Origin of the sequence: Variovorax flavidus, from assembly GCF_030317145.1 — a bacterium.
Taxonomy (GTDB): domain Bacteria; phylum Pseudomonadota; class Gammaproteobacteria; order Burkholderiales; family Burkholderiaceae_C; genus Variovorax; species Variovorax flavidus.
In genome coordinates this window covers 111336-167950 of record NZ_JASZYE010000001.1, presented here as the reverse complement: position 1 = coordinate 167950, position 56615 = coordinate 111336, and the positions used below count along the sequence as shown (strand labels likewise).

The window sequence follows — 56615 nt, the reverse complement described above, 5'->3', positions numbered from 1 at the left end:
TGAAGGACGAGCGCTCGTTGATGGCCAGGCCCATGCCGAGATTCATGCCGAAGACGCCTCCGGGCTTCACGTCCCCGAGAAACTCCGTCTGGCCGTTCAACACCGTGCGGCTGACGTCGTTGCGCGCAAAGCTGTAGGTGTAGCTGAGTCCACCGAAGAACACCGCGGGATCCGATGGCAGCAGGAACGTCAGGCTGGGCTGCAGCGAATAGAAGCCCGAGCCCACCGGGAGTTCCAGCGGAAGACCCGTGCCGGTCGCGTTGCCGATGCAGCGCGTCACGCAGTCGGTCGGGACCTCGAAGGGATCCTTGCCATTGCGCGCCTTGAAGCGCAGCGCACCGACCACATAGGGCTTGTTGTTGTCCCTGCCGTCGGCAATCTGGTAGCGAATCGCTGCCTCCACATCGCCGATGCCCTTGCCGTGGGTGTCGAAGACATTGTCGAAGGCGCTGCCGGTAAAGATCTCGCGGCTGATCGTGGAGTCCGAACGGTTGACGTACGGCACCTTCAATTCGAGTTCCAGGCGATTGGTTGCACCCCACCGGCCCGTCAGCGCGGAGATGAAGGTGTTGTTCTTGAACTCGCGGACGTCCACGAGGCCGATCAGGAGCGCCGGGATCACCGTATAGCCCACCAGCGCCACCCGGTTGCTGGACGAATAGACGTACTGCAGCGAAGGCTCCAGAACGAACTTGCCCTGCGGCGTGAGGATGCCGGGCTCGCTGAAGATCTGGGCCACCGGCGGCGCCTGGATTTCGGCGGCAGGCGCCACGCCCACGCGCACCGGTGTCGTCGAGGTGTCAGGGGTTTGTGCGGTCTCGGTCGGGATCCTGTTGGGTGTACCGGGCGCGGGCTGCGGCTTGCTGCCCGGAGCCGGCAACAGCGTCTCCCGCGCTTCCTGGGTGGACAGGCGCTCCTGCAGTTCGCGAAAGCGCGCGTCCTGCTCGCTGGTCAGCTTGCGGAGTGCCTCGATCTCCCGGCCCTGGTCGGTCACCTGCTGCTGGAGTGCTTCGATGCGCTTGGCGGTGTTCCGAGTTGCTGTCGTCCCCTGCGACTGCGCAACAGCGCCCGTCCAAGCCATCGAGGAACAGGCAAGCAACGCGAGCGCCCTGTGCGCACGATTCGTCTCCATTTGTCCCCTCTTTATGGTTTTTCCCGCGAGGTGTCGGGCGCCAGACTAATCTCATTCCTGTAACAGTGCCAAGCCAGAAGTTGCAATTAAAGGTAAGTCGATAGTCCACACCGGCCGGGTGTCTCAGAGGTGTGGCAGTTCGGTCCCGACGCACGTCGAAAGGGACGTGCCACCCGAGGCAAGACCCCGCCTCATCGCTATACCGTTCGGCCTACGTGCAACGCCTTACTTCGGCGAAATCGACTGTCACGCGCCCGAGACAGAAAGGGAAACTTTCGGCGTCATTCGCCGCGCAAGTCGCGGAGGCCCGGCCTCACTGGCAAGGCGGATGCAGGTCGGGTCCGGCGTCACCGAACTGTGACACTGCGAGCCTCGAATCCCCGCCCGCACCCCTCGAAAAAAGCGAGGGCACGCATTCACGAAACTGTCATGTGGAACGCCGCCCCAATGGAGAAAGCGGTGCAGGAAACAAGCAGTAAGTTGGTGGCACCGAAGTTGCACAGGCGCCCCTGATTTGCGGCGACGCACGTCACTACCAAGCTTGTTCAACTTTTCTGGAGGGTTCATGAGACAAACACTTCTGGCTTCGGCCATTGCGCTTGCTTTCGGGTTCAGTGGTGCGGTGTTCGCCCAGCAGACTGCGGGACCATCGGGCGCCGGCGCGGATACCAACACCAATACAAACACCACCACCGATAGCAGCACGACAACCGACAGCAGCACGAACAAGGAATCCGGCGCGGCAACCGCCACGGCCGCACGTTCTGCAGCGCTGAACAACGGTTCCACCGGAACATTCGACAACGCCTTCAACTTCAATCAGACGACCGCAACGGCGAGCAGCAATCTGAATGGAAGCGTGACGGGCAACGCCGTCGGCGGCATCGGCAACCAGGCCTACAACACAGGCTCGGCTGCGGGCGGCGCAGGCTACGGCGGCCGCGGTGGCAGGGGCTTGGGCGGCACCGCCTCGGGCACCGGCAACGGCGCGGCAGGTGGCACCGGCGCGGCGGCAGTGGGTGGCTCGGGCGGCAGCGCTTCCAATGGCAATGCGACCAATGGCAGCGCCACGAACGGCAGCGCGACCGCAGGCTACGGCGGCACCGGCAACGGCGGCAATTCGAATGGCGGCGCGGGTGGCGGCAATGCAACCGCGAATGGCCAGGCCGGCGGCGCGGCGGCAACGGGCGCTGGCGGCGGCACGGGCGGCTACGGCGGCAACACCGGGAATGCCAACTCCGGCACATCCGGCCGTGGTGGCGATACCGGCAATGCCAATGGCGCCGGCGGCGGCGGCGGCGGCGGAACCGGCAATGCGAATGCCGGCGCTGGCGGTACGGGCGGCAATACCGGCAATGCCGGCGGCGGCGGCGGTACCAATACGGCAGGCGCAGGCGGCGGTGCCGGCACGGGCGGCAGCAACACCAGTGGCGCAGGCGCCGCGGGTGGCGCAGGTGGATCGAACACCGGCGGCGCAGGCGGTGGCAGCGGTGCGGGCGGCACCAACACGGCAGGCGCAGGTGCGGCTGGCGGCGCAGGCGGCACCGGTGGAGCCGGTGGAGCGGGCGGCGCAGGCGGCACCAGCACGGGCGGAGCCGGCGGTTCGCACACGGCAGGCGCCGGAACCGGCGGAGCCGGTGGCTCGGGCACCAACGGCAGCGCGACCAACGGAGGCGCGAGCAACGGCAGCAACACTGCTGGCTCAGGCGGTGACGGTGGCGGCGGCACTGGCGGCGCAGGCGGCGCAGGTACCGGCGGAACCAACACGGCTCAAGGCGGAACCGGTGGTGCTGGCGCGGGCGGCACGGGCGGCGCAGGCGGGACCAACACGGTCAACGCAGGCACGTTCAACATGTCCAACAGCATGACGAGTGTTGGGCAGTCGGCGGCCGGCATCATGCTCGCGAACCAGAACAGCGGCATCGCTTCCCTGGTACAGCAAAGCGTGAACGTGCAGGCCAACCTGTCCGTGGGACGCTGATCGATCGCGAAGACCGATGAACGCCGTGCAGCCCGATCCGGTCGGGCTGCACGGCGAACGTCGGCTTGTCCCTCACAGCAGGCCATAGGGAGACGCCATGAAATTCATCACCCTCGTCGGGTCCGCCTGCGCGGCCCTGGGGATGCTGTTGCCGGTTGCGGTTGCGGCGCAAGGCGCTCCGGCGACTGGCGAGACATCGGCCGGGAGCGATCAGGACGTGGCATTTGCCGCCATACCGGTCGATTCCGAGAAGCTCGCCCGCTATCGCGGCGGCGCCGACCAGGTCAGCAACGAAATGACGCTGAACGGCACCACGGCCAACAACTCGGCCAACCGTGTCACCACTGGCGACAACACCATCAGTTCAGGCTCGTTTTCCAACATGAATGGGCTGCCGGTCGTGATCCAGAACTCCGGCGCGAATGTACTGATACAGAACGCAGTGATCCTTCATCTGCAGATGAACTGAGGAGAGCGCCATGCGGGGCATGCTGCTCTCCTTCGCACTGCTGACTGCGGCCGTCGCCGTGCCTGCCCAGCAGGCTTATCTGCCCGGCCTGGGCGGGATGGACGTGACTTTGCCCATCACCAGCCTGAAACAGGCTCGCATGGGGCGCACCCTGATCCAGAAATACGATTTCAGTTGCGGCTCGGCCGCCGTCGCCACGCTGCTCACCCACCATTACGACTACCCGGTCACCGAAGAGGCCGTGTTCAAGGAGATGTACGAGAACGGCGACCAGGCGAAGATCCACAAGGAAGGCTTCTCGCTGCTCGACATGAAGCGTTACCTGGAGGCACACGGCTTCAAGGCCGACGGGTTCGAGCAGCCGCTCGAAAAGCTCAACCAGGCGCGCATCCCCGCTATCGTTCTGATCAATTCGAACGGCTACCACCACTTCGTCGTGGTCAAGGGCGTGCAGGAAGACCGTGTACTCATCGGCGATCCCGCACAGGGCACGCGCGCCGTGTCGCGCAAGGTCTTCGACGAGAGCTGGAAGAACGGCCTGCTCTTCGTCATCCACAGCCACGTCGACAAGGCGAAGTTCAACGTGGCCGCCGACTGGCGCGTCGCACCCCGTGCGCCGTTGGGGCGTGGCGTCGGCCGATCGAGCATGGGCGACATCACCATGCCGAAGCTGGGGCCGGGAGACTTCTGATGCATGCCAGGCACTTCCCGTCCGCGCGCCTTGGGCTGGGGCTCTGCCTCTGCGCGCTCGCGGGTAGCGCCCTGTCCCAGGTGCAAGCCGGCGAACCCGATCCCGTACCGCGCCACGAGGAGGTGTGGATGGCGGTCAGCGGCCACACGCTCGACCAGATGCGCGGCGGCTTCGACCCGGGCAACGGCCTGCTGGTGAGCTTCGGGATCACGCGGGCCGTCTACATCAACGGCAACCTCGTGACGCAGACCACGCTGGACTTCGGCCAGATCAACAACCTGACCCCGGTGCAGGCGGCGCAGCTCGACAAGCAGCTGTCGAGCCTGAACCTGGTGCAGAACGGGCCGGGCAACACCGTCCAGGCGCAGCAAGGTGGCGCGAACTACGGCACCGTGATCCAGAACACGCTGGACAACCAGCGCATCGTGAATCAGACCGTCATCAATGCGTCCAGCAACGCGGCGGGAATGCTCAAGAACTTCAACATCCAGTCGACCGTGAGCGACGCGGTGGCCCGCGCCATCATGAACTCACGTTGACGAATCCGCGGCCTACGCGGACTCCAGCGCCATGCACAGCGCGTGCAGGTTCGGCACGATCAACTGCGGCCGCGCGCCGTGTTCCCACGGACGCTCATCGCGGACCAGCCAGGCGGCCTGCATGCCGGCATCGAGCGCGCCCACCACGTCCAGCACGGCGTCATCGCCGACATGCAGCACGTCCTTCGGAAGCAGGCCGACCGACGCCGCGGCCGCCCGGAAGATCGGCGCGTGCGGCTTGCCGCTGCCGAATTCGCGCGCATTGAAACCGCTGCGGAACCAGCGGCTCACGCCGGTGAGCTTCAGGTCTGCGTTGCCATTGGAGATCGCCACCAGCGGATAGCGCTCGCTCAGCCACCGCAGCGCGGGCAGGACGTCGTCGTAGAGCGTCACACGTTGCCGCTCGGCAAAGAAGGCATCGAACGCCGGGTCGGCCAGCGCCGGGTCTTCGCCCGCGCGACGCAGCGCGGTGCGGATCGACTCGCGCCGCAGCGCGCTCAGGTCGTGCGCAAGATCGGAGCGCTCCTTGGCGGTGGCTTCGCGCAACTCGCGCAGCATGCCGGGCGTGACCAGCAGGCTGGCCGTCTTGGGCGCCTCGCGCACGAGCCACTCATGAAGGACGCGTTCTGCGCGTTCGATGGTCGGCCAGATCGGCCAGAGCGTGTCGTCGAGGTCCAGCGAAATCGCGGCAATGCGCTTCACGTCGAGGGTCATGGAATCAGAGGTCGCGGAGGGCATGACCGAGAATATCGCATGCCTTTTCGACCTGAACCGCCTGCCGGCGACAACGCCCAGGAACGCACTGCCGTGCTCTGGTGCAATCTGGGATCGCCTGACGAGCCGACCGCGAGCGCCGTCCGCCCCTACCTCGCCGACTTTCTCGGCGACCCCCGCGTGGTCGAGATTCCGCGCGCGCTGTGGGCGCTGATCCTGCACGGCATCATCCTGCGCACACGGCCCTCCAGGTCGGCCGCCAAGTACGCCAGCATCTGGATGCCCGAAGGCTCCCCGCTCAAGGTCTGGACGAAGAAGCAGGCGACGCTGCTGGCAGGCTGGCTCGGCGAGAAAGGCCATCGCGTGACCGTGCGCGATGCGATGCGCTACGGCAATCCGTCGATTGCCTCGCGGCTGGACGAGTTCAAGGCCGAAGGCGTCACGCGCGTGCTCGTCCTCCAGGCGTATCCGCAGTACTCGGCCACCACCACGGCGAGCGTGATCGATGCCGTCAATGCCTGGAGCGCGCGCGTGCGCCGCGTGCCCGAATTCCGCTTCGTCAACAGTTATCACGACGATCCGCTCTACATCGATGCCTTGGCGCAAAGCGTTGCGCGCCACTGGCAGCAGAACGGGCGCCCCGACCAGCTGGTGATGAGCTTCCACGGCATTCCCGAACGCAACATCAGGCTCGGCGATCCCTACCAGGCGCAATGCATCGCGACCGCGCGACTGCTTGCGGACAGCTTTCAGCTCACGCCGGCGCAGTACCGGGTCACCTTCCAGTCACGCTTCGGCCGCGCCAAATGGCTGGAACCGTACACCGAGCCCACGCTGCACGAACTCGGCGCGGCGGGCGTCTCCAGGGTCGACGTGATGTGTCCGGGCTTTCCGGCGGATTGCCTGGAAACGCTGGAGGAAATCGCAATGGAAGGCCGCGACGCCTTCCTCGGCGCAGGCGGCAAGGAATTCCACTACATCCCCTGCCTGAACGACAGCGCCCCATGGATCACTGCGCTGGCAGGCATCGCGGACCGCCACCTCGGCGGCTGGCCCACCCGACAGGCCTGAAGCGCCTGCGGCGCGATCAGTAGCGACCGAGGTAGTCGAGCTTGCTGAGCGGCACGCCGCTGTGCCGCAGCACGTCGTACGCCGTGGTGACGTGGAAGAAGAAGTTCGGCAACGCGAACTGCAGCAGGTAGCGCTGCGCGGTGAACTTCAGTTCGGCACCGCGAACCTTCATCGTGACCTCACGGCCCTCGGCGCCATCGATCAGCGCGCGGTCGACGCTGTTGAGATAGTCGATGGTCTTCGCGACACGGTCCTGCAGTTCGGCGTAGGTCGTCTCGGTGTCGGGAAAGCTGGGCGCCGCAATGCCGGCGATGCGCGCCGTGCCCAGCTTGGACGCATCGCTCGCGCTCTGCACCTGCCCCGCCAGGGTGAACATGTCCGGCGCCAGGCGTGCATTGACGAACTCGACCGGATCGATGCCGGCCGACTGCGCGTGCGCAAGCCCCTTGTCCAGAACGTGGGAAAGCTGGCCGAGTCCGCGGATGAACACCGGGACCGAGATGTCGTAGAACGAGAGCGCCATGTTGCTTGACTCCGTGTTGAATGGGCGGCCCGATTGTCGTGCCGCCATCCATCACGTGCCGGCGGCGCGAACAAAGGCCTCGATCGGGTCCAGGTGCGCAGGAACGTTGAGCGCCGGCGCATGGCCGCAGCCCGGCACCTCGATGATCTGCAGCCGGCCCTTTGCCCCGGGGCCGCGGCGGCGCATCTCGTCCAGGGTCCCGGGCAGCACAAGGTCGGACTCGACGCCGCGCAGGCACAGCAAGGGCACCTCCACCGCGTCGAAGTGCGACCACAGCAGATAGTCGTCGGGATGCGCAGTGAACTGCCGCACCATCGCCGGGTCGTAGTGCGGCGTCACGCGGCCGTCGGGCAGGCGCCGCGTCGATGTCTCGGTCAACCGCCGCCATTGCGCATTGCTGAGCCAGCCATAGGGCTTGTAGACGGTGCGGAAGAAGGCCTCGAGTTCGACGACTGTGTCGAAGGCCGGCGGCTGCCCTGCATAAGAGCGGATGCGCTCGACGGCGGCGGCGGCGATCTGTGGCGCGGTGTCGTTGAGCACGAGGCTGGCGATACGGCCTTTCATCGCCGGCTCGACCAGTCCGCCGGCACAGACCAGCCCGATCGCACCGCCCATCGACGTGCCGACCCAGTGCACGCGCGTGAGCTGCAGGTCGTCGCACAGCGCCGCCGCGATGCGTGCGTAGAAGGACAGTTGGTACTCCTCGTCCGGCACCGGGCTCCACTGGCTCAGCCCGCGGCCGATGGTGTCGGGGCAGATCACCCGGAAGCCTCGCCCGGCGAAATGCACCGCAAGCTCATCCATGTCGCGGCCGGTGCGCGCCAGGCCGTGCCAGGCGATGACCACCGGGCCTTCGCGAGGGCCCCAATCCATCCAGTGGATCTCGCGGCCCGCGAGTTGCGTGTAGTTCGAAGTCGAAGTGATCACCGCGATGCCCTCGCACGAAGACGGCCGACGACGCCGGTCGGGAAGTAATAGACGGAGAGCACGAAGAGCACGCCCAGCCACAGCAGCCAGCGGTCCGGCGACAGCAACGCGGCGAGCCAGCCCATGCCGCTCGCGGCTTCGCTGCCGAGGCGCAGCAGATCCTGCAGGTAGCTCTGCGCCACCACGAAGATCACCGCGCCGATGACCGCACCGTAGATCGTGCCCATGCCGCCGATCACGACGATCAGCAGCACGTCGATCATGATCTCGAAGCTCAGCGAGGTATCGGGCCCGTTGTAGCGCAGCCAGATGGCGAGCATCGCGCCCGCGAGCGTCGCGAACAGCGCCGACAGCACCGAAGCCGTCGTGCGATACACCACCACGCGATAGCCGATCGCCTCGGCGCGGAACTCGTTCTCGCGGATCGCCTGCAGCACGCGGCCGAAAGGCGAATTGACGATGCGCAGCAGCGCCAGCACCAGCACCACCGCGACCACGAACAGCATGTAGTAGCAAAGCAGGCGCCCGTCGAGCGACACGCCGAGGAAAGGCTCCTCGGCAAACTCGAAGCTCGGCGAGATCAGCTCGGGCAGCTTGAAGGTCAGGCCATCTTCGCCCCCGGTGAAATCCGACAACTGCGATGCCAGCGTCTGGAACGCGGACGCCACCGCCAGCGTGATCATCGCGAAGAAGATCGCCCGCACCCGCAGCGAGAACAGGCCGATCGCGAGCGAGAGCACCAACGAGACTGCGATCGCCGCGCCGAGCCCCAGCAGCACCGCACCCCACCCTGCCCCGAGCCGCGTGGCCGAGATGGCAATGCCGTACGCACCGATGCCGAAGAACATGGTCTGCGCAAAGCTCACGATGCCGGTGTAGCCCAGCAGCAGGTCGAAGCTCGCGACCAGCACGATGAACACCAGCACCTTGGCAGCGACGCTCAACGCCTTGACGCCAGGGAAGATGAAAGGCGCGAAGGCCAGGCCGAGCACCAGCGCGGCAAGCAATACCGCGAGCAAGCGGCTGCGCGGCATGTCGTTGGAAAGAAGACGGGAAAAAGCAGGTTTCATTCAGTTCTCCTGTGCGCTGTGCCAGTGAGTCATCTGTTCGCGACCGGGTACACGCCCTGAGGGCGCCAGAGCAGCACGGCCACCATCAGGAAGATGCTGGCGAACTGCGTCAGCGTGGGCACGAGGAAGCCGATGTAGTTGGTCATCAGCCCGACCAGCAATGCGCCGATCAGTGCACCGGCCGTCGATCCCAGTCCACCGATGATGATCACGATGAAGATCAGCACATTGACCTGCGCGCCCATCTGCGGAATGAGGTTCTGCTGGAAGAGCCCCCACATCACGCCACCCAGCCCCGCGAGCGCACTGCCCACCACGAACACGCCGACGAACAGCCGGCCGATGCGATAGCCGAGCGACTCGACCATCTCGCGGTCCTGCACGCCGGCGCGGATCAGCAGGCCGATCTTGGTGCGGCCCAGCGTCCATGCCAGGAGGCCGAACACGAACACGCCAATGACGACCGCCAGGATGCGGTACTTGCTGATGGCCGCGTCGCCGATGAGCAGCGAGCCGCGCAGCGCATCGGGCAGCGGCAGCGGGACCTGGCCGGGGCCCCAGATCACCTTGATCAGCTCCTCGCCAATGATCATGCCGCCCATGGTGATGAGGATCTGCTTCAGATGCTGGCCGTAGACCGGCCGCACGATGAAGCGCTCGAACGCCAGGCCGACCGCGCCCGCCGCCGCCATGGCCACCAGCATCGCCGGGAACACCGCCACGAGGTTGCGCCACAGTTCCTGTGAGCCGGTCCAGTCGGACATGCCGCCGAGCACGCTGCTTGCGACGAAGGCGCCGAACGCGATGAACACGCCGTGACCAAAGTTCAGCACGTCCATCAGGCCGAACACCAGCGTCAGGCCGGAGGCGATGATGAAGATGATCATCCCCATCGCAAGGCCTGCGACGGTGAGCGTGAGCCAGGTCGAGACGGAGCCCGTCAAGGGCAGCGCGATCAGCGCGAGCACCGGCACCAGCGCCGCGGGCTTCCAGTCGAAGTCGATTTTCATAGTGCCAAACCCAGCAGCGATTGCTGCAATTGCTCGTCTGCCGAGAACGCCGCCATGCTCCCGCTGTGCACGACGCGGCCGTTGTCCATCACGGCCACGGTGTCGCCCAGGCGTTGCGCGAAGTTGATGTTCTGCTCGACCAGCAGGATCGTGACGCCGCTGTGCTTCAGCTCGCTGAAGGCGTCGATCATGTTGTTGATGATGGCCGGCGCGAGGCCCTTGCTGGGCTCGTCGATGATGAGCAGCTCGCGCGGCTCGACGATGGCTCGCGAAACGGCGAGCATCTGCTTCTGCCCGCCCGAGAGCTTGCCCGCAGGATGGTTCCAGAACTTCTCCACCGCGGGGAAGAGCTTGAAGATCCACTTCAGCCGCTTGTCGTCCATCTGGTCGGCGTTCTTCGCGGCGCGCGCCGCAAGCAGCATGTTTTCCTTCACGGTGAGGTCCGAGAAGATGCCCATGTTCTCGGGCACGTAGGCGATGCCGAGCTCGGCGATCTGCGGCGTGTGGAGCGCGGTGATGTCGTGGTCGCCGAAACGCACGCGGCCTTGCGACGCATGCCACAGGCCCATGATGGTTCGCAGCGTGGTGGTCTTGCCGGCGCCGTTGCGGCCCAGCAGCATCGTGAGCTGGCCGCGCGGCACGGCGAGGTCCACGCCGTGCAGGATGTGGTACGCCCCGATGTGTGTGTGCACAGCCTGGAGTTGCAGGAGATTGTTGTCAGTCATGCGGCCTCCTTCGACACGCCCAGGTAGGCCTCCTGGACCACCGGCGAGGCGATCACCTCCGCCGGTTCGCCATCGGCCACGAGCTGGCCGTTGTGCAGCACGATGATTCGATCGGCGAGCTCGCGCACCACGTCCATCTTGTGCTCGACCAGCAGGATGGTCTTGGTCTTGTCCTTCTTCAGCGCCCGGATGAGATCGAGGATCACCGGTGCCTCCGCCGCGTTCATGCCGGCCGTGGGTTCGTCGAACATGAACACCTTGGGTTCGAGCGCCATCAACAGCGCGACTTCGAGCTTGCGCTGGTCGCCGTGCGGCAGGCTCGCGACCGTCGCATGCTCCTTGGCCTTCAGCGCCACATCGGCCAGGATCTGGTCGGCGCGCTCGGTCAGCGCGCGGTGGTCGCTCCAGATGCTCCAGAGATTGAGCCCGCGCCGATGCGGGCCTTCGCGCGTCGCCTGCACCGCCAGGCGCACGTTCTCCAGCACCGACAGGTTGGGAAAGAGATTCGTCAACTGGAAGGCCCGCCCCAGCCCCGCGCGGGTGCGGGCCGATGCCGGCAGGCCCGACAGCGGTTGCCCGTCGAGCCACACCGTGCCCTCGGTGGCCTTGAGCTGCCCCGAGATCAGATTGAAGTAGGTGGTCTTGCCGGCGCCATTCGGGCCGACGATCGCGGTGAGCGTGCCGGGCGCGAAAGCGCAGCTGACGGCATTCACCGCCACATGGCCGCCGAAGCGGATGGTCAGGTCTCGGGTCTCAAGCATCGTTGGATAAGCAAGGCCGCCTGTCGGCAGCGGGGGTTGACTTCAGCATGTGCCGATCACGTAGTAGTTGGGGCTGGTCTGCTTCAGGGTCGTGGTGACGAAGGTGTTCCACAGACCCATGTTCTGGTTGGAACCCTTGGCGTAGGTGTAGCCGCCGCTCTGCGTGGCGCGGCCCGCGGTGGTGTGGGCGTAGTTGCTGGCCGTGTAGCAGGTCGCCGTGCCGCCGCCAACGAGGGTGGTGCCCGACGCGGAGGCGGACATCGCGCTTTCCACGTTGCTGGTGTCCAGCGCCGTCACGCTCCAGTTGTAGGTCGTGGACGCGGCCAGCCCTGTGTCGGTGTAGTTGGTGCCGGCGACGGGCGCGGCGTTGACCTTGCCACCGCCGCGATAGACGTTGTAGCCCGCAGCGCCCGAAACCCCATTCCACCCGATCACCATGCTGCTGCTGGTGGCGCCGGAAGTGCCGACGCCGGTGGGCGCCGGCAGTGCCGATCCGCCACCGCCACCACCCGAGGTGCTGGTCACGCGGTCGACCATGCCCTTGATGGCAGCCATCTGCGGGCCGGACTTCCTGGCGTAGTTCGCGTTGTCGTAGCCCCACCAGTCCCAGCAGCTGTTGGTGGCGGCCGTGCTGGTCTGGGGGTAGATCAGGATGATGTTGTTGGTGTCGGCCCAGCGGTTGTAGCCGGTCTTGCGAACGTACTGGTCGCCGACATCGTTGAAGTTCTGCTTGCAGCCATGCAGCACCACGTGCGTGCGGCAGCTTGTGGTGCCGCAGCTTTGCGGCACGTAGATCCAGCCCGTCGCGGCCATGCCGTGACCGCTGATGAAGCTGGTCTGGCTGAACTCGGTGAAGGTGCCCGACAGCGTGCCGTTGTTGCGGGCGTTCAGCGGGCCGTACAGGTACTGCAGGATGTCGCCCGCCAGATCGAAGCCGCAGTTGTTGATGTACGGCGATGCCGTCGTCCCGCAACTGCTGCCGTAGTCGTCGGTGATCATCGCGTGACCGGACCCGAGATTGTTCTTGTAGTAGGTGTTGGCGGCAGGAACGAAGCTCTGGTAGTAGGTCTTCAGGTCGTTCATCACGGCCTGCTTGACCGTGTTGTCCGAGGTGCCTGAATAGAGATACACCTTCGAGGTCGAGAGATTCGACACCGGATCGATGGCTCCGCTCGACGCCCAGGTGTTGGTCGTGCTGACCAGCGACGACACCGGGATGCTGCTGCTGTGGGTCATGCAGCGCCCCGTCGCGTTGATGATGGACCCCTCGGCGCAGTAGAACGGTCCGCCGGCGACCACGCCAGCCCCGCGCTTGAAGGTGCCCGAATAGGCGACATGCAACTGCACCGCCATGAAGCCGCCCGACGACAGGCCGGACACGCTGACCTCCGCAGGATCGGCCCCCAGCGCCGGCAGCGGCACCGCAGCCGTGGCCGCATGGATCGACAGCGCGGCGAAGGCCGTGACCATGCTCATCTTCATCATCCAGTTGCGCTTCATGCTTGTCTCCTGTTGGTTTTTTAGGATGCACTGAACCGCCCTCTCTCACGAAGGGGATCGATGGAAAGAGCGTTGCGCGCTACGTCAAAGGCCAGGAACCCCACGGCACCGGCTCCGCCGGGCCGTAGGGGTTGCCCCCGGAGAGGGGGTGGAGAGCGACACGAAGTGCGCGAGCCTGGGGGTCAGCGCTTGTTCCGGATGGGAATGTCCATCTCTTCCGGCTTGATCTCATGGACCAGCTCGGGCACGCCCCACGCGAATGCGGGGTCCACCTTGATCTTGAAGTGATACATGCTCTGCATCGCCTGGTGGTCTTCCTTGCGGAAGGTCATCTTGCCCTTGGGCGTGTCGAAGCTCATGCCTTCCATCGTGGAGATAAGCTTGTTGGTGTTGGTGTCGCCGCCCGTCTTCTTGAGCGCGGTCACCACGGCCATCGCGGCAGAGAATCCGCCCGCCGTGAAGAAGTCCGGCGGCGTCTTGAATTCCTTGTAGTGCATCGAGACCATGGCCTCGTTCACCGGGTTCTTCGGGATGCCGAAGTAGTAGTAGGCCGCGCCTTCCATGCCCGGCAGCGCCTTGTAGGCCGCCATGGCCGGCAGGATGTTGCCGCCGGTCGCGATCTCGATGTTGTAGCGCTTGAGGTCGAGGTCGACGATCTTGAACGGATTGCCCGCGCCCGCCCACACGATCCAGATGATCTTGCGGCCCGGCTGGTCCTTGAGCTTGTCGATCAGGCGCTGTGCGCCCGCGGTGAAGTCCGTGGTCGCGGGCGGCAGGTATTCCTCGTGCGCGAGCTTGGCTTTCTTGAGCGAGTCCTTGAACGCCTTCACGCCGTCGCGGCCGAAGGCGTTGTCCTGCGCCAGCGTGGCGACCGTGACGCCGGGCTTGTCGACGGCGACCGCGTTCGAAATGGCGTCTTGCGAGCTGTTGCGGCCAGTGCGGAAGATGTATTTGTTCCACTTGTCGCCGGTGATCGAGTCGGCCACGGCGGGCTCGACCAGCAGGATCTTCTTGTATTCCTCGGCCACCGGCAGCATCGCCAGCGCGACGCCTGAAGAAGTCGGGCCGACCGCGAGCGCGGCCTTGTCGTCGGCATAGGCCGCCGCCAGCAGCGACTTGCCAAGATCAGGCTTGCCCTGGTCGTCCTTCTCGATGACGACGATCTTCTTGCCGTTGACGGTCATGGTGCCGCCGGTCGCGTAGTCCAGGCCCATCATGAAGCCGGTTTGCGTCTGCTTGCCGTAGGCTTCGAGCGGACCGGTCTTGCTGTAGATGTGGGCGATCTTGATCTCGTTGGACTGGGCCCAGGCCGGAGCGGTCAGGGCCGATGCGCCAGCAATGGCGAGCCCTGCCAAGGCGACGAGGTGGCGACGTTGCATTCTTTGTCTCCTGATGATGATGGCTGAATATTGCACAGTTCGTGCCAGGTGGAGCTCACCCCCAGGCTCGCGCACTTCGTGTCGCTCTCCACCCCCTCTCCGGGGGCAATCCCTGCGGCCCGGCGGAGCCGGTTCCGCGGGATTTCTGGGGCGCGTTTCGAATCGGCTGATTTCAAGACACGTCAATTGCCTGAATTTCAGACAACTGCATGTTCTTCAGTCAGGGTTTTCCAGCCGTTCGTAGAGCGTCGCGCGGGAGATGCCGAGCAGTCTCGAGCTCGCCAGCTTGTTGCCGCCGGTCGAAGCCATCGCAGCGGCGATCGCGCGGCGCTCCAGCTCGGCGACCTGCTGGGCGAGGGGGCGCAGCAGGGCCGCGCTTTCATCGGCCTCGGAAACCGCCGTGGCGGGCGACTTGCTCGGCGTCGCGATCTTTTCCTGGCCGGCTTCGCGCAGGATGCGTTCGAGCTGCACGGCGTCGATGCGCTGCGAATCGCTGCGCATGGTCACCTGCTCCAGCACGTTGCGCAGCTCCCGGATGTTGCCGCGCCAGTGCTGTGCTGCGAGCAGCGCCAGCGCGTCAGGCGTGAGTTCGGGCGGCGCCTCGCCGCTGCGCAGGGCCATGTCCTCACCGAGCACCTCGACCAGCGCGGGAATGTCGGCACGCCGCTCGCGCAGCGGCGGCACGCGCACCGGCAGCACGTTGAGGCGGTAGTACAGGTCTTCGCGAAAGCGCCCTTCCCGGACCAGCGCCGCGAGATCCCGCGAGGTGGCGGCGATCACGCGCGCATCGAAAGGCACCAGCTTGTTGGAGCCCAGCGGTTCGATCTCGCCCTCCTGCAACGCGCGCAACAGCTTGGCTTGCAGGCCAAGCGGCATGTCGCCGATTTCGTCGAGGAACAGCGTGCCGCCATCGGCGAGCTTGAACTTGCCCTCGCGCGCCTTGCGGTCGGCCCCGGTGAAGGCGCCCGGCGCGACGCCGAAGAACTCCGCTTCAAGCAGGGTGTCGGGCACCGCAGCGATGTTCACGCTGACGAAGAGGCCGCCGGCCCGCGCGGAGGCCGCATGGATCGCATGGGCGAGCAGCTCCTTGCCCGTGCCGGTCTCGCCCAGCAGGAGCACCGGGCTCGACGATTGCGCCGCGCGCCGCGCGTGCCGCTTGACCTCCACCGCCGCCGGGCTGCTGCCGATGAAGCTGGCAAAGGTGTACTTCGAACGACGCTGGCCGTCGGCCGACTGCTGATAGAGCGGATTGTTGCGCTGGCTCGCGAGTTCACGCCGCGCGTCGTCGAGGTCGCGCTGCAGCAGCGCGAACTTGCTGATGAGCGGCTGCAAGGTGGTTTCCGGGTGGTCGAACAGCACGATCCCGATCGCGCCGATCACCTCGCCCGGCACGGCGCCGGCTTCGCCTTCGCGCTCCTCGCGCAGCGGAATGCGGCTCACGACGAAGGTGCCGGCCTTGTTGGTCAGCAGGTCGATCAGGATCGGCTCGCCGGTTTCGAGCACACGGCGCATCTGGGTGTTGGGGATCACGTCCTCGACCAGATGCCCGAGAAACTGGTCGATGGACGAGAAACCGAGCGCTGGCAGGAAGCGGCGGTAACCCTCGTTCACCCAGACGATGCGCCCACCGCGATCGACCAGGAACATGCCCTGGCTGATGCTGGAGAACAAATGGAACATCGAGCGCGCGGCGAGCGCGAGGATGCCTTCGGCATCGAGCGGCAATGCGGGTGGGGCGGCAGCGGCGGGAGACATGGGCGGGATCGTAGCGCGCCGGCCCTGCGCATCGTTGCGCGGGCGAAAAGCATCCATCGGCGTGTCCGTTGCTGAATGGCATCGGACGCTTCCGGAGACGCGGCGAGCGCCGACAAACGCCTGCGATCCGCCTTGTTATGCTGCGCGCCTTGCATGGCCCATCGGCCACACACGGCGCCATGGCGATCGCAATCTGCTCGCCTGACCCACGCCTCTTTATTGCGGAACCCCGATCTCATGAGGAACACCCGGCTTCCCGCGCTTTGCCTTGTCGCCCCCCTGCTGCTTTCGGCCTGCGCGGTTCCGCGCCCGCCCGAGCAGGTGGCGGCGCCACTGCCTGCGCAATGGAACACCCCCCTGCCCGCCTCCACCGCCGCGCTGCCGCATGGCGGCTCGCTGCCAACGCTGGCCGAATGGTGGCGCCAACTGAACGATCCGCTGCTGGTCGAACTGATCTTCGCTGCGGAAGCCGCCAGTCCGACCGTGGCCAGCGCCGGCGCGCGCATCACCGAAGCCCGTGCCTCGCGTGTCGCAGCGGGCGCGGCCCTGATCCCCAATCTCAATGGAACGTTGTCGGCCAGCCGCGGCAACTCGCCCACCTCTGGCATCTCCACTGGTGCGACCGGCGGTACGTCCGACGGCATTGCCACCAGCCTTCCGGCCATCACCACCCTGCAGGCAGGTCTGCAATCGAGCTGGGAGATCGACCTCTTCGGCGGGCTGCGAGCGAACCGCGATGCCAGCCAGGCGCGCTTCGTGGGAGCCGACGCCAAGTGGCATGAAGCGCGGGTCTCCGTCGCGGCCGAGACCGCCAATGCGTATCTCGCCGAACGCGCCTGCCGTCGCCAACTCGTGGTGTCCACATCCGACGCGCAATCGCGCGCCGAAACCGCACGCCTGACGGACCTGTCGGCGCGCGCCGGCTTCACCGCGCCGGCCGACGCCGCGCTGGCACGCGCCAGCGCTGCCGAAGCATCCGGGCGCCTGACCCAGCAGCGTGCGCTGTGCGCCGTGCAAAGGCAGGCGTTGGTGGCATTGACCGCCATCGAAGCGCCAACCCTCGAAGCCAAGCTCGATGCCGCGCCCATCGACGGCGCCTTGCCGGCCGTTCAGGCAGTGCACAGCGTGCCGGCCGAAGCGCTGGCCCAGCGGCCGGACGTCTTTGCCGCCGAGCTGGCCGTTGCGGCGGCCAGCGCCGACGCGGGCGCGGCGCTGGCCCAGCGTTTTCCCCGGCTGACCTTGCAGGGCTCCATCGCCGCGCTGCAAATCCGCGCCGGCGGATTCCGTGAAACGCTCGACACCTGGACCATCGGCCCGCTCGCCCTGACCGTGCCGATCTTCGACGGCGGCACGCTGGCCGCCAATTCCGAAGCCGCCAAGGCGCGCTATGACGAGGCGGTCGCCCTCTATCGGGCGAATGTGCGGCAGGCCGTGCGCGAGGTCGAGGAAGCGCTGATCAACCTGCAAAGCACTGACGAGCGCGCCGGCGACGCCGACACCGCGGTGACGAACTACCAGGCCTCCTTCGATGCCACCCAGCAGCGCTACGGCACCGGCCTCGCCAGCCTGTTCGACCTGGAAGACGCGCGGCGCACTCTGTTCGTCTCCCAGACCGCCCGCGTTTCCTTGCAGCGAGAGCGCGCCGAAGCCTGGGTGTCCCTGTACCGCGCCATGGGCGGCGGCTGGTCCCGGCCCGAATCCGTTGCCACAACGACAACCCCTGTGACCCCGTCGCCATGAAAAGAATGAAGCGTTCCACCCTTATCGCCGTCGTGCTGGCCGTCGTGCTGGTTCTTGCAGCCGCCGCGTTCTTTCTCACGCGCGGCAAGCGGCCCGCAGACGCCAAGCCGAAGGAAGCCGCGACGGCACGCCCGACATTGACCGTCACCGTCGCCAAGCCCGAGACCAGCGAGCTCAGCGTGACGCTCGCGGCCAACGGCAACGTGGCCGCCTGGCAGGAAGCCAGCATCGGCTCCGAGTCCAGCGGCCTGAAGCTCGCCGAAGTGCGCGTGAACGTCGGCGACGTGGTCAAGAAGGGCCAGGTGCTGGCGACCTTCTCCGGCGAAACCGTCCAGGCCGATGTGGCCCAGGCGCGCGCCTCGCTGGCCGAAGCGCGCGCGACCGCCGCCGATGCCACCGGCACCGCCGCGCGCGCCCGCACGTTGCAGGCCACGGGCGCGATGAGCCAGCAGCAGATCAACCAGTACCAGACCGCCGAGCAGACCGCCAAGGCGAGGGTCGAGGCGGCCGAGGCCGTGCTGGCGGCACAGCAGGTGCGCGGCCGCAACACGCAGGTGCTGGCGCCCGATGACGGCGTGATCTCCTCCCGCACCGCGACGGTGGGCAGCGTGGTCAACGCCGGCACCGAGCTGTTCCGGCTGATCCGCCAGGGCCGGCTCGAGTGGCGCGCGGAGATCACCTCGTCCGAGTTGGGCCGCATCGCCGTCGGCACGCCGGCCGTGGTCACCAGCGCCACCGGCGCGCAGGTCAGCGGCAAGGTGCGGAGCGTGGCGCCGACGGTGGACCCGCAGACGCGCGCCGCGCTGGTCTATGTCGACATTCCCAACGTGCTCCAGAACACCGGCATCAAGGCCGGGATGTTCGCGCGCGGCGACTTCCAGTTGGGCCGTACCAGCGCGATCACCGTGCCGCAGGCGTCGATCGTTCCGCGGGACGGCTTCAACCACCTGCTGCTCCTGCAGCCGGACGATCGCGTCTCGCAACTCAAGGTGGAGACCGGCCGACGCGTGGGCGACAGGGTCGAGATCACGACACCGCTGCCTGCGGATGCACGCGTCGTGGTCCAGGGCGCCGGCTTCCTCAACGATGGCGACCTCGTCCGGGTGGTGGAAGCCCCCGCGAAGCCCGCCATCGAGGCCGCAAAGTAAGGAGCACCGCCATGAACGTGTCGGCCTGGTCCATACGCAACCCCATCCCGGCGGTGATGCTGTTCGTGCTGCTCACCTTCGCGGGGCTGCTGTCCTTCAACGCGATGAAGGTGCAGAACTTTCCCGACATCGACCTGCCGACCGTCACGGTGTCGGCCGCGTTGCCGGGCGCGGCGCCGTCGCAGCTCGAAACCGACGTCGCGCGGAAGCTCGAGAACTCGATCGCCACCATCCAAGGCCTGAAGCACATCACGACGAAGGTGCAGGACGGCGCGGCGACGCTGATCGTCGAGTTCCGCCTCGAAAAGCCCGTGCAGGAAGCCGTCGACGATGTGCGTTCGGCGGTGCAGCGCGTGCGTGCCGACCTGCCGGCCGACGTGCGCGACCCGGTGGTCACCAAGCTCGACTTCGCAGCGCAGCCGGTGCTGGCTTTCACGATCTCGTCCTCGCGCATGGATGGCGAAGCGCTCTCGTGGTTCGTGGACAACGACATCTCGAAGAAGCTGCTGGCGATCAGCGGCGTCGGCGCCGTGAACCGGGTCGGCGGCGTCACCCGGCAGGTGCATGTCGACCTCGATCCCGAGAAGCTGCAGGCGCTCGGCGCCACCGCCGCCGACATCTCGCGCCAGTTGCGACAGGTGCAGACCGAGAGCGCCGGCGGCCGCACCGACCTGGGCGGCAGCGAACAGCCCGTGCGCACGCTCGCCACGGTGAAGTCGGCCGACGAACTCGCCGACATGCAGATCTACCTCTCGGATGGTCGTCGCATCCGGCTCGACCAGGTGGCCCGGATCAGCGACACCATCGCCGAGCCGCGCGCCGCAGCCTTGCTCGATGGCAAGCCGGTGGTCGGCTTCGAGGTCGCCCGCAGCCGCGGCGCGAGCGAGGTCGAAGTCGGCGCCGCGGTGCAGAAGGCGCTGGCCGAGTTGCGCGCGCAGCGGCCCGACCTCCAGCTCACCGAGGCCTTCAACTTCGTCGATCCGGTGCGGGAGGAGTACGAGGGTTCGCTGCACCTGCTGTACGAAGGCGCCATCCTGGCCGTGATCGTGGTGTGGCTCTTTCTGCGTGACTGGCGCGCGACCTTCATCTCGGCTGTGGCGCTGCCCATGTCGGTCATCCCCGCCTTCATCGGGATGTACCTGCTGGGCTTCTCGGTCAACGTGGTCTCGCTGCTGGCGCTGTCGCTGGTGGTCGGCATCCTGGTGGACGACGCGATCGTGGAGGTCGAGAACATCGTGCGCCACCTGCGCATGGGCAAGACGCCCTACCAGGCCGCGATGGAGGCTGCCGACGAGATCGGGCTCGCGGTGATCGCCACCACCTTCACGCTGATCGCCGTGTTCCTGCCGACCGCCTTCATGAGCGGCGTGGCGGGCAAGTTCTTCAAGCAGTTCGGATGGACCGCGTCGCTCGCGGTGTTCGCCTCGCTGGTGGTGGCGCGGATGCTCACGCCGATGATGGCGGCCTACATCCTGAAGCCCATCGTCGGTGCCGAGAAGGAACCGCGCTGGCTCAGGATCTACATGCGCATGGCCGAGTGGTGCCTGAAGCATCGCTTCACGACGATGGTGCTGGCCACCCTCTTCTTCTTCGGCTCGGTGGCGATGATCCCGCTGCTCAAGACCGGCTTCATTCCGCCGGACGACAACTCGCAGACGCAGGTCTACCTCTCGCTGGCACCGGGCGCGACGCTGGCCCAGACCATGGCGGCGGCGGAAGAAACGCGCCGCCGCGTGATGGCGATCGAGCACGTGCGCAGCGTCTACACCACCGTGGGCGGCGGCAGCGCGGGCGGCGACCCGTTCGCGAATTTCGGTACGCCGGAGACGCGCAAGGCCACGCTCACGATCCAATTGGACCCACGCGGCGACCGGCCGCGCAAGCAGGTGATCGAGAACGAGATCCGCGCGGCGCTCGAATCGCTTCCCGGCGTGCGCAGCACCGTGGGGCTGGGCGGCTCGGGCGAGAAATACATCCTCGCGCTGAGCGGCGACGACCCGACCGCACTCACGGCCGCTGCGCGCGCGGTCGAACGCGACCTGCGCACCATCCCGGGCCTTGGCAACATCACGTCGACGGCAAGCCTGATCCGCCCCGAAATCGCGGTTCGGCCCGACTTCGCACGCGCGGCCGACCTGGGCGTGACCAGTTCGGCCATTGCCGACACGCTGCGGGTCGCGACGCTCGGCGACTACGACCAGAACCTGCCCAAGCTCAACCTCGCGCAACGGCAGGTGCCGATCGTCGTCAAGCTGGAGGACTCGGCACGCCAGAACCTGGCCCTGCTCGAGCGCCTCGCCGTGCCCGGCGCGCGCGGTCCGGTGATGCTCGGCCAGGTGGCCGCGCTCACGGTCGAGGGTGGCCCGGCCGTGATCGACCGCTACGACCGCTCGCGCAACGTCAACTTCGAGATCGAGCTGTCGGGCGTCGGCCTCGGCGACGCGAAGGACGCGGCGATGAAGCTGCCTTCGATCCGAAGCCTGCCGCCCGGCGTGCGCGTGGCCGAGGTGGGCGATGCCGAAGTCATGACCGAGCTGTTCGCGAGCTTCGGCCTCGCGATGCTGACCGGCGTGCTCTGCATCTACATCGTGCTGGTGCTGCTGTTCAAGGACTTCCTGCATCCGATCACGATCCTGTGCGCGTTGCCGCTCGCACTCGGCGGGGCCTTCGTCGGTCTGCTGATCGGGCAGAAGGCGCTGTCGATGCCTTCGCTGATCGGGTTGATCATGCTGATGGGTATCGCGACGAAGAACTCGATCCTGCTGGTGGAATACGCCATCGTCGCCCGGCGCGAACACGGCCTGAGTCGCTGGGATGCACTGCGCGACGCCTGCCACAAGCGGGCGCGGCCGATCATCATGACCACGCTGGCGATGGGCGCGGGCATGGCGCCCATCGCGCTCGGCCTCAGCAGGGCCGATTCCAGCTTCCGATCGCCGATGGCGATGGCGGTCATCGGCGGGCTCATCACGTCGACGGTGCTGAGCCTGCTGGTGGTGCCGGCCGTGTTCACTTACATCGACGACATCGAGCACTGGATTCGTCGCACGTGGCGGCGCATTCGCGGGAAGGCGGGAGGCCATGCGGCCGGGCCTTCCCCGGCCTCGCACGCCGATGAGCAGCCCACGCCCACGCCATGAAGTGCTGTCGTCGCAAATTGTTGCAAGTTAGACTCGCGGCATCGTCGTACGACGGAGGCACACCATGATCCGAATCCACGCGCGTGTCGCGATTTCCGGCGCCCTTCTGGCCACGGCACTGGCGGCAGGGGCCCAAGCCAAGCCAGACGTCGCGAAGGCCCAGCAACGCCACGACCAGCAGATTGCGAAGTGCAACGACGGCTCCCTGGCCGCGCCAGCCCGCGAAGCGTGCGTGCGCGATGCGGGCGCGGCGCTGGACCGCGCCCGGGGCGGGCCTCCGCGGAACGTCACGAAGCGCTCCACGGATCGCCGGTCGACCGTCGTGACACCGCAAGGTGCATCGGCACCTCCGGGAACCGAGACGGGCAGGTCGGGCGATCGCCGTTCCACGGTCGTCACGCCGCAAGGTACGCCGCCACCCGCCGGCAGCGAAACGATCCGGTCGAACGATCGTCGCTCGACGGTGGTGCAGCCGGCAAACTAGGCCCCGCGCCAGCCGAGGCTCAGGCGAAGCCCCGCACCTCGGCCACCAGCGAAACCAGCCGCTGCACATCGGCGACGACAAGCGCCTTGCCATCCTTGGCGAGCACCCCGTCGCGCCTTAGCGCATTGAGTTCGCGCGTCACCTGCTCGCGATTGGTGCTGATCTGGCTCGCCAGTTCAGCGTGGGTCGGCGCGGGATCCAGCCGTGCCTGGTTGTCGACGACGCCCGCCGCCCGTGTGAGGCGAAGCAACTCCGCATGCACACGGTTCTGGACACCCAGCGTGCTCAGGTCGATGACGCGATCCGACAACTGCCGCACCAGCGCGGCGAGGTTGCGCATCACGCGGCCGGCGACGGTCGCTTCGTCACGCAGCAATTCCAGGAACCCTGCCCGATCGAGGCTGGCAACGACCGTGGGCTTGAGCGTCACGACGTCGGCGGATCGCGGCTTGCCGTCGATGGCGGAAATGTCGCCGAAATATTCGCCCTCCTGGAGGTCGCGAAACGTGACCTGGCGTCCGGTCGCCGAGTAGGTCGTCACGCGCAACTGCCCGGACACCAGGAAGAACACGTCGCTCTTGTCCTCGGAACGCAGCAGCAGCGGCGTGCCGGCCGCAACGCTTTGCCACTGGCAGCGCTGGGCGAGCCAATCCAGCCGCTGCGGCGACAGATCCTCCAGCAGCGCAATGTGCTGCAAGGCAAGACTGGAACGCTGGAGCGCCATCGTGTCGAATTCGCACCCAAGACAGCCCGGTTGAAAAAACCTGTGCGCAAACGCACAGCGCGATTGGCGGCGCGCCGCCACAGTCGCACTCCGTGGTGACTGCATTTCCCGCAGCCACACATCAAAGCCTCAAGGAGATTTCATCATGAATGCAAAGCTACTTCTCGGTGCCTCCGCCCTTGCGCTGGCCGGGGCCGTTTCCGCTCAGACAGTGCCCGCCGAACAATGGGTCGGCGCGCCCATGCAGATGACCAGCCAATTCAGCCGCGCCCAGGTTTCGGCCGATCTCGCCGCGAATCGCTCGGAAATGAATGCCGTCGCGGCGGAATACCGCGTCGGTCCCGCCGACTCGACCATCGGCGCCTTGAGCCGCGCTGAAGTCGCCGCCGACCTGAGCCTGTGGAACAAGTCCGGCATGTCGCAGGTCGCCGGCCGCGACAGCTTCGACCCGACCAGCCCGGCCTATGGACGCCAGATGTCGGCGTATCAAGGCATGCGAAACGGCCCCGAATACGTGGCGGAAATCCAGCGCATCAAGGGTTTCGGCGCCAAGTCGACGACAGCCAGGTATCAGTCGGACGCCACCGGCAACTGAAATCGCGGGCCAATCAGGGAGGTCCGGAAACACCGCGGATCCGGCTGCGCCGGTCCGCTGGTGTTGCCCCCCGGCAGGGGGTAGGCGCGACACGAAGTGCACGCAGCCTGCAAGCGAGCTACTTGCTCATCCGCTTGGCCAGGCGAGGAAGGATCATGACGCCCAGGATGATGACGATCAGCACGATCGACATCGGGCGCTGGAAGAACACCGCGGCACTGCCCTCGCCGATCGACATCGCGTTGCGGAGCTGCGCCTCGGCCAGCGGCCCGAGGATCATGCCGACCACGACGGGTGCCGTCGGAAAGTCGAAGCGCCGCATGATCACGCCCAGCACACCGATCGCGTAGAGCAGCACCAGGTCGAAGGCGCTTTGCCGCATGCCGTAGGCACCGACCGTCGCGAAGATCAGGATGCCTGCATAGAGCTGCGGCTTCGGGATCTTGAGCAGCTTGACCCACAGCCCGACCATCGGCAGGTTCAGCACCAGCAGCATCACGTTGCCGATGTAGAGCGACGCGATCAGCGCCCACACCAGCGCCGCAGACGTCGTGAAGAGTTGCGGCCCCGGCTGGATGCCGTAGTTCTGGAACGCGCCGAGCAGGATCGCGGTCGTGTTCGAGGTGGGAATGCCGAGCGTGAGCAGCGGGATCAGCGCCGCGGTCACGGTCGCGTTGTTGGCGGCCTCCGGGCCTGCCACCCCTTCGATCGCACCCGTGGTGCCGAACTCGGCCTTGGCGTCCGCGTCCTTCGCCAGCTTCTTTTCCGTCGCGTAGCTCAGGAAGGTCGGAATCTCCGTACCCCCCGCCGGGATGCAACCGAAGGGCGTTCCGATGGCGGTGCCGCGCAGCCATGCCGGAATGGAGCGCTTCCAGTCGCGAGCGCTCATGTGCACGCGGCTCAGCTTGTTCTGCCCTTCGACGACCTTGCCTTCGTAGAGCACCGCGTAGAGCACTTCGGCCACTGCGAACAAGCCGACCGCCACCAGCACGATCTCGATGCCGTCGAGCAGTTCGGGAATGCCGCCCGTGTAGCGGCCCTGGCCGGAGATCTGGTCGAGCCCGATGCATCCTGCCGCGAGGCCGATGAACAGCGCCGTCATGCCGCGCAGCGTGCTCTTGCCGAGCACCGCGCTCACGGTCGTGAAGGCCAGCAGCATCAGCAGGAAGTACTCGGGCGGCCCGAGCTTGACCGCGAATTCGGCGACGAATGGCGCGAACAGCGTGACGATCACGGTGGCGATGGTGCCGGCGACGAAGGAGCCGATCGCGGCCGTGGCGAGCGCCGCGCCCGCCCGGCCGCTCTTCGCCATCTTGTTGCCCTCCATCGCCGTCACCATGCTGGCCGTTTCGCCTGGCGTGTTCAGCAGGATGGACGTGGTCGAGCCACCGTACATGGCGCCGTAATAGATCCCCGAGAAGAAGATCATCGAGGCCGTGACGTCGACCTTGCCGGTGATCGGCAGCAGCATGGCGACCGCGACGGCCGGGCCGATGCCAGGCAGGACGCCGACGGCCGTGCCCAGGGCACAGCCCACCAGGCACCAGAGAAGATTGACCGGCGTGATCGCGAGCGCGAAGCCGTGCATCAGTGCATTGAAGATGTCCATGTCAGAGCCACCCCGTGCCGGTCAGGCCCGGCAGGTTGATTGCGAGGAATTGCGTGAACATCCAGAAAACCGGCGCCGAGATGAGGAGGCCCGTCACGATGTCGATGAGCCAGGTGCGCGGCGAATTGACGCCGCCCTGTCCGCTGGCGCGGCGCAGGCCCTGCACCGCGAGCAGATAGCACAGGGTGCAACTGAAGATGAAGCCGATGGTGGTGATGAGTGCGGCGTTGAGCAGCAGGCCGGCCGACACCCAGACGAAACCGGCCCAGTAGGCGTGGACGGCGCCGGAGGGCTCGTCCATCTCGCGGAAGCCGCCAGTGCGCGATTCCCAGATGATCCAGGCGCCGCACACCGTCAGCGCAATGGAAACCAGCCAGGGCAGGAAGTTGGGCCCGACGCCGCCGTAGCCGGCCTCGGACGAAATGCCCAGCGCACCGAACGCGAGCGCCAGCCCGGTCAGCAGCACGCCGGCACCGACGAGCGTTTGCGGCCATACCGCCGGAGGGGGCGCGGCCGAAGTGGGTGGAGTTGTCATTCTTTTGTCCCTGGATCGGAGATGGAAGCCCCCCTTACGGACAACACCGCCGCGCCGGCGCTGCCGGCCCCGGCGGTGCAGCCGCTGTCAGGGGGAGAACAAGGCGGCCAGGATCAGACCATGCCGGACTTGACCATCGTCGCGCGCAGGCTTGCGAACTCGTCGTCGACGAACTTCGCGAAAGCCTCGCCCGAAAGCACCGCCGGGGTCCAGTCGTTCTTCTTCATGGCGTCGGCCCAGCTCGGGGTCTTGAGGGCTGCCAGCACCATGTCGGTCAGCGCCTTGCGTTGGTCGGCCGTGATGCCGGGGGCGCCATAGACGCCGCGCCAGTTGCCGATCTCGACGTCGATGCCCTGTTCCTTGAGCGTCGGCACGTTGATGCCTGGCAGGCGCTGTGCGGAAGTCACCGCGATGGGCTTCATCTTGCCGGCATTGATGTACTCCGCGAACTCGCTGAAGCCGCTGCCGCCCACCGTGACGTTGCCGCCCAGGATGGCGGCCGTGGCCTCACCGCCCCCACGGAACGCAACGTAGTTGATCTTGGACGGATCGACGCCCACCTTCTGCGCGATCATCGCCGCCGCGATGTGCTCGGTGGAGCCGCGCGAGCCGCCGCCCCACTTGACGCTGCCCGGATCCTTCTTGAGTTGCTCGACCACGTCCTTCATGGACTTCAGCGGCGAATTGGCTGGCAGCACGAACACGTTGTATTCGCTGGTGATGCGGGCGATCGGCGTGGCCTGCGAAAGACTGACCGGCGGCTTGCCGGTGATGATGCCCCCCAGCATCACGGCGCCCATGATCATCATGGCGTTCGGGTCGCCCTTGGAACCATTGACGAACTGGGCAAGACCCAGCGCACCGGCCGCGCCACCCTTGTTGTCATAGGTCACCGTGTCGGCCAGCTTGCCATCGGTGAGCGCCTTGCCCAGCGCGCGGCCCGTCGTGTCCCAACCGCCGCCCGGGTTGGCGGGGATCATCATCTTGACGTTGGCAGCGGCCCAGGCCGACAGCGGCAGGGCCCCGGTGGCGGCCATGGCGGCCAGTGACTTCAAAAAGGTATCGCGACGCATGCATGTCTCCTTCGAATGGAAGCTGAGTAGAAGCTGAACGCCGCTATGATGCGCCGCCCTGCTGTCAGTTGGCTGTCCGGCACACTGGGGTAAACACCGAAAATCGCGGGATGAAGCTGCTGCTAATCGAAGACGATCCGTCGATGCAAACCACGCTGCAGCGCACGCTCGGCCGCCGGCAGATCGACGTGCGCATCTGCGGTGACGGCGCACTGGCGCTCGAACAATGGCGCGGCCTCGAACCCGATGTGGTGGCGCTGGATCTCAGTCTCCCCCATCTCGACGGCCTGCACGTGCTGGCCCAGGCGCGTGCCGCCGGGCTGCGCACGCCGGTGCTGCTGCTGACCGCGCGCGGCACCGTGGGCGACCGCATCGTCGGACTGAATGCCGGTGCGGACGACTATCTGCCCAAGCCCTTCGACCTCGATGAACTCGAGGCCCGTATCCGCGCGCTGAACCGTCGCCACCAGAACGCAGGACCTGACTCGGCAGCGCGACCACAGGAGGTCGGCGGCCTTCGCTACGAACCGGACAGCGGAGCGATCTATCACCGCGCCGACGTACTCGAACTCACGCCGCGGGAGCTGGCATTGCTGACGGCGCTGATGATCAAACCCGGCCACGCCGTATCGAAGGAGCGCCTGTTCGAACTGGTGTTTCCGAGCGAGATGGACGTCCAGTACGAAGCGGTCGAAGTCGTCGTCTACCGGCTTCGGAAGAAACTGGCGGGCACGGGCGTCACGCTGATGACGCTGCGCGGCCTGGGCTACCTCCTGCGCGAAGAGACATGAGGCGCATCTCGTCGCTGCGCGCGAGGCTGCTGCTCGGCATCCTCGCGCCGGTTGCGCTGTTCATCGTGATCAACAGCGTGAGTCTCTACCGGCAGAGCCTTGCGGCCGCAACGACCGCCTACGACCGCACGCTGCTCGCGTCGGCCAAGACGATCGGCGAGCAGCTCGACGTGGAGGGCTACGACGAGGCGGCTTCGCTGCGGGCCATCGTCCCCTACTCCGCGCTCGAGGCTTTCGAGGCCGACAACCAGAGCCGCATGTACTACCGCGTGTCCGCGCAGGACGGCGAGATGATCTCGGGCTTTGCCGAACTGCCCTTCTGGCGCGGAAAACTCCCTGACCGGCCGCCCTATGCAGCGCTGGTGGATTTCTACGATGCCGAATTCCGCAACAAGCCGGTTCGCGTCGCCGTGCTGTTGCAGCCGGTCGCCGGCGCGCGTGGCCGCGGCATGGCCGTCGTGCAGGTCGCGGAAACGCTGGAGTTGCGGGAGACCCTCGCACGCAAGCTGCTTATCGACACGCTATGGCGGCAGTTGGTGCTGCTGGCGGTGATCGCCGGCGTGACGGTGCTCGTGGTGCAGCGCGCGACCCGCCCGGTGCGCGAGCTCGGCGAAACGATCGCGGCGCGCGCCGCCGACGATCTCTCGCCGATCGAGGCGCCCGAAGCGCCTCGCGAACTCCTGCCGTTGATCGATGCCACCACCCAGGTGATGGGGCGTCTGCGCCGGCTGCTCGACCACCAGAAGCGCTTCGTGCGGGACAGCGCGCATCAGTTGCGCACGCCGCTCGCCGTTCTCAAGGCGCAGGTCCAATCCGCGCGCCGCGGCGATGTGCCGGCCGCGCAGGCCCTGGCCGAGATCAACGAGACGGTCGACCGCGCGACCGCACTGGCAAACCAGATGCTGTCGCTCGCCAAGGTGGAGCAGTTGCGCCAGCAGCCCGAATCCGCAACGCTCGACCTCGGCGAGACGGCGCGCGACATCGCACTCGACCTCTCGCCGCTCGTCGCGGACAAGGCGCTCGACTTCGAGCTCTCGACCGCGCCAGCGCCGGTACGGGTGCGCGCGCACCGCTGGATGCTGCAGGAGCTCACGCGCAACCTGCTGCACAACGCGATCAAGCACAGCCCGCGCGGCGCGGCACTGGTGGTGCGGGTGCAGGCGGAAGGTGACGCGGCCATGCTCACGGTGAGCGACGCGGGCCGCGGCATCACCGACGAACTGCGGCAACGGCTGTTCGCCCCCTTCGCGGCTGGCGACGTCACCAGTGGCTCCGGATTGGGCCTCGCGATCTGCCATGAGATCGTGTCGGCCCTGGGAGGAACCATCGCTCTCGACAACAGGGAATCCGGCGGACAGATCGTCGGGCTGGATGCCGTCGTCAGACTCCCGCTCGCGCGCGACAATTGCTGAACATGGATCGCCTTCGCATCGACAAATGGCTATGGGCCGCGCGCTTCTTCAAGACGCGGTCGCTCGCCGCCGACGAGATCGGCAAGCACCGCGTGCAGGTCAATGGCGACATCGCCAAGGCCTCGCGCGAAGTCAAGGTGGGAGACACCGTCACGATGCGGCTCGGGGCGGTCACGCGCACCGTGCTCGTGCGTGGCATCAGCGGCCAGCGCGGCCCTGCGCCCGTGGCGCAGCAGTTGTACGAGGAAACCCCGGAAAGCCTGGCTGCGCAGGCCGAGGCGCGCGAACAGCGTCGCCTCGGCAGCGAGCCGGCCCTCAGCATCGAACAAGGACGCCCTACCAAGCGCGACCGGCGCGACCTCGACGACGCCCGCCGGGGCGGCTGGGATAACCGCTGGAGCGCCTCGCTGGACCCCGACGACGAATAGGCACGGCGGAGGCTGGCCCCAATCGCGTACGCTGCGGTTTTGCGCAAGGAGCCTCCACCCCATGGCCAGCTTCAAGAAATTCCGCGTCGGCAGCAAATTCCAGCTGTCGAAAGTCGACCCCGCGGATTCGCCCTTTCTGCAAGGCCCCGAGGCCGAACAGCCCGAAAAGCTCGATGCGCTCGCGATCGAACTCGACGAGTTGCAGAACCTCCTGCATGCCGAGGGTCGGCGCAAGCTGCTGCTGGTGCTGCAGGGGCTGGACACGAGCGGCAAGGACGGCACGATCCGATGGGTGTTCTCCCGCACATCGCCGCTCGGCGTTCGCGTGACGGCCTTCAAGGCGCCCAGCGACGAGGAACGCGCGCACGACTTCCTGTGGCGTTGCCACGCCGTGGTGCCGCGCGCGGGCGAGATCATGGTCTGGAACCGGAGCCACTACGAAGACGTGCTGGTGCCCGTCGTCGAAGGCTGGATCGACAAGGCCGAGACGCAGCGCCGCTATGCGAACATCAACGACTTCGAGAGGCTGCTGACGGAGACGGGCACCGTTGTCGTCAAGTGCATGCTGCACATCAGCAAGGACGAGCAGCGCGAACGCCTGCAAGCCCGGGTCGACGACCCCGGCAAGCACTGGAAGTTCTCCATGGACGACCTTTCGGTGCGTAAGAAGTGGGACGCCTATCAGCGGGCCTACGAAGGTGCGCTCACGGCCACATCGACCTCCTATGCGCCGTGGTACGTCGTGCCGGCAGACAGCAAGCGCCATCGCAACCTGATGATTGCGCGACTGCTCGTCAAGACGCTGAAGGACATGAAGTTCCAGATGCCGCCGTCCGACCCGGCGCTCAAGGGCCTGGTCGTGGAATAGGCAACGCCCATCGGCATCATTGAAACGGCGATGCGTCGCCCGGCCTGTTGGCTGGCACCATTGAAGCCTTGTCATCAAGCCAATGGGACTACCGGAAATGAAGCAACTCCAACGCATCGTCGGCTACGCCATTTCGCTCGGCGGTGCAGCCGTGCTCCTGTCACATCTGGTCTGAAAGGGCGAGCGTTGTAGGCGACGTCCGACGACGTCCGCTCCAAACGGCGTATTGAAGGGGGGCCGCAGCGCTGGGAGACTCACGGCAAGCAGGTACTGCCTTCAACCCCAGAGATTTCCATGAACGCGTTGACACACCTCGAGCTTTTTGCGGGCCTTTTTTCGGCGGCGGGCGTCGCAGCTCTGATGTTCAACGTGGCGACCGGCCGCTCTCCCAAGTTCCTTCGCGACGAGATCGCGCAGCAGATCGAGAAATCCATCACGGTGCTCGACTGCTGCAACAAGGACTAGTCTGATCCCAATCCAGGCAGAGAGTGGCTAGACTCCTGCCCATGCTTTCCTCGACCATCACCCTCAGTCATTGCGCCGCGCGCACGAACTGCATCGCGGTGATGGTGTCGTGCGCTCTGCAGCCGGACGCAGACTCCTAAGCCCGGCGATCCGCTTCTTCCCTTTCAGCGCAAACCATCGATCGCCGGGCCTCCAAGCCGCGCATTAGCGACTGGCCCTCGGCGAGGGTCGGTTCGCGTTCGACTGGAGAAGCTCGTGACGCTCACGATGCCGCATTTCAATTTGATTCCCCCCTGGCTATCGCGTCTGACGGAACTGCGCATTGACGTCAGCCATGACCCCAAGCGCCTGGACGGCGAGATCGGCGCCATTCACGACCGCATCCGCACCCCCGGCGACGCGCTGCACGGCATCCCCCAGATCGGGATGAACGATCCGGATCTCGTCATCCGCCACGGCGAAGCCGACGGCGAGTTCTACGTGTATGTGGAGGACATTCGCCGACGGCAACTCGCGGGCTACACGGTGTTCAACCGGTTGATCGAGGTACCGCGCCGCACCGATCGCTACGTGAGGGCGCCGCATTCGAAGTACGACCCGTCCTACCAGCGCCGGGGTCTGGCGACTGCAATCTACCGCTGGGGGCTGGACGCGGGGCTTTGCCTCCTGACCGGCGCTCGCCAGTCGCCCGGTGCGCACGCACTCTGGCATTCGCTCGCCTTGAACTACCAGCTCGGGTATGTGGACTTGCGGGACAAGACGCTGACGTATCTGGGCCCTGAGGTGTCTGCTCAGGTCCTGGGTGAACTTCCGACGCGGATGCTTCTGCTCGGCAAGGGCTGGACGTTGGCGAAGTTTTCTGCGGCGACCGGGATGCGCTGAGGATCTCGGCCAGAAAACTAGCGATGCGTGGTCTGGAAGCGTCGACGGGACCACTGCGGGCACAAAAAAACCCCGAAACCCGTTGTTTACGCAGGTTTAGGGGTTTTTAGGATCTCGCTCCCAAGGAGCGAAAAAGTTAGCTGGCGGAACCGGAGGGATTCGAACCCTCGATGAGGCTCTACACCCCATACTCCCTTAGCAGGGGAGCACCTTCGGCCACTCGGTCACAGTTCCTGAGCCGTCGATTATGCCATCCTTCAGGCGGCCGGTTGATCCAGATCGAAAGCTTTATGCAGTGCGCGCACGGCGAGCTCCATGTATTTCTCGTCGATCACCACGGATGTCTTGATCTCGCTGGTGGAGATCATCTGGATGTTGATGCCCTCCTCGCTCAGCACGCGGAACATCTTGCTCGCAACGCCGACATGGCTGCGCATGCCGATGCCCACGATGCTGACCTTGCAGATCTTGGTGTCGCCCACGATGTCGGCCTCGCCCAGCGTCGGCAGCACCTTGGCCTTGAGCAGATCGACCGCCTTCGCGTAGTCGTTGCGGTGGACGGTGAAGCTGAAGTCCGTGCGTCCGTCCTTGCTCAGGTTCTGGATGATCACATCGACTTCGATGTTCGCGTCGGCGATGGCGCCGAGGATGTGATACGCGATGCCCGGCTTGTCAGGCACGCCAAGCACGGAAATTTTGGCTTCGTCGCGATTGAACGCAATGCCGGATACGACGGCTTGTTCCATGTTTTCGTCTTCCTCGAAAGTGATCAGCGTGCCGGACTTGGCTTCTTCGTTGATGTCGATGTCCCAGGGCGTGAAGCTCGAGAGCACGCGCAGGGGCACCTTGTACTTGCCGGCGAACTCCACCGAGCGGATCTGCAGCACCTTGGAACCCAGGCTCGCCATTTCGAGCATTTCCTCGAAGCTCACCGTGGTCAGGCGGCGCGCATCGGGCTCGACGCGGGGGTCGGTCGTGTAGACGCCATCGACGTCCGTGTAGATCAGGCACTCATTGGCCTTCATCGCAGCGGCGATGGCGACCGCGGAGGTGTCGCTGCCGCCGCGACCCAGCGTCGTGATGTTGCCGCCATCGTCCACGCCCTGGAAGCCGGTGATGACCACCACCTTGCCGGCATCGAGGTCGGCGCGGACGCGCTCGTCGTCGATGCTTTCGATGCGTGCCTTGGTGAAGGCGCTGTCGGTCTTCACCTGGACTTGCCAACCGGCGTAGCTGACGGACTGGAGGCCTTCGGCCTGCAGCGCGATCGCCAGCAGTGCGGACGATGCCTGTTCGCCGGTGGAAGCCAGCATGTCCAGCTCGCGGTTGTGGTCGTCGCCGGGTTTGCTGGAAGCGAGTTCCTTGGCCAGGCCGAGGAGGCGATTGGTCTCGCCGCTCATGGCGCTCGGGACCACGACCATCTGGTGGCCGGCGCGCGCCCACTTGGCCACGCGTTTGGCGACATTTCGAATGCGCTCGGTCGAGCCCATCGACGTGCCGCCGTATTTATGAACGATCAATGCCATGGGTGAAGTCAAAGAGAAGGGTTCGGGCGCCGCAATGCCGGCGTCCGTGCGCCCATCGAAAGCCAACTTCAGCGCAAGGTCCGAGGGCTACGACAAGGGCGGGGCATTGTACCAATGCAGCGTGTCGCCCTGCCGTTCGACCCTGCCGGCAGCAATCTTCAGGCTGATGCGATGGCCGCGCGTGCTGCATGCCTCGATCTGGTCGAGGAGTTGCTCCAGTTGCGCCTCGCTCGGCACCGAGCCGTGGTCGCGCTTGAGCCAATGGCGCAATGCATTGGCAAGTCGCTCTCGCGGCAAGGTGCGCAGAACGGCCAGCCTGGGCGGCGAACCGGCCTGCGCCATGTCCCTGGAACCGACATCGGCCAGCAGGGCAGATGCCTTCGCAGCGTTACGTGCCGAGCGCGCGAACGTCTCGCGGAATTGCGGCAGCGCCGCAGCCAATGCCGGCAGCACCTGCTCGCGAATACGGTTTCGCGTATATCGCAGGTCGGCGTTGCTCGGATCGTCGATGTGGGGCGTGCCACTGGCCGCAATCCAGTCGCGCAGCGCGCTGGCATGGACGTCGAGCATCGGTCGATGGAAATGCACCCCGTGTCGCCGCATCTGCCGCGGCATGCCGGCCAGCCCGTCGAGTCCGGCGCCACGGCCGAGGGCGATCAGCATCGTCTCGACCTGGTCGTCGGCATGCTGCGCCAGCGCAACGTCCTGCAGGCCGTGTGCCTGGGCGAGCCCGGCCAGCGTCGCGTAGCGAGCGCGGCGTGCGGCGTCTTCGGGGCTCTCCCCCGGTGCATGACGGGCATCGACACGCCCCACGTGCAGCGGGACACCCAGTTGCGCGCAGGTGGCCGCACAGTGCGCCTCGAAGTCATCCGCAGCGCGTTGGAGGCCATGGTGCACGTGCAGCGCATGCACCTGTCCCGGCCAACGGCGCGCGGCCGCGTGCAACAGCGCCGTGGAATCGGCCCCGCCGCTGTAGGCGACGCCCAACGGCAACGGCGCCGCCCAGAATGCCAGTGCTTGGGCGGCGGGATTTTCCATCGGAGACGGCTCGAGGCAGGCCACGGCCCGCCCGGCCCTACTTGCCGCTGTCGGCCTTGGTGTCGGCGAAGCGGCCGTAGCTCTGCAGACGCTCGTAGCGGCGATTGAGCAGTTCCTTGACCGACAGGTCGCTCACTTGGCGGAAGGCATCGTTCAACGCGCGCTTGAGGAACGCGGCCATTTGCCGGTGATCGCGGTGCGACCCACCGACCGGCTCGTTGACGATCTTGTCGACCAGTCCCAGCGCCTTGAGACGGTGCGCCGTGATGCCGAGGGCATCGGCAGCTTCCTGCGCCTTGTCGCTGGTCTTCCAGAGAATGGAGGCGCAGCCTTCGGGGCTGATCACGGAATAGACGGAGTACTGCAGCATCAGCACCTGATCGCCCACCGAGATCGCCAGCGCGCCGCCGGAGCCGCCCTCGCCGATGATGGTGACGATGACCGGCACCTCGAGCTGCGCCATCTCGAAGATGTTGCGGCCGATGGCTTCGGACTGGCCGCGCTCCTCGGCGTCGATGCCGGGGTAGGCGCCGGGGGTGTCGACAAAGGTGAACACCGGCAGCTTGAACTTCTCGGCCGTCTTCATCAGCCGGAGCGCCTTGCGGTAACCCTCGGGCTTGCTCATGCCGAAGTTGCGCGCGGTGCGCTCCTTGGTGTCACGGCCCTTCTGGTGGCCAAGCACCATGCAGGGCGTGCCGTTGAAGCGAGCCAGGCCTCCGACGATCGACAGATCGTCCGCAAAGTGGCGGTCGCCGTGCAGCTCGACGAAGTCCGTGAAGATTTCGTTCACATAGTCGAGCGTGTAGGGACGCTCCGGATGCCGCGCGATCTTGGTGATCTGCCAGGGCGTCAGGTCGCTGTAGATATCCTTGGTGAGCTGAAGGCTTTTCTTGCCCAGTTGATCGATTTCTTCCGAGATGTCGACCGCGGATTCGGTCTGTACATAGCGCAGTTCTTCGATCTTGCTTTCGAGTTCAGCAACGGGCTGCTCGAAGTCGAGGAAGGTTCGTTTCGCCAACGTCTTCTCCTGTTATTCAGTATGCGACCGGTAGCGGGTCGAGCGATCGCCAAATATACCAAGTCGCCACGCTGCAGTAAGGGGCCCAGGCAACCGCCACCTCGCGCGCATCGCTGCGGCTGACGGGGTCGCCCGAGAAGTAGTTCTGGCTGATGCCGTTGATCAGCCCGAGGTCGTCCAGAGGCAGCACGTTGGGCCGCATCAGGTGGAAGATCAGGAACATTTCGGCGGTCCAGCGGCCGATGCCGCGGATCGCGACAAGCTCCGCAATGATCATCTCGTCGGACATGTTTTCCCACGCATCGACGTGCACGGCACCCGAATCGAAATGAAGGGCCAGGTCGACGAGATATTCGACCTTGCGAACCGACAGGCCCGCCGCGCGCATGTCGTCGACCTTGAGTTTCAGCACGCTGGCCGGCGTCATCTTGCGGGGCAGCTTGGCAAAGCGATCCCAGACCGATTGCGCCGCCTTCACCGAAACCTGCTGGCCCACGATGCTGCGCGCCAGCGTGGTGAATGCATCGCCGCGCGACTCCAGGCAGGCGTCGCCGAAGCGCGGAATCAACCGCTTCATGACGCGGTCCTTCTTGGCGAGGTGCTTGCAGGCTTCTTCCCAGTAGTCCGGCGTGAAGACCTGGACGATCGGCTCCTTGGCCACGGCTGTCGTTCTCGCCGCGTTCACTGGGCCGACGTCCAGGTCGTGCCAGTGGGCGAGTCCTTGAGCACGATGCCCTGCGCGAGCAGGTCATTGCGGATACGGTCGGCCTCAGCGAAGTTCTTTGCGGCCTTGGCGTCGGCGCGCTGCTGGATCAGCGCCTGGATAGACGCCTCGTCCAGCGTCGTTCCCGCCTGCAGAAAACCCTGCGGGTCGCCCTGGAGGATGCCCAGGCAGGCACCCAGCGCCTTCAGCAGTCCGGCCGACTCGGCCGATTTCGTGCGATTGACCTCGCCGGCCAGGTCGAACAGCACCGCCACGGCTTCGGGCGTGCCGAAGTCCTCGTCCATCGCCGCCTTGAAGCGGGCCGCGTAGGCATTGCTCCAATCGATCGTCACCGCAGCCGGCTCCACCAGATGCAGTGCGGTGTACAGGCGCTTCAGTGAATTGCGCGCGTCGTTGAGGTGGACGTCGCTGTAGTTGAGCGGGCTGCGGTAGTGGGCCCGCGCGACGAAGAAGCGGATGGTCTCCGCGTCGTACATCTTCAGCACGTCGCGAATGAGGAAGAAGTTGCCCAGGCTCTTGGACATCTTCTCGTCGTCGATGTTGATGAAGCCGTTGTGCATCCAGGTGCGTGCCAGCGGCTTGCCGCTGGCACCCTCGCTCTGTGCGATCTCGTTCTCGTGATGCGGAAACTGCAGGTCCGCCCCGCCGCCGTGGATGTCGAGGGTTTCGCCCAGGAGCTTGCACGCCATGGCCGAGCACTCGATGTGCCAGCCGGGGCGGCCCGGACCGAAGTCGCTGGGCCACTTCACTTCTTCGGGTTCGGTGGGCTTGGCGCTCTTCCAGAGCACCGGGTCGAGCGGATCGTCCTTGCCGTCCAGCACGGCGACGCGCTCGCCGGCGTGAAGTTCGTCGAGCGTCTTGCCGCTGAGCTTTCCGTAGCCGGGGAACTTGCGCACCGCGTAGTTCACGTCGCCGTTGGGCGAGCGGTAGGCGAGGCCCTTCTGCTCCAGCGTGGCGATCATCGACAGCATCTGGGGAATGAACTCCGTCGCACGCGGCTCGTGCGTAGGCCGTTCGATCCCCAGCGCGTCGGCGTCCTCGTGCAACGCGTCGATCATGCGATCGGTGAGCGCGCGGATGCTTTCGCCGTTCTCGACGGCGCGGCGGATGATCTTGTCGTCGATGTCGGTGATGTTGCGCACGTAGTCAACCGCCAGCCCCGATGTCCTGAGCCAGCGCTGCACCACGTCGAACGCGATCATCGAGCGTGCATGGCCCAGGTGACAGTAGTCGTACACCGTCATGCCGCACACGTACATGCGCACCCTGCCTGGTTGCAGAGGAGAAAATTCCTCCAGTTCACGCGAGAGCGTGTTGTAGATGCGAAGACTCATGAGGCTCGGAAAACGTCGGTTCGCGCGCGTGCAAGAACGGGCGAAGGACGCTATTTTTTCAGGGGTGGAAGTGGTGTGGCAACGAGGAACTGGACGTGGACCCTCGGCTACAATCCTGCGCATTGTAAACGGCCACCGACGGATATTTTCCGCGTGTTTACGAAGGCCCGCCCTCCTCTTTCTCTTGAGGCTTCATGAAGCACGCCGCTTTCTCGTTCTCATCCCTCCTCCGAATTTTCCCGGTCCTGCTGCTGGCCCTGATGATCGGAGCGGCCCATGCCGACGACTATTCCGACGTCAATGCGCTCCTGCGCCAGGGCAAGGCGGACGAGGCCCTGGCCAAGGCCGACGCCTACATCGCTGGCAAGCCGCGCGACCCGCAGATGCGCTTCCTTCGTGGCGTCATCCTGACCGAGCAAGGCAAACAGGCCGAGGCCATCGCAGCCTTCACGCAACTGACCCAGGAATTCCCCGAACTGCCCGAGCCCTACAACAACCTCGCGGCGCTCTACGCAGCTCAAAGCCAGTTCGACAAGGCCCGCGCCGCGCTCGAAATGGCGATCAAGCTCAACCCGGACTACGCCACGGCGCACGAGAACCTCGGCGACATCTACGCTCGCCTTGCGGCGCAATCCTATGGCCGGGCCCAGCAGCTCGAATCCGGCAACACGACCGTGCCCCCGAAGCTCGCGCTGATCCGCCAGATGTTCAGCACTCCGACGACCAGCGCGCTGCCTCCAGCGACGTCTGCCGTTCGCAAGCCCGTGCGCCAGTAAGGCGCGCGCAGACCGCGCTGCGGCGCATCTTTGTCGAAAGCGATCCTCCCGTGACACTTCAAGCCTTTTCGCGCCGCACGGCGCTGGTTCTGGCCACGACGCTGGCCTTCGCAGGAACCGCAAGCTGGGCGCAGAGCGCGCCACGCGTGAAACTCACCACCTCGGCCGGCGATATCGTCATCGAACTCGCGCCCGACAAGGCGCCGAAGACGGTCGACAACTTCCTGCAGTACGTCAAGGACAAGCACTACGACGGCACGGTGTTCCACCGCGTGATCGACGGCTTCATGATCCAGGGGGGCGGATTCACGCCGGACATGAAGCAGAAGCCGACGCGGGCGCCTGTGCCGCTGGAAGCCAGCAACGGCCTCAAGAACGACAAGTACACCGTCGCGATGGCGCGCACATCCGACCCCAACTCCGCCACGTCGCAGTTCTTCATCAACGTCGTCGACAACGCCCGCCTCAACGCGCCCAACCCGGACGGCTACGGCTACACCGTGTTCGGAAAGGTGGTCTCCGGCACCGAGGTCGTCGACAAAATCCGCGCCGCGCGCACGGGCAACAAGGGCGGCATGTCGGACGTGCCGCTCGAAACCATCACCATCCAATCCGCCACCCTGGCGAAGTAATCCGAAGGAGCCCCCATGAGCAATCCCCAAGTCGAACTGCATATCAAGGATCAGGGCGTGATCACGCTCGAACTCGATCAGGACAAGGCACCCAAGACCGTCGAGAACTTTCTCGACTACGTGACCAAGGGGCACTACGACAACACCGTGTTCCACCGCGTCATCCCCGGCTTCATGGTGCAAGGCGGCGGTTTCGAGCCCGGCATGTCGCAAAAGCCGACCGGTGCAGAAATCCAGAACGAAGCCAACAACGGCCTCAAGAACGACAACTACACGGTCGCGATGGCACGCACCAGCGCGCCCCACTCCGCCACCGCGCAGTTCTTCATCAACGTGGCCGACAATGGCTTCCTGAACCACACTGCACCTTCGGCGCAGGGCTGGGGCTACGCCGTCTTCGGCAAGGTCGTCGGCGGCAAGGAAGTCGTCGACAAGATCAAGGCAGTGAAGACCGGCCGCAAGGGCTTTCACGACGACGTGCCGCTCGAGGATGTCGTGATCGAGAAGGCCGTCGTCAAGAGCTGAGCCCGCGAATCGTGGTGTTCGCCGAGATCGTCGCTCCTGCAGGCTGGCGCACGGTCGATCTCATCTCCGACCTCCATCTGCAGGCCTCGGACACCGCGACCTTCGGCGCCTGGCAGGGCTATCTCGAGACCACGCCTGCCGACGCGATCTTCATCCTCGGCGATCTGTTCGAGGTCTGGATCGGCGACGACGCAGCCACCCTGCCCGGCTTCGAGGCGCAATGCGCCGAATTGCTGCGCACGGCGGCCGAGCGTCGACCGGTCTACTTCATGCACGGCAACCGCGACTTCCTCGTTGGCGCCGCATTCGCGGCCCAATGCGGGCTGACGCTGCTCGACGATCCGACCGTGCTGGTCCTGCACGACAAGCGCTGGCTGCTGAGCCATGGCGACGCACTCTGCCTCGAGGACACGGAGTACCTCCGGTTCCGGGCCCAGGTGCGGACGCCAGAGTGGAAGCAAGCCGTGCTCGCCCGTCCGATGGAAGAGCGCCGCGCCCTGGCGCGCTCGGTGCGCGCACAAAGCGAAGACCGCAAGCAGAGCCCCGGCATGGTCTGGGCCGACGTCGATCCGGACGCCGCCCGCGATTGGCTCCGCCAGGCCAATGCGAGCACGCTCGTTCACGGCCACACCCACAAACCGGCCACGCACGCGCTGGGTGACGGCCTCGAACGCATCGTGCTGAGCGACTGGGATGTCACCGCGCATCCGGCGCGGGCGCAGTTGCTGTGCATCTCGAGCGCCGGCGCGCAACGCGTCGACCTGCGCTGATGTTCTCCTGGCTGCGCAGCCTGCGCGCGCCGCCACGAATCCCCGACGCCGCCTGGCAGGCCACTCTCGCGCGCTACCGCTTTCTTGGCGAGCGGCCGGCGTCCGACGTGGAGCGCCTGCGCCAGCTCGCCGCGGAATTCCTGCGCGACAAGCGCTTTCATGGTGCGCACGGCTTCGTCATCACCGACGAAGTCGCGCTGGCCGTGGCGGCGCAGGCCGTGCTGCCCGTGCTGCACCTGAAAGGTGGACTGAACTGGTATGACGATTTCGTCGGGATCGTGGTGCATCCCTCCGAGGCCGTCGCGCTCCGCAAGACAACCGACGCCACGGGCGTCGTGCACGAATATGAAGAGGTCGTGGCAGGCGAGGCCATGGACCGGGGCCCGGTGATGCTGAGTTGGCAGGACGTGCTTGCCAGCAGCGTCACGCGTGCCGAGGGCTACAACGTCGTCATCCATGAATTCGCCCACAAGATCGACCTGCGTGGCGGTGGCGCGTTCGACGGCTGCCCGCCACTGCCACCGGGCTTCCGTGGCACCTCGAGCCCACGGGAGGCGCGCGCTGCGTGGTTTGCAGTGTTGCAGCCGGCCTATGACACCTTCCGCGAGCAAACCATCCTGGCAGATCGCTTCGGCGGCGAGCCGCCCTGGCTGGACGACTACGGCGCCCAGTCGACCGGCGAATTCTTCGCGGTCGCCTGCGAGGCCTACTTCGTGAATCGCGCCCGCCTTGAGGCCGACTTCCCGGCACTGGTGTCGTTGTTCGACGAATTCTTCACGCCGATCGACAACGTGTGATCGCCAGCCTGCCCGAAGGCAGGCCGGCACCCTGTCACGCTTACTTGCGCAAGAGCGCCTTCAGCGCGTTCTGCAGACGACGTGCCGATGCGGCATCGTGCGGTGCTGCCAGCACCTTGCCGGCATCCTGACCCCAGGTCTGCGCCGGCGCCGGATCGCCGCGTCGCGTCAGGAGCTTGAGTTGCAAGGCTCGCCGCGCTTCCAGTTGCTCCGCGGGCGTCGGCACTTCTGCCGCCATTTCGAGGCGCAGCAATGCTTCAGCCGCATCGTTGGCCTGCGCCGACGGCGCGGAACCGACGGCTTGCGACCAACTGGTGCGCACGGCAGGGGTCACGGCGCGGCCGAGTTCCTGGACGCTGGGCAGTTGTGCCGCATCGCGCTTTTCCCAGGCACCGAGCACCTGCGTGAGCGCTTCGCCGTGCGCCTGTGCCGCGAGCTTGCGCAGCGCGAGGTCAGCACGTTCGAGCGCTTCGCGCTGCGCGCGGAAAGCAGCATCGCCGAGGCGCGGACCACGGTCCTCGAAGCGCGGCGGGCGGTCGCCGAAGCGTCCGCCACCGGCGGGAGCGCCGCGATCGCCCCGGTCGCCAGCGCGCGGGGTCCGCTCGCCGGGACGGGCACCGGGGGCCCCACGGCTGTCACGGCGATCGCCGAACTTGCCGCCGCGGCCGCTCGGCGCGGGTTCGGCCTTCTTGTTCCCTGGCCGGTCATCGCCACGCACTGCGATCACCGGCTTGGGCGAGGGCTTGGGAGGTGCTGCCGGCGTCGGGCTGGTTTCGGTCGCGTCGGCGTCCGAACGTGCCGACGGGTCTGCGCCGTCGGCGGGAGCGATCAGATCGGCTGCGGGCGCGGCAACCTCGGCCGGCACGTCGGCAGGCGCCGCTTCGGCGTCTTCGGGCGCAGGCGACTGCCCGGCACTTTCGCTGAACTCGGCTGCAGCCTGCCCCGGGGCGACCACTTCCGTGGCGCCCACGGCGGGGCCGTCGGCTTGCGCCGGTTGAGTCGGCTCCACCGCCGCTGCTGTCTTGGGCGCAGGCGGGGGCGCTTCACCGCGCATTGCGGCTTCCAGCTGCGCCACGGCGGCGCGGATCTTCTGCGCATCGCCGGTGCTGTTGGCTGCTTCGAGCGCCTTCGATGCGTTCAGCACGTGGCGGTCGTGCTCGCTCATCGCGGCAGAAGCCTTTTCGCGCTCCGCGCTCTTGCGATTGAACGCCTCGTCGATCGGGGCGCGGAAGGCGTCCCACATCTTCTGTTCGTGACGACGGTCGAGCGGCACCGACTGGGCTTCCGCCTGCCAGCGCTGCTGCAGCGCCTTGACGGCGTCGATGCGCAACATCGGCGCGGCGCCAAGCTCGGCCGCCTCGGCAATCATGGCCTGCCGACGCTCGACGCTCGCCTTCTGCGCGGCCTCGAACGGCGCACGTGCGGCGCCGAAGACTTCGGTCCATTGCGTCTGGAGCTCGGCAAACACCTTCTCGCCGACGTGGCCGGCGTCACGCCAGCGGTCGGCGAACTGATGCAGTGCGCGGTTGTGCGCCTTCAGGTCCGATGCCTGCGCATGCTCTGCCGCCCAGGCCTTCACTTCCTCGATCAGCGCGACGCGCTGGGCGCGGTGCTCGGCCGCATCGGCGCGGACCTTTTCGAGCCAGGCCTCCACGACCTTGTGGGCTTCGTTGCATGCTTCGTCGAAACGCTTCCAGAGCGCGTGGTTGGGCACGCCGCCCTGGTCGGACTGCTTCCACTGCTCACGCAAGCTGCGCAGGGTTTCCTGCATCTTGCGGCCGCCCAGAGCCTGACCCTCCGGGCGCTTCAGCAGACCTTCGGCCTTGGCGACCAGTTCTTCGCGAACCTTGTCGGCGCTCCAACGCTGCCAGCCTTCGAGCTCGCCGGCGGCGACCAAGGCCGCATGCACGCGGGCTTCGAGCGGAGCGTCGACCAGCCGGCCGTGCTCCTTGAGCACCGCGCGCAGCGCAGCGGCCGCTCCGGCGCTGGCCTTGCCGTGGCCTTCAGCGGTTTCCTGTTCGAGCTTGACCAGCGCGGCCTGCACGGCGTCCTGCGCGGCAGCGCGCTTTTCTGGATCGACCTTCGGCGCTGCGGGCTTCTGCGCTGCAACCGGTGCGACCTCGGGCGCGCCACCTCGCGCAATGCGCAGTTCGTCAGCCCACACGGGCACGGGCGGCAGCGGCGCGGCGGCATCGGCCGCCGCGGCCTGGGCCTGGGCCAGCGCGCCATGGAATGCGTCGGACACCACCAGAAGCTGCGCCTTGGAGGATTCGAGCTGGGGTGCAAACCTCGCGTCGAGGCTGCTCCAGTTGCCGTCGGCGGTGATTTCGGCAGCCTGTTGCTGCCAGTGCGCGACGTCGGCCCGCAGGGCTTCCTCCGCGGCCTGGGCGTCACGCCAGCTCTTGGTCGACAGCACCTCGAAGCGCTGCGCCAGCAGCACGGCCGCTTCGCGATGGACCTGCGCGCGGTGCTGCAGATCCTCGATGCCCTTCACACGCTCGGCGAGCCGCAGCTTGAAGCCCGCGAGCGGCTCCCGGGACAAGGGGGCACCCGCCTTTGCCGCATCGCGCTGCCAGGCAAGCGCGTCGGCGATGTTGAGCTTGGGCTGCGCCAGCAAGGCCTCCGCCTTGTGCGTCCACTCGACCGCGATGGCCTCCTGGTCCTTGGCGCGGCGGAGTTCGTCGAGCTTTTCGCGCAGCGGGCGCGCCGCACCCTTGTCGCGGCCGCTCATTTCCTTGAACACGTCCTGCACGCGCTCGGGCGCCGGGTTGCTCGCGAGCCACTCGCGGATGCGCTGCGCACGCTCCCCGGATGTGGGCGCAGTGAAGGCGCCCCCGGTCAACGTGTCGAGGGACTGGATGTCGTGAGGCTTGGAGGAAGTTGAAGTCACTGCGCGAATGTCGTTATCTGTAGAGAAAAAGCGAAGGCGCCGGCAATTGCCGGCGCACCGCCCCATTTTCACCGACTTGCGGCTGCCCGGATCAGCGGGTGGCCAGTTTCAGCTCGGCACCTGGTTTCCAGTTGTCGCCATCGGCCTTGGTTCGCACCGCGCCGAGGAAGAGTCGCTCGCTGGGCAACTTCTGCTCCAGCAGGTAGTCACGCACTGCGGCGCCACGGTCCACCGCCAGCTGCCGCATCGACTCCTCGTCGACGGCAATGCTGGCCATCAGCAGATCCTCCATCTCGCTCGTCGGCAAGTCCTTGGCCAGTCCGACCATGTTGCGCGGCTTCTTGACCTCGGATCGCTTGTAGGCAGCTGCCAGCAGCGCCGGGTATTCGGCATCGGTCAAGGGCGCCACCTCGGCGGCATCCTCGCCCGCACGGACCGAGGCCCGGCGCTTCTCGGCCTGGGCAAGCCGCCGGACTTGCTGACGCTGGTAAGCCTCCCGCTCCTTGTCGAGGCTGGACATGCCGATCACCGTCATCCGGAGGTTGGGCCGGTCGGTGAGTGCCTTGGCCACCTTGTCGAGGTTTTCCTTGGCTTCGGTCGAGAGTTCCGAACTGCCCGGCGCGAAGCCGACCACGCTCGACTCGCCGCCGCCGCCGAATCCGCCGGTCAGCAGGGCAAACGGAGCGGTGGCTGCCTTGGCGATCAGGTTGACGATCGCCTTGAGGATCAGCGGCCCGATGCTGAACTGCGGATCGTTGATCGATCCCCTGAGCGGCAGGTCGATGTCGATGACGCCGTTCCGATCGGCCAGCAGCGCCACGGCCAGGCGCACCGGCAGGCTGGCCGGGGCGCCCTCGACCTGTTCGCCGAACTGCAGCTGGTTGAGGATCACCCTGTTGGACGCCGTCAGCGTGCCGTCCGGCGCAATCTTGTAGTTGACGTCCATGCTCAGCTTGCCGCGCTCGATGCCATGGCCGGCGAAGCGCACCGAATAGGGCGAGAGCGGCGGAAGATCCAGCTCTCGCATCTTGGCCGTAATGTCCAGTTCGAGCGGCTTGACCAGCGGGTTGAGCTTGCCCGTGATTTCCAGCGAAGCAGTTTGTTGCGCCTTGCCGCGTAGCTCGAGGTCCGCCAGCGCAGGCTTGTCACCTTGCGGCTTGGACGAAAAGGCGCTCAGCTTGCCGGTCAGTTCGGTCAGGTCGGCCGAATAGTTGGGCTTGATGAACAGGTCGGAGAAGTCGATCTTGCCGTTGACCAGGCTCATCGGGCCGAAACTGATGACCGGGGCCGGACCTGAGGGCTCGGTCGGCGCCGCTGCGGCGACCGGCGCAGCCTTCGGGGGCTCTGCCGCGCCGCCGACCATGAGTTCGGCCGGCGGTGGCGGCGGCGCACCTCGCGTTCGTGCGGCCGGACGCCGGCTGGCGGTCGTCGTGTTCGTGCCGCCGAGGCTGCGTTTCGTCGTGACCTCGGGTGCCGGCGCGTCGGCAGACGCCGGGGCTGCCGCCTCCCCGGGCTTCTTCACCAGATAGAGAAGATTCAATCGGCCGGTCGGATCGATGATGACGCGGGCATAGAAATCGGTCAGCGCGGTCTCGCGCACATCGACCGCCAACGGAGCGCCCGGCTCCAGTTTCACCTGAACACCCCGGAGGCCCAGGGTCTTCCAGCTCAGCAATTGATTGTTTCGCGACAGGCCGGGCGCCTGGGTCAGCACAATGCTATTGGCACGGAAGTCGTCCACCGCGGTATCGCCGGCCAGCCGCAAGCTCATGCCCGCGGGCAAGGTCGCAAACTTGACCGTGCCGCGATAGCTCGCAAAGGCGCGGCGAATGTCGATGTTGAGCGCATCCGCGTAATAGGCTTTGAAGGCGTGGGCCGGCAGGGACGCGACCGTCAGCTTGCCTTCCGCCGAAACGGGCTTGAGCACCACGTTGCCGTCGTATTCGAACCGGCCTGGCTCCGCACGACCGGCGGCGATACGCCCCGACAGCTTGAGAGGAGACACGGTGGCGGTGTTCGGCGTGATCTTCTGCGCCTTGACGTTCAGGGCGCTGAGTTCGAAGGCCACCGGCGTGGCGCTGGCGTTGTCCTCATAAGAGAGTGCGCCGTTGTCGACGGCCACCGTGCCGATGGAAAGCTCCCATGGCTTGGTGTTCGCGCCCGCAGGCGCCTCGGCGGCCTTGGGATCCTTGGGCGCAGCGACCTTGGCGTCGGCCGTGCCGCTCTGGCTGCCGCCCGGAGGAGCCTTCAGCCAGCGCTCGAACATCCAGCGCTTTTCGTTGTCGCGCTCGATCCGGACCTTCGGGTTCGTCGCGGTGAAGGAGGCGATGGCGAGGGTGTGCTTCGTCATGTCGGCTTCGGCATCGGCGATTTCGAAGCGTCCCACGCTCGCCAGGGCGGTCTTGGCCTGCGTGAGCGCCAGGCCCTCGGCCACGACGTTGCGCGCCTTGAACTTCAGATCGGGCTTCGCCCACGCAACCTCGATCTGGCCGCTCAGCTTGCCGTCCAGGGTGGGCTCAAGGCTCTGGGCCAGGTACGGCGCCGCAAGCGACAGGGGCAGCGACGCAACTTCGGTCTGTACCTGGGCGACCTTGTCGGTCCCCTCCCCGCTGAACTTGATGGCCGCACCGCCAACGGAGGTCGAGCCGTTGAACTGCGCCGGCTTTTCCATTGGCCAGGTCACCGCGTGAACCTCTACCGCGAGATCCTTCACATCGATCGCCGCGGCCGGCTGGGTGGTCTGGTCCCGCCAGCCGACCGCACCGCCGGTCAGAGCCACCTTGTTGACCTGGATGCGCCATGGCTGGGGCTCCGCCGGCTTGGACGCAGCGTCGCCGTCCGGGGCGGGAATGCTTGCGGCCTTTTCCTGGGCGCCGGTGGCCCGGTCCGTCGCCAGCAGGTTGAGTTGGCCGCCCGCATCGCGTGCAACGACCAGGTCCGGCCCGGCCAAAGCCACCTCGCTGAGATGCACAACGCGCTCCAGCGGCCTGACGTCGGCCAAGGCGACCTGGAGTGAATCGAATCCCAGCAGATCGCGCGACTTGGAGTCCACCAACTGGATGCCGTGCGCCCCGATGGTGCCGGTGATCTTGAGCCCGGTCGTGGCAGCCTGCTCAAAATCGACCTTGAGGTCGGCATCGAGCTTGCCCGCCTTCAAGGCGACCGGCATGCCTCCTGGTATGTAGCCCAGATAGGGCACCAGGTCGAGGTCCTGAAAGCTCAGTTGGGCGTCGGTCTTGCGGTTGTCGGCAAAGGGTGTGGAGGACGCGGCGGAATCGAACTTGCTGCCGTTCAGGACGAAAGCCAGCCTCGGCTCGGTCTTGACCTCGCGCTGGGACGCCAGATTGCTGAGAAATGGGACGTTGAGGACGAAATCCCGGATCTCATGCGTGCGCTTGACCTTCTGATCCTCGAAATTGACCGAGCCGCCCGAAATGCCAATGTTGTAGATGGCGAAGCGCGGTGGCTCGCTCTTGGGCGCATCCGGCTTGGGCGCCAGCTTGGCGAGGATGTCGTCGATGTCGTACTTGCCGTCGGCCAGATGCGTCAGCCGGATCGCCGGCGATTCGATGGTGACTGCGTCGATCACGGGCGCCAGGCGCAGGATTGATTGCAGTTCGGCATCGGCATAGATCCGGCGGATCGCCACTTGCGGCCCGCTGCCGTCGGCCGTGGCGATTTGCAGGTCGTTCACCGCCACTTCGAGGGTCCAGGGCTTGAAGTCGATCTTGCCGACCGTGACCTGGCGGCCGAGCTTCTCGCTGGCGATCTTCTGGATCTGGTTCTTGGCGATCGGCGGCACGGCCAGCCAAGCGATAGCCCAGACGACCAGCAGGACCAGCAGCGTCACGACTCCACGCCGCACCCATTTGTTCTGTTTCAGCGAAGCAGCATTCATCGACGGGGAGTGTGCCCCAAACGCCGGTGGCTTCCCAGAAGCAAGAAAGCCCGGAGACCCGACGGAAAGTCCGGTCTCCGGGCTCGATGGCGGACGCAACGCCCATGCCATCTTTTCGCTCGACCGGAAGTTCAATCGTTCCGGTCATGCTGGCAGCAAGAGATTGCCACCGATGGGCCTCAGCCGCTGAACCTTCGGATTTCTCCTCCGGCTACTGGACCTTGGTGAAACGCCTGAAAAGCTCAGGCCCCCTCAGCCTAGGCGCGTCGCCAGGCGATTGCAAATGAGGTTTTCAATGGACCAGTTCGCCTCGATTCGCGAACTAATTCGAACATTTTTTACATCGAAATTAGAATAACAAACCAATTCATTATTCTTGACCGGGTATTTAGCCACTTCTAGAATGCCAGCTTCCCCGAGCCGCCAGACGCGGCCGGGCTCCCAGATCCGCTGCCGAGTTCCACCGGCTTTGATCAGGCTGCCGCGCCCTCCCCCTACCTTGCGCGGACCTGATTCGTACCAATCCAAGCGCCGTTGCCTTCTAGCTTCGCCCTCGTGGCGTCGTGATCAGGCGCCGCACAGAAAGGAAGAGCGATGAGACAGGCGTTTGATGCCACAGCCCGAGGGCTACGGACCTTTGCGTCCGACGTGGTGGACGGCTTCTTCGAAATCACCCACAACGGGTTTGCCCTGGTAGGGCTTGCCATCGTGTTCGCCGCGCTGGCCCTGGCCGCACGCCCGGACCTCCGGCAAACCGGCGAAGAGCAGCTCATGGGCTGGTTGCAGTCACGCAAGCCGCCGCCCGAGGTCAGCGACCTGGAGCCCACGGCCATCGAACGCACCACGGCGGCGAGCCCGCATGTCCTGCCCAAACAGCAGGCCGCGGTCGCCTATTGGCTCAGCAAGAAATACCGCGTGGCCGTCGAGCCCCTGAGCGTGCTGGTCGCCGAAGCCTTTGACCTGGGAAAGCGCACCAAGCTCGACCCCACACTCATCCTGGCCATCATGGCGGTCGAATCCAGCTTCAACCCGTTCGCCCAGAGCCAGGTCGGCGCCCAGGGCCTGATGCAGGTCATGACCCGCGTCCACGGCGAAAAGTACGAACCCGCCGGCGGTGCTCTCACGGCCTTCGACCCGGTGACCAACATGCGGGTCGGCGTCAAGGTGCTGCAGGAATGCATCGCCCGGGCCGGCTCGCTCGAAGGTGGCCTCCGTTATTACGTCGGCGCGGCCAACCTCAGCGACGATGGCGGCTACGCCGTCAAGGTGCTTGCCGAGCATGAGCGCCTGCGCCAGGTCGTCGGCGGCCGTGCGCCTTCCGTCAACACGCCTCCTTCCGTCGTGACTCCTCCCGCGCCGGGCACGCGTACGAACCCCGTGCCGGTCGCGGCGCCGGCCAAGCAGCCGAAGTCCGAGTTGCAGGAGGCGCAGGACGCGCCGCAGGAACGGCAGGCGCCGCAGGCCGCGCAGGATTCGCAGCATCTGGCGCTGCTCGCCCACTCATAGGCTTTTCAGGACGACGGCAATCGCCGTCGGCTACACTCGGCCAGCACGCGACTGGCGATAGGCGCAACCCTTTTCAGGTGCATTGCGCTGACGTGGACTACCACTGGGAAGCGTGCCGCCTGCGGACCCGAGCAGGTGTTCAGCCGTTCGCCTGGGCAGCCCTTGTTTGGTTGAAGAACAAGGACCATCGTCTTGAAGGACTGCCATGTACCACCGCAACATCCTGGTCGAACAGACCGATCCTGAAATCTTCGCCGCCATCCAGGCCGAGAACGCCCGCCAGGAACACCACATCGAGCTCATCGCGAGCGAAAACTACGCGTCGCCGGCCGTCATGGCCGCCCAAGGCTCGCAGCTCACTAATAAGTACGCCGAAGGCTATCCCGGCAAGCGCTACTACGGCGGCTGCGAACACGTCGACGTGGCCGAGCAGCTGGCCATCGATCGCGTCAAGCAACTCTTCGGCGCCGACGCCGCCAACGTGCAGCCCCATTGCGGCGCCTCCGCCAACGAAGCCGTCATGCTGGCCTTCCTGAAGCCCGGCGACACCATCATGGGCATGAGCCTGGCCGAAGGCGGCCACCTGACCCACGGCATGCCGCTCAACATGAGCGGCAAGTGGTTCAACGTCGTGAGCTACGGCCTGAACGACAAGGAAGAGATCGACTACGACGCGATGGAACGCAAGGCGCACGAATCGATGCCCAAGCTGATCATCGCGGGCGCCTCGGCCTACTCCCTGCGCATCGACTTCGAACGCTTCGCCAAGGTCGCCAAGGACGTCGGCGCGATCTTCATGGTCGACATCGCGCACTACGCCGGCCTCGTGGCCGCAGGCGTGTACCCCAACCCGGTGCCGCACGCCGACGTGGTCACCTCCACCACCCACAAGAGCCTGCGCGGCCCGCGCGGCGGCATCATCCTGATGAAGTCGCAGCACGAGAAGGCGATCAACAGCGCCATCTTCCCCGGCCTCCAGGGCGGTCCGCTGATGCACGTCATTGCCGCCAAGGCCGTCGCCTTCAAGGAAGCGCTCTCGCCCGAATTCAAGACCTACCAGCAACAGGTGGTCAAGAACGCCCAGATCGTGGCCGAGACGCTCACCGCGCGCGGCCTGCGCATCGTGAGCGGCCGTACCGAAAGCCACGTGATGCTGGTCGACCTGCGCGCCAAGGGCATCACCGGCAAGGAAGCCGAGGCCGTGCTGGGCGATGCGCACATGACCATCAACAAGAACGCGATCCCGAACGACCCCGAAAAGCCGATGGTCACCAGCGGCGTGCGCATCGGCACCCCGGCCATGACGACCCGCGGCTTCAAGGACGAGGAAGCCCGCGCGACGGCCAACCTGATCGCGGACGTGCTCGAGAACCCGCGCGACGCAGCCAACATCGAAGCGGTCCGCGCCAAGGTGCATGCGCTGACGAGCCGCTTCCCTGTCTACCGCTAAGCCGATGGCACGCACGCCCGGCATTGCGCATCCCCACGGCTCGATGCCGGGCGGAGTCGCCGCATGAAGTGCCCCTTCTGCGGCCACCTCGAAACGCAGGTCGTCGAAACCCGCATTTCGGAGGACGGCGACTTCGTACGGCGCCGGCGGCAATGCGGCGCCTGCGACAAGCGCTTCACCACCTACGAACGGCCGGACGTCAACTTCCCGGTCGTGGTGAAGAAGGATGGCAGCCGGGCTGACTTCGACGCGGGCAAGGTGCGGGCTTCGATGATGCTGGCCTTGCGCAAGCGGCCGGTCAGCATCGAGCAGATCGACAACGCGCTCCTGCGCATCGAGCAGAAGTTGCTGTCGAGCGGCTTGCGCGAGATCGACTCGACCAAGGTCGGCGAACTCGTAATGCGGGAGCTCAAGAAGCTGGACAAGGTCGCCTATGTGCGGTTTGCGTCGGTCTACCGGAGCTTCGAGGATGTGGACGAGTTCAGGCAGTTGCTGAGAGACATCTAGTCTGGCGCGACAGCTGTCTGACATTCTTGAATGTCCAGACACAATCGTGCGGAAACTTCGTCGGCGCGGTCGTTTCTTCCACTCATCGGGAAGCTCGCACCACAGGTCGCTTGGCATGGCGTCGAAGACGGGCTGGTGCCTAGCATCCGGCCGCCATGCCAACCTGTTGCCTCACCGCCCCGCGGCGACCTGCTGCCCTCTCCAGCGGCTTCAGTGCCGTCGAACTGCTGGTCGAGATCGCCATCGCCGCGCTTCTCATGGCGTTGGCGATGCCGAGCTTCGGAACGCTTGTCAGCCGCTACCGACTGCGGCATGCCGCCGACGACCTGAGCGCTGCAATCTACCTTGCACGGGCCGAAGCGTTGCGGCGTGGTGGCAACGTCACGCTGCGCGGGGCGACCGCGCCGGGATGCTCCGACGCCGACGACTGGAGCTGCGGATGGCTCGTGTTCGAGGATGCCGACAACGACGGCGTCCTCGCCCCTGACGAAAAACGCATCCAGGTCTGGCCGGCGCCCCGGGGCATCCTCGTGACGCCCAACTTCCCCAGAGCTTCGACCTACCTGAACATGAATCGCTGGGGCCGGTTCCAGAACTTGAGCGCATTCAGCTTCACGTTCAAATCGGCGGTTGACCGGGACGACGCCGCCGCGCGCGTCCTGTGCATGTCGGCCGGCGGTCGGATCCGAACCGGGGAAGGCGACAAATGCTGAAGCGCAGGCACTGTCGGCAGCGCGGCGCGACGCTGCTGGAATCGCTCGTTGCCATCGCGATCCTCGCCGTTGCCGTTCTCGGCATGCTTGGCGCCCAACTGCGAACGCTGGCGGAGACGCGAACCACTGTCCACCGCGCGCAGGCAGTGAGGCTCATCGAGGACTTCTCCGAGCGCATCAAGGCGAATCCGGAAGGCTTCCGGCAACTCGCGAACTACGTGACGGGCTGGGACGACCTCCCCGCGGCACTGGACTGCCGGTCGTCAACCTGCGACGCGCTCGCGCTCGCCCGTTGGGATAGCGCGATCTGGAAGCAGTCCGTTGCCGACGCGCTGCCCTTCGGCCGGGCGAAGGTCTTTGCATCGACCGACCTGAATGCCCCCGCCGCCGCGAGACAACTCGGTGTCGCGATCGCCTGGCGAGCCACCGGGCAACAGGCCCATGACACGCCCTCCCCCCTCGACCGCCCGGCAGCCGGAGTCTTCTGCCCGACCGGCCTGATCTGCCACTTCGCTCATGCCCAGCCCTGAATTCCGTGTGTCCGGGCGAGATCGCCAACGAGGACTGACCCTGGTCGAATTGCTGGTGGCCATGACCGTCGGCCTCATGGTGGTCGTTGCCGCCCTCGGCGCACTGACGCTGTCGCGCGCAGCTTCAGGTGACGTGAGCGACCTGAGCCAGCTGCAGCAGCAGGGCTCCTACGCACTGCATGTGATCGGCACGCAGTTTCGGTCTGCCGGCTCGGTTGACCCGGTGCAGGACGACGCCACCGGGCTTTTTGCGTTCGGCGAGCCTGCGGGTGTGGGCAGCGTCAACACCACGGTGTTCGGTGTCGAAGGAGGAACGGCGCCCGACAGCGTCTCCGTTGCCTTCGCCCCGGCGTCGACGGGCACCGCGGACCCCAGGCTTTCAGCGCAGTACGACTGCACCGGCACCCGTATGAATGAAGGCGATCGCGTCATCGCCACCTTCGAAGTGAGCGCGCAAGGGCAATTGAGGTGCGCAGGCATATCGCAAAAGGAACCAGTGATCGCCAACGTCGCGGACCTCCAGGTCAACTATCGGGTCGAGACCGAGGGCCGAGTCCAGATCATGGACGCCGACGCAGTCGAGGGCCGGAAGCTCTGGAGCGCGGTCACCGCCATTGAAGTCTGTCTCGATCTCCAGGGCGACGAGAGAAGCGCCGACTTTGACGACCTCTACAAGGCCTGCGGCAACACGGACAGACGCCGCGACGGCCGGGTGCATCTGGTCTTCCGCAATGTCTTTGCCTTGCGCACCCATTGAGACCGCCATGCACGCCCACCGCCCACGATCGCGCCAACGAGGCATTTCACTGTTCATCGTGCTCGTGATGGTGCTGCTGAGCACGCTGCTCGTGCTGGGATCGTCGCGCACGGCGCTGATCGGCGAAATGGCGGCTGGCCACGACAGCGATCACGAGCGCGCGCTCGAAGCAGCCCACGCCATGCTGCGCGACGCCGAGTTCGACATCACGGGCGAACACCCGGACGGTTCGCCCTGCGAGGCCTCCGCGTGTCGACCGAGAGGCGTCCTCGATGCATCGGCCGGCAAGGTGAGTTTCCCGACGACTGCCGGCGAGTTGCTGGATCTGCAGGCAGCCCTGGGCGCAATGAGTCCGTCGTGCGCAACTGCCATCTGTGTGGCCGACAAGGTGCCCGCTCAGTTCTGGACCGACAGGAAGACGCTGGACATCATGAAGAAAGTCGGCGCCTCCTACGGCGCCTACACCGGCGCGAATGCAAGCGACACGGGAAATCCGCTGCTCGCTTCGGGCGCCGGGCAGCGCGCCTGGTACTGGGTCGAAGTGCTGCCCTACGAGACGACGGCCGCGATCGCGGGAGGCCTCGCTGAGGACCTGGCGCCCGACAGCACAACGCCCTACGTCTATCGAATCACGGCAATCGCGCAGGGCCTCAGGGCAGCGACGCAAACAGTGCTCCAGACCACCCTGGTCCGGAAAAAGCGGAAATCCTGAGAGAGGAGGAAAAGTAGTGATGAACTCGAAACTCGTGCTCGCAAGCGCGGCGCTTCATGCTGCCGTCTCGAGCAGTGCGCAACCCGCGCTCCCGCCGGCGGATCCGCCGAAACCGGCTTTCGTCGTGACTTCGGTGCTTGCGAGTTCATCCTCGACCCATGCCGACTCCGCGCTCTTCGTCGCCGCATACAACCCCCGCGACTGGAGCGGAATGGTGACCGCCTATCGAATCCGACGGGAGACGGCCGCTGTGGATGGCGCCGGCCTGTGGGGCACGGTCGCGGACCCGGGACCGAAACGGCCGCATTCCACCGCGACGCTGATGGATGCACGCGACGGCCATTGGCCTGCGACCCGCCTCGTGCTCTCGGCCAGAACGCTGGGTGACGGTTCGCCAGCCACAGGCATTTCATGGGAATGGCCCGAGTTGTCGGAAGCCCAGAAAACTGCGCTCAAGACCGTCGATGGAGTGCTCGACACAAGCGCGACGGCAGAAGCCACGGCCCAGGATCGCATGGCGTACATCCGCGGCGACCGCACCAAGGAGAAAGCGGCTTCGCCCGCAGGCCCCTTCCGCACCCGCGCCTCTCGGCACGGCGACATCGTGAATTCAAGACTCTGGCATCTGGACGCCAGGCCGTCGAGCGGGTACAGACTGGAGGACTACGCGGGGTTCCGCGCCCACACGGCCTCGCGCACGCCGATGCTCTACGTCGGCGCGAACGACGGATTGCTTCACGGTTTCGATGCTCTTTCCGGCGAAGAGAAGATGGCCTACCTGCCCGAAGGCCTGCACGACAAACTCAGCGCGCTCACCAGTCCCGCGGCCAGCCACGCCTACTTCGTCGACGGCTCTCCGCTGAGCGCGGACCTGTATCTCGGCGCACCCGGCAGCCATGACGCATCCCAGTGGCGAACCTATCTCGCGGGCTTCCCTGGCGCAGGCGGCAAGGGCTATTTCGTGCTCGACGTGACCGATCCGCGCAAGTTCGCTCCCGCCCATGCGGCCAGTCTGGTCGTGCTGGATCGCACCGGCCCGGCCGGCATGGATCAGGATATGGGCCACATCCCGGGCGACCCGGCGACGGAACCCGGCGATCCGCAGATCAGCCGCCAGATCACGCGAATGAACAACGGCCGCTGGGCGCTGGTCATCGGCAATGGCTACGGAAGCACGGACGGAAAAGCCGTGCTGTTGATCCAATACCTGGACAGGGCCAAGGAACTGGTCAAGGTCGTGGCCGAATCGACGCCCGGACAGGGAAACGGCCTGTCAGCCGCTCGCCTGATCGACCTCGACGCCAACGGCACGACCGACGTGGCCTATGCAGGCGACCCTCACGGTAACCTCTGGAAGTTCGATCTGGTCGCGGCTTCAGCGAGCAAGTGGAAGGTAGCTTTCTCGGGTAAGCCGCTCTTCACCGCCCGAGACGGAGCAGGCGCAGCGCAGGCCATCACGTCGGCGCCGGTCTGGAAGGCACACCCCGAGGGTGGCTTGATGCTCGCCTTCGGCACCGGCCGCATGCCGACAGTTGCCGACCCGCCGGACAGCCAGGTGCAGACGGTCTACGGCATCCACGACGACACGCCGATCATTCGTCGCAAAGGCGCCGGACTCACACTCGGCGAGGGTCAGGGCACCATCACGGACGGGCGGGCCCGGCTCATACGCCGGACGGCCAGCGTCGATCCACGGACCGGCCTCGGAACGATCGCTTCCAAGCCCTCTTCCCTTCCCGACAACAAGGCGGCGCCCAGAGGCTGGCTCCTCGATCTTCCCGTGGCGCGTGAACGCGTGGTGCAAAACCCCGGTTGGTTCGAAGGCGACCTGATCGACGTCTGGAGCAGCGTCCCGCCCACCGGAAAAGGCGATCCGCCGGTGTCCGCGGCCCGAAGCTACCGCAATACCCTGAACATCTTCACCGGAGCAGCGCCGACATCGCAGCTGTATTCACAGGCCCCGGCGTTGGCTCCCGACCAGCCGTTTCGCGCGGAGACCAGGCCCAGCGCGCGCATTCGAAACGGCAGCCAGGAACTGAGCGCTTCCCCACCAGGGATGCCGACGCCGCCGGCGATCAACCGCCTTGGCATGATCACGAAACGCGCCAGCTGGCGCCAACTGCAATGAGCACCACCGGCCAGCGGCAGGCGGGCTTCACGCTGATGGAGATCATCCTCGTAGTCGCCATCGTTGCCATCCTCGCGGGCCTCGCCCTTCCGAACTTCCAGGAGCATCTTCGACGCGGCAAGCGTTCGGACGCCCGGCTCGGCCTTCTGAGGGCCGCACACTGGCTGGAGCGGGCCGCGACTGCCGCCGGGCGCTATCCGGTCGACGCAGCCGACTTTCCCGACATGCTGAAGTCGGTGCCTT

The 56615-nt window shown here is 66.3% G+C and carries 52 protein-coding genes, 1 tRNA gene and 1 riboswitch (2 of these 54 cut by a window edge); of the genes, 30 read left to right on the top strand and 23 right to left on the bottom strand.

The annotated features are described in order from the left end of the window. Positions 1-1132 carry the 5' portion of an acetate kinase gene (locus tag QTH90_RS00820; RefSeq protein ID WP_286662655.1) on the bottom strand. 209 nt of this gene lie to the left of the window's left edge, so 1132 of the gene's 1341 nt are visible here — the first part of the coding sequence; it begins with the start codon at positions 1130-1132; its stop codon lies off the left edge, out of view. A 565-nt stretch (positions 1133-1697) separates the two neighbouring features. On the opposite strand from QTH90_RS00820, the gene QTH90_RS00815 reads away from it, so the two are divergent. From QTH90_RS00815 to QTH90_RS00800, 4 genes are all read left to right on the top strand, one after another. After that, positions 1698-3113: a hypothetical protein gene (locus tag QTH90_RS00815; protein ID WP_286662654.1), complete on the top strand. Its 1416-nt coding sequence runs from the start codon at positions 1698-1700 to the stop codon at positions 3111-3113. A gap of 97 nt (positions 3114-3210) precedes the next feature. Further along, entirely contained in the window at positions 3211-3582 is a 372-nt protein-coding gene (locus tag QTH90_RS00810) for a hypothetical protein (RefSeq protein WP_286662653.1), read from the top strand. 10 nt (positions 3583-3592) lie between these two features. Further along, complete coding sequence (locus QTH90_RS00805; RefSeq protein ID WP_286662652.1) at positions 3593-4273, top strand: C39 family peptidase; 681 nt, start codon at positions 3593-3595, stop codon at positions 4271-4273. After that, entirely contained in the window at positions 4273-4812 is a 540-nt protein-coding gene (locus QTH90_RS00800) for a hypothetical protein (protein ID WP_286662651.1), read from the top strand. Before QTH90_RS00805 ends, QTH90_RS00800 begins: the two co-directional genes overlap by 1 nt. Before the next feature lie 12 nt (positions 4813-4824). Here the strand turns inward: QTH90_RS00800 and QTH90_RS00795 are convergent, their stop codons facing one another. After that, positions 4825-5526, bottom strand: a complete 702-nt coding sequence (locus tag QTH90_RS00795; RefSeq protein ID WP_286662650.1) for an HAD family hydrolase — start codon at positions 5524-5526, stop codon at positions 4825-4827. 39 nt (positions 5527-5565) lie between these two features. Here QTH90_RS00795 and hemH point away from each other — a divergent pair, with 39 nt between their 5' ends. Then, on the top strand, positions 5566-6597 hold the full coding sequence (gene hemH / locus QTH90_RS00790; RefSeq protein WP_286662649.1) for a ferrochelatase: 1032 nt from the start codon (positions 5566-5568) through the stop codon (positions 6595-6597). Between the two features lie 16 nt (positions 6598-6613). Here hemH and QTH90_RS00785 read toward each other — a convergent pair whose 3' ends face one another. The 9 genes from QTH90_RS00785 to QTH90_RS00745 form a co-directional block, all read right to left on the bottom strand. Beyond that, positions 6614-7120, bottom strand: coding sequence for a DUF1993 domain-containing protein (locus QTH90_RS00785; protein ID WP_286662648.1), 507 nt, complete (start codon positions 7118-7120; stop codon positions 6614-6616). Between the two features lie 51 nt (positions 7121-7171). Next, a complete protein-coding gene (locus tag QTH90_RS00780; protein WP_286664433.1) occupies positions 7172-7993 on the bottom strand; it encodes an alpha/beta fold hydrolase in 822 nt (273 codons plus the stop codon). A gap of 50 nt (positions 7994-8043) precedes the next feature. After that, on the bottom strand, positions 8044-9117 hold the full coding sequence (locus tag QTH90_RS00775) for a branched-chain amino acid ABC transporter permease (RefSeq protein WP_286662647.1): 1074 nt from the start codon (positions 9115-9117) through the stop codon (positions 8044-8046). Between the two features lie 29 nt (positions 9118-9146). Continuing rightward, entirely contained in the window at positions 9147-10127 is a 981-nt protein-coding gene (locus QTH90_RS00770; protein ID WP_286662646.1) for a branched-chain amino acid ABC transporter permease, read from the bottom strand. Continuing rightward, complete coding sequence (locus tag QTH90_RS00765) at positions 10124-10852, bottom strand: ABC transporter ATP-binding protein (RefSeq protein WP_286662645.1); 729 nt, start codon at positions 10850-10852, stop codon at positions 10124-10126. The genes QTH90_RS00770 and QTH90_RS00765 overlap by 4 nt, the downstream gene beginning before the upstream one ends. Then, a complete protein-coding gene (locus tag QTH90_RS00760; protein WP_286662644.1) occupies positions 10849-11613 on the bottom strand; it encodes an ABC transporter ATP-binding protein in 765 nt (254 codons plus the stop codon). Before QTH90_RS00760 ends, QTH90_RS00765 begins: the two co-directional genes overlap by 4 nt. A gap of 42 nt (positions 11614-11655) precedes the next feature. Beyond that, a complete protein-coding gene (locus tag QTH90_RS00755) occupies positions 11656-13113 on the bottom strand; it encodes an extracellular catalytic domain type 2 short-chain-length polyhydroxyalkanoate depolymerase (RefSeq protein WP_444814663.1) in 1458 nt (485 codons plus the stop codon). A gap of 182 nt (positions 13114-13295) precedes the next feature. Continuing rightward, a complete protein-coding gene (locus QTH90_RS00750; protein WP_286662643.1) occupies positions 13296-14492 on the bottom strand; it encodes a substrate-binding domain-containing protein in 1197 nt (398 codons plus the stop codon). A gap of 216 nt (positions 14493-14708) precedes the next feature. Further along, positions 14709-16247, bottom strand: coding sequence for a sigma-54 interaction domain-containing protein (locus QTH90_RS00745; RefSeq protein WP_286662641.1), 1539 nt, complete (start codon positions 16245-16247; stop codon positions 14709-14711). A 237-nt stretch (positions 16248-16484) separates the two neighbouring features. On the opposite strand from QTH90_RS00745, the gene QTH90_RS00740 reads away from it, so the two are divergent. The 4 genes from QTH90_RS00740 to QTH90_RS00725 all read left to right on the top strand — a co-directional run bounded on the left by QTH90_RS00740 (position 16485) and on the right by QTH90_RS00725 (position 22759). Further along, positions 16485-17987, top strand: a complete 1503-nt coding sequence (locus tag QTH90_RS00740; RefSeq protein WP_286662640.1) for an efflux transporter outer membrane subunit — start codon at positions 16485-16487, stop codon at positions 17985-17987. Further along, positions 17984-19135, top strand: a complete 1152-nt coding sequence (locus QTH90_RS00735; protein ID WP_286662639.1) for an efflux RND transporter periplasmic adaptor subunit — start codon at positions 17984-17986, stop codon at positions 19133-19135. The genes QTH90_RS00740 and QTH90_RS00735 overlap by 4 nt, the downstream gene beginning before the upstream one ends. Positions 19136-19146: 11 nt before the next feature. Further along, entirely contained in the window at positions 19147-22275 is a 3129-nt protein-coding gene (locus QTH90_RS00730) for an efflux RND transporter permease subunit (protein WP_286662638.1), read from the top strand. 64 nt (positions 22276-22339) lie between these two features. Beyond that, entirely contained in the window at positions 22340-22759 is a 420-nt protein-coding gene (locus tag QTH90_RS00725) for a hypothetical protein (RefSeq protein ID WP_286662636.1), read from the top strand. Between the two features lie 19 nt (positions 22760-22778). Here QTH90_RS00725 and QTH90_RS00720 read toward each other — a convergent pair whose 3' ends face one another. Continuing rightward, the gene (locus QTH90_RS00720) at positions 22779-23483 is read right to left on the bottom strand and encodes a Crp/Fnr family transcriptional regulator (RefSeq protein ID WP_286662635.1); all 705 of its coding nucleotides are present in this window, start codon (positions 23481-23483) and stop codon (positions 22779-22781) included. Positions 23484-23628: 145 nt separating this feature from the next. Between QTH90_RS00720 and QTH90_RS00715 the strand changes: the two genes are divergently transcribed. Then, positions 23629-24078, top strand: a complete 450-nt coding sequence (locus QTH90_RS00715) for a hypothetical protein (RefSeq protein WP_286662634.1) — start codon at positions 23629-23631, stop codon at positions 24076-24078. A 118-nt stretch (positions 24079-24196) separates the two neighbouring features. Here QTH90_RS00715 and QTH90_RS00710 read toward each other — a convergent pair whose 3' ends face one another. From QTH90_RS00710 to QTH90_RS00700, 3 genes are all read right to left on the bottom strand, one after another. After that, a complete protein-coding gene (locus QTH90_RS00710; protein WP_286662633.1) occupies positions 24197-25687 on the bottom strand; it encodes a tripartite tricarboxylate transporter permease in 1491 nt (496 codons plus the stop codon). Position 25688: 1 nt separating this feature from the next. Further along, positions 25689-26222: a tripartite tricarboxylate transporter TctB family protein gene (locus QTH90_RS00705; protein WP_286662632.1), complete on the bottom strand. Its 534-nt coding sequence runs from the start codon at positions 26220-26222 to the stop codon at positions 25689-25691. A 113-nt stretch (positions 26223-26335) separates the two neighbouring features. Beyond that, a complete protein-coding gene (locus QTH90_RS00700; protein WP_286662631.1) occupies positions 26336-27295 on the bottom strand; it encodes a Bug family tripartite tricarboxylate transporter substrate binding protein in 960 nt (319 codons plus the stop codon). A 110-nt stretch (positions 27296-27405) separates the two neighbouring features. Between QTH90_RS00700 and QTH90_RS00695 the strand changes: the two genes are divergently transcribed. The 6 genes from QTH90_RS00695 to QTH90_RS00670 all read left to right on the top strand — a co-directional run bounded on the left by QTH90_RS00695 (position 27406) and on the right by QTH90_RS00670 (position 32141). Then, positions 27406-28086, top strand: a complete 681-nt coding sequence (locus tag QTH90_RS00695; protein WP_286662630.1) for a response regulator transcription factor — start codon at positions 27406-27408, stop codon at positions 28084-28086. Beyond that, complete coding sequence (locus tag QTH90_RS00690; RefSeq protein ID WP_286662629.1) at positions 28083-29498, top strand: sensor histidine kinase; 1416 nt, start codon at positions 28083-28085, stop codon at positions 29496-29498. The genes QTH90_RS00695 and QTH90_RS00690 overlap by 4 nt, the downstream gene beginning before the upstream one ends. Before the next feature lie 2 nt (positions 29499-29500). Next, positions 29501-29926 (top strand): RNA-binding S4 domain-containing protein, encoded by a 426-nt coding sequence (locus QTH90_RS00685; RefSeq protein WP_286662628.1) that lies wholly within the window; start codon positions 29501-29503, stop codon positions 29924-29926. A 61-nt stretch (positions 29927-29987) separates the two neighbouring features. Continuing rightward, complete coding sequence (locus QTH90_RS00680; protein WP_286662627.1) at positions 29988-30794, top strand: polyphosphate kinase 2 family protein; 807 nt, start codon at positions 29988-29990, stop codon at positions 30792-30794. A 294-nt stretch (positions 30795-31088) separates the two neighbouring features. Then, positions 31089-31259 carry a hypothetical protein gene (locus QTH90_RS00675; RefSeq protein WP_286662626.1) on the top strand — a complete coding sequence of 57 codons (171 nt, stop codon included), beginning with the start codon at positions 31089-31091 and terminating at the stop codon, positions 31257-31259. A 267-nt stretch (positions 31260-31526) separates the two neighbouring features. Continuing rightward, positions 31527-32141 carry an N-acetyltransferase gene (locus QTH90_RS00670; protein ID WP_286664431.1) on the top strand — a complete coding sequence of 205 codons (615 nt, stop codon included), beginning with the start codon at positions 31527-31529 and terminating at the stop codon, positions 32139-32141. A 141-nt stretch (positions 32142-32282) separates the two neighbouring features. Here QTH90_RS00670 and QTH90_RS00665 read toward each other — a convergent pair. From QTH90_RS00665 to cysS, 6 genes are all read right to left on the bottom strand, one after another. Next, positions 32283-32375 (bottom strand) — tRNA-Ser (locus tag QTH90_RS00665). A 23-nt stretch (positions 32376-32398) separates the two neighbouring features. After that, positions 32399-33667: an aspartate kinase gene (locus QTH90_RS00660; protein WP_286662625.1), complete on the bottom strand. Its 1269-nt coding sequence runs from the start codon at positions 33665-33667 to the stop codon at positions 32399-32401. Between the two features lie 87 nt (positions 33668-33754). Beyond that, positions 33755-34705 (bottom strand): tRNA lysidine(34) synthetase TilS, encoded by a 951-nt coding sequence (gene tilS / locus QTH90_RS00655; RefSeq protein WP_286662624.1) that lies wholly within the window; start codon positions 34703-34705, stop codon positions 33755-33757. A gap of 37 nt (positions 34706-34742) precedes the next feature. Then, the gene (locus QTH90_RS00650; RefSeq protein WP_286662623.1) at positions 34743-35723 is read right to left on the bottom strand and encodes an acetyl-CoA carboxylase carboxyltransferase subunit alpha; all 981 of its coding nucleotides are present in this window, start codon (positions 35721-35723) and stop codon (positions 34743-34745) included. A 16-nt stretch (positions 35724-35739) separates the two neighbouring features. Continuing rightward, positions 35740-36408 carry a DNA-3-methyladenine glycosylase family protein gene (locus QTH90_RS00645; RefSeq protein WP_444814662.1) on the bottom strand — a complete coding sequence of 223 codons (669 nt, stop codon included), beginning with the start codon at positions 36406-36408 and terminating at the stop codon, positions 35740-35742. Then, the gene (gene cysS / locus QTH90_RS00640) at positions 36405-37781 is read right to left on the bottom strand and encodes a cysteine--tRNA ligase (protein ID WP_286662621.1); all 1377 of its coding nucleotides are present in this window, start codon (positions 37779-37781) and stop codon (positions 36405-36407) included. Before cysS ends, QTH90_RS00645 begins: the two co-directional genes overlap by 4 nt. Before the next feature lie 194 nt (positions 37782-37975). Between cysS and QTH90_RS00635 the strand changes: the two genes are divergently transcribed. Genes QTH90_RS00635 through QTH90_RS00615 form a run of 5 tightly spaced genes read left to right on the top strand, consistent with a single transcriptional unit; the run spans position 37976 to position 41281 of the window. Continuing rightward, entirely contained in the window at positions 37976-38557 is a 582-nt protein-coding gene (locus tag QTH90_RS00635) for a tetratricopeptide repeat protein (protein ID WP_286662620.1), read from the top strand. Between the two features lie 50 nt (positions 38558-38607). Further along, positions 38608-39189, top strand: a complete 582-nt coding sequence (locus tag QTH90_RS00630) for a peptidylprolyl isomerase (protein ID WP_444814661.1) — start codon at positions 38608-38610, stop codon at positions 39187-39189. 15 nt (positions 39190-39204) lie between these two features. After that, on the top strand, positions 39205-39714 hold the full coding sequence (locus tag QTH90_RS00625) for a peptidylprolyl isomerase (RefSeq protein WP_286662619.1): 510 nt from the start codon (positions 39205-39207) through the stop codon (positions 39712-39714). 14 nt (positions 39715-39728) lie between these two features. Next, positions 39729-40484, top strand: a complete 756-nt coding sequence (locus QTH90_RS00620) for a UDP-2,3-diacylglucosamine diphosphatase (protein WP_286662618.1) — start codon at positions 39729-39731, stop codon at positions 40482-40484. Next, entirely contained in the window at positions 40484-41281 is a 798-nt protein-coding gene (locus QTH90_RS00615) for a M90 family metallopeptidase (protein ID WP_286662617.1), read from the top strand. Before QTH90_RS00620 ends, QTH90_RS00615 begins: the two co-directional genes overlap by 1 nt. 40 nt (positions 41282-41321) lie before the next feature. On the opposite strand, the gene QTH90_RS00610 is transcribed toward QTH90_RS00615, so the two are convergent. Further along, positions 41322-44171 carry a DUF349 domain-containing protein gene (locus tag QTH90_RS00610; RefSeq protein ID WP_286662616.1) on the bottom strand — a complete coding sequence of 950 codons (2850 nt, stop codon included), beginning with the start codon at positions 44169-44171 and terminating at the stop codon, positions 41322-41324. 91 nt (positions 44172-44262) lie between these two features. After that, positions 44263-48069, bottom strand: a complete 3807-nt coding sequence (locus tag QTH90_RS00605; protein WP_286662615.1) for a DUF748 domain-containing protein — start codon at positions 48067-48069, stop codon at positions 44263-44265. A 594-nt stretch (positions 48070-48663) separates the two neighbouring features. Here QTH90_RS00605 and QTH90_RS00600 point away from each other — a divergent pair. From QTH90_RS00600 to QTH90_RS00560, 9 genes are all read left to right on the top strand, one after another. Then, entirely contained in the window at positions 48664-49575 is a 912-nt protein-coding gene (locus tag QTH90_RS00600) for a transglycosylase SLT domain-containing protein (RefSeq protein WP_286662614.1), read from the top strand. A gap of 37 nt (positions 49576-49612) precedes the next feature. After that, positions 49613-49739, top strand: a riboswitch (ZMP/ZTP riboswitch). A gap of 41 nt (positions 49740-49780) precedes the next feature. Further along, on the top strand, positions 49781-51025 hold the full coding sequence (glyA, locus tag QTH90_RS00595) for a serine hydroxymethyltransferase (protein ID WP_286662613.1): 1245 nt from the start codon (positions 49781-49783) through the stop codon (positions 51023-51025). A 63-nt stretch (positions 51026-51088) separates the two neighbouring features. After that, positions 51089-51532: a transcriptional regulator NrdR gene (gene nrdR / locus QTH90_RS00590; protein WP_286662612.1), complete on the top strand. Its 444-nt coding sequence runs from the start codon at positions 51089-51091 to the stop codon at positions 51530-51532. Between the two features lie 155 nt (positions 51533-51687). Next, entirely contained in the window at positions 51688-52245 is a 558-nt protein-coding gene (locus tag QTH90_RS00585) for a GspH/FimT family pseudopilin (RefSeq protein WP_286662611.1), read from the top strand. Next, complete coding sequence (gene pilV / locus QTH90_RS00580) at positions 52239-52775, top strand: type IV pilus modification protein PilV (protein WP_286662610.1); 537 nt, start codon at positions 52239-52241, stop codon at positions 52773-52775. The genes QTH90_RS00585 and pilV overlap by 7 nt, the downstream gene beginning before the upstream one ends. After that, positions 52762-53532, top strand: coding sequence for a PilW family protein (locus tag QTH90_RS00575; RefSeq protein ID WP_286662609.1), 771 nt, complete (start codon positions 52762-52764; stop codon positions 53530-53532). Before pilV ends, QTH90_RS00575 begins: the two co-directional genes overlap by 14 nt. A gap of 7 nt (positions 53533-53539) precedes the next feature. After that, positions 53540-54244: a pilus assembly PilX family protein gene (locus QTH90_RS00570; RefSeq protein ID WP_286662608.1), complete on the top strand. Its 705-nt coding sequence runs from the start codon at positions 53540-53542 to the stop codon at positions 54242-54244. 19 nt (positions 54245-54263) lie between these two features. Then, positions 54264-56372: a pilus assembly protein gene (locus QTH90_RS00565; RefSeq protein ID WP_286662607.1), complete on the top strand. Its 2109-nt coding sequence runs from the start codon at positions 54264-54266 to the stop codon at positions 56370-56372. Then, a protein-coding gene (locus tag QTH90_RS00560) for a type IV pilin protein (protein WP_286662606.1) crosses the window boundary here: on the top strand, positions 56369-56615 show its 5' portion. 188 nt of this gene lie beyond the right edge of the window; the window shows 247 of its 435 coding nt (coding positions 1-247); its start codon is at positions 56369-56371; its stop codon lies off the right edge, out of view. Before QTH90_RS00565 ends, QTH90_RS00560 begins: the two co-directional genes overlap by 4 nt.

Excerpts from the sequence above, each read along its gene's own strand:
- QTH90_RS00815 (WP_286662654.1), top strand. The coding sequence starts at position 1,698 with ATGAGACAAACACTTCTGGCTTCGGCCATTGCGCTTGCTTTCGGGTTC.
- QTH90_RS00810 (WP_286662653.1), top strand. The coding sequence starts at position 3,211 with ATGAAATTCATCACCCTCGTCGGGTCCGCCTGCGCGGCCCTGGGGATG.
- QTH90_RS00805 (WP_286662652.1), top strand. The coding sequence starts at position 3,593 with ATGCGGGGCATGCTGCTCTCCTTCGCACTGCTGACTGCGGCCGTCGCC.
- QTH90_RS00800 (WP_286662651.1), top strand. The coding sequence starts at position 4,273 with ATGCATGCCAGGCACTTCCCGTCCGCGCGCCTTGGGCTGGGGCTCTGC.
- QTH90_RS00795 (WP_286662650.1), bottom strand. The coding sequence starts at position 5,526 with ATGACCCTCGACGTGAAGCGCATTGCCGCGATTTCGCTGGACCTCGAC.
- hemH (WP_286662649.1), top strand. The coding sequence starts at position 5,566 with ATGCCTTTTCGACCTGAACCGCCTGCCGGCGACAACGCCCAGGAACGC.
- QTH90_RS00785 (WP_286662648.1), bottom strand. The coding sequence starts at position 7,120 with ATGGCGCTCTCGTTCTACGACATCTCGGTCCCGGTGTTCATCCGCGGA.
- QTH90_RS00780 (WP_286664433.1), bottom strand. The coding sequence starts at position 7,993 with ATGGATTGGGGCCCTCGCGAAGGCCCGGTGGTCATCGCCTGGCACGGC.
- QTH90_RS00775 (WP_286662647.1), bottom strand. The coding sequence starts at position 9,117 with ATGAAACCTGCTTTTTCCCGTCTTCTTTCCAACGACATGCCGCGCAGC.
- QTH90_RS00770 (WP_286662646.1), bottom strand. The coding sequence starts at position 10,127 with ATGAAAATCGACTTCGACTGGAAGCCCGCGGCGCTGGTGCCGGTGCTC.
- QTH90_RS00765 (WP_286662645.1), bottom strand. The coding sequence starts at position 10,852 with ATGACTGACAACAATCTCCTGCAACTCCAGGCTGTGCACACACACATC.
- QTH90_RS00760 (WP_286662644.1), bottom strand. The coding sequence starts at position 11,613 with ATGCTTGAGACCCGAGACCTGACCATCCGCTTCGGCGGCCATGTGGCG.
- QTH90_RS00755 (WP_444814663.1), bottom strand. The coding sequence starts at position 13,113 with ATGAAGCGCAACTGGATGATGAAGATGAGCATGGTCACGGCCTTCGCC.
- QTH90_RS00750 (WP_286662643.1), bottom strand. The coding sequence starts at position 14,492 with ATGCAACGTCGCCACCTCGTCGCCTTGGCAGGGCTCGCCATTGCTGGC.
- QTH90_RS00745 (WP_286662641.1), bottom strand. The coding sequence starts at position 16,247 with ATGTCTCCCGCCGCTGCCGCCCCACCCGCATTGCCGCTCGATGCCGAA.
- QTH90_RS00740 (WP_286662640.1), top strand. The coding sequence starts at position 16,485 with ATGAGGAACACCCGGCTTCCCGCGCTTTGCCTTGTCGCCCCCCTGCTG.
- QTH90_RS00735 (WP_286662639.1), top strand. The coding sequence starts at position 17,984 with ATGAAAAGAATGAAGCGTTCCACCCTTATCGCCGTCGTGCTGGCCGTC.
- QTH90_RS00730 (WP_286662638.1), top strand. The coding sequence starts at position 19,147 with ATGAACGTGTCGGCCTGGTCCATACGCAACCCCATCCCGGCGGTGATG.
- QTH90_RS00725 (WP_286662636.1), top strand. The coding sequence starts at position 22,340 with ATGATCCGAATCCACGCGCGTGTCGCGATTTCCGGCGCCCTTCTGGCC.
- QTH90_RS00720 (WP_286662635.1), bottom strand. The coding sequence starts at position 23,483 with ATGGCGCTCCAGCGTTCCAGTCTTGCCTTGCAGCACATTGCGCTGCTG.
- QTH90_RS00715 (WP_286662634.1), top strand. The coding sequence starts at position 23,629 with ATGAATGCAAAGCTACTTCTCGGTGCCTCCGCCCTTGCGCTGGCCGGG.
- QTH90_RS00710 (WP_286662633.1), bottom strand. The coding sequence starts at position 25,687 with ATGGACATCTTCAATGCACTGATGCACGGCTTCGCGCTCGCGATCACG.
- QTH90_RS00705 (WP_286662632.1), bottom strand. The coding sequence starts at position 26,222 with ATGACAACTCCACCCACTTCGGCCGCGCCCCCTCCGGCGGTATGGCCG.
- QTH90_RS00700 (WP_286662631.1), bottom strand. The coding sequence starts at position 27,295 with ATGCGTCGCGATACCTTTTTGAAGTCACTGGCCGCCATGGCCGCCACC.
- QTH90_RS00695 (WP_286662630.1), top strand. The coding sequence starts at position 27,406 with ATGAAGCTGCTGCTAATCGAAGACGATCCGTCGATGCAAACCACGCTG.
- QTH90_RS00690 (WP_286662629.1), top strand. The coding sequence starts at position 28,083 with ATGAGGCGCATCTCGTCGCTGCGCGCGAGGCTGCTGCTCGGCATCCTC.
- QTH90_RS00685 (WP_286662628.1), top strand. The coding sequence starts at position 29,501 with ATGGATCGCCTTCGCATCGACAAATGGCTATGGGCCGCGCGCTTCTTC.
- QTH90_RS00680 (WP_286662627.1), top strand. The coding sequence starts at position 29,988 with ATGGCCAGCTTCAAGAAATTCCGCGTCGGCAGCAAATTCCAGCTGTCG.
- QTH90_RS00675 (WP_286662626.1), top strand. The coding sequence starts at position 31,089 with ATGAACGCGTTGACACACCTCGAGCTTTTTGCGGGCCTTTTTTCGGCG.
- QTH90_RS00670 (WP_286664431.1), top strand. The coding sequence starts at position 31,527 with ATGCCGCATTTCAATTTGATTCCCCCCTGGCTATCGCGTCTGACGGAA.
- QTH90_RS00660 (WP_286662625.1), bottom strand. The coding sequence starts at position 33,667 with ATGGCATTGATCGTTCATAAATACGGCGGCACGTCGATGGGCTCGACC.
- tilS (WP_286662624.1), bottom strand. The coding sequence starts at position 34,705 with ATGGAAAATCCCGCCGCCCAAGCACTGGCATTCTGGGCGGCGCCGTTG.
- cysS (WP_286662621.1), bottom strand. The coding sequence starts at position 37,781 with ATGAGTCTTCGCATCTACAACACGCTCTCGCGTGAACTGGAGGAATTT.
- QTH90_RS00635 (WP_286662620.1), top strand. The coding sequence starts at position 37,976 with ATGAAGCACGCCGCTTTCTCGTTCTCATCCCTCCTCCGAATTTTCCCG.
- QTH90_RS00625 (WP_286662619.1), top strand. The coding sequence starts at position 39,205 with ATGAGCAATCCCCAAGTCGAACTGCATATCAAGGATCAGGGCGTGATC.
- QTH90_RS00615 (WP_286662617.1), top strand. The coding sequence starts at position 40,484 with ATGTTCTCCTGGCTGCGCAGCCTGCGCGCGCCGCCACGAATCCCCGAC.
- QTH90_RS00605 (WP_286662615.1), bottom strand. The coding sequence starts at position 48,069 with ATGAATGCTGCTTCGCTGAAACAGAACAAATGGGTGCGGCGTGGAGTC.
- QTH90_RS00600 (WP_286662614.1), top strand. The coding sequence starts at position 48,664 with ATGAGACAGGCGTTTGATGCCACAGCCCGAGGGCTACGGACCTTTGCG.
- glyA (WP_286662613.1), top strand. The coding sequence starts at position 49,781 with ATGTACCACCGCAACATCCTGGTCGAACAGACCGATCCTGAAATCTTC.
- nrdR (WP_286662612.1), top strand. The coding sequence starts at position 51,089 with ATGAAGTGCCCCTTCTGCGGCCACCTCGAAACGCAGGTCGTCGAAACC.
- QTH90_RS00585 (WP_286662611.1), top strand. The coding sequence starts at position 51,688 with ATGCCAACCTGTTGCCTCACCGCCCCGCGGCGACCTGCTGCCCTCTCC.
- pilV (WP_286662610.1), top strand. The coding sequence starts at position 52,239 with ATGCTGAAGCGCAGGCACTGTCGGCAGCGCGGCGCGACGCTGCTGGAA.
- QTH90_RS00575 (WP_286662609.1), top strand. The coding sequence starts at position 52,762 with ATGCCCAGCCCTGAATTCCGTGTGTCCGGGCGAGATCGCCAACGAGGA.
- QTH90_RS00570 (WP_286662608.1), top strand. The coding sequence starts at position 53,540 with ATGCACGCCCACCGCCCACGATCGCGCCAACGAGGCATTTCACTGTTC.
- QTH90_RS00565 (WP_286662607.1), top strand. The coding sequence starts at position 54,264 with ATGAACTCGAAACTCGTGCTCGCAAGCGCGGCGCTTCATGCTGCCGTC.